This is a genomic window from Secundilactobacillus collinoides DSM 20515 = JCM 1123 (assembly GCF_001435975.1).
Lineage (GTDB): Bacteria > Bacillota > Bacilli > Lactobacillales > Lactobacillaceae > Secundilactobacillus > Secundilactobacillus collinoides.
This window is the reverse complement of sequence record NZ_AYYR01000029.1, coordinates 1-57671: the sequence shown is the minus strand read 5'-3', so window position 1 is coordinate 57671 and position 57671 is coordinate 1. Positions and strand designations below refer to the sequence as shown.

General features: G+C 45.4%; 45 protein-coding genes, 1 pseudogene, 2 CRISPR repeat arrays, 1 riboswitch and 1 other annotated feature (1 of these 50 running past the window's edge). Of the genes and pseudogenes, 16 read left to right on the top strand and 30 right to left on the bottom strand.

The features are described 5' to 3' along the window. The 5 genes from argJ to FC82_RS16465 form a co-directional block, all read right to left on the bottom strand. Positions 1-282, bottom strand: partial view of a bifunctional glutamate N-acetyltransferase/amino-acid acetyltransferase ArgJ gene (gene argJ / locus FC82_RS06155; RefSeq protein WP_056996516.1) — the 5' end (the start) only. The gene continues 933 nt to the left of window position 1, outside the view; 282 of the gene's 1215 nt are visible here — the first part of the coding sequence; the start codon lies at positions 280-282; the stop codon falls past the left edge of the window. 28 nt (positions 283-310) lie between these two features. Continuing rightward, on the bottom strand, positions 311-1345 hold the full coding sequence (gene argC / locus FC82_RS06150; protein ID WP_056996494.1) for an N-acetyl-gamma-glutamyl-phosphate reductase: 1035 nt from the start codon (positions 1343-1345) through the stop codon (positions 311-313). A 501-nt stretch (positions 1346-1846) separates the two neighbouring features. Further along, positions 1847-3265 (bottom strand): arginine-ornithine antiporter, encoded by a 1419-nt coding sequence (gene arcD / locus FC82_RS06145; RefSeq protein ID WP_054759606.1) that lies wholly within the window; start codon positions 3263-3265, stop codon positions 1847-1849. A gap of 281 nt (positions 3266-3546) precedes the next feature. Beyond that, positions 3547-4539 carry an N-acetylmuramoyl-L-alanine amidase gene (locus FC82_RS06140; protein WP_056996493.1) on the bottom strand — a complete coding sequence of 331 codons (993 nt, stop codon included), beginning with the start codon at positions 4537-4539 and terminating at the stop codon, positions 3547-3549. Continuing rightward, the gene (locus FC82_RS16465) at positions 4529-6037 is read right to left on the bottom strand and encodes a C39 family peptidase (RefSeq protein ID WP_065101437.1); all 1509 of its coding nucleotides are present in this window, start codon (positions 6035-6037) and stop codon (positions 4529-4531) included. The genes FC82_RS06140 and FC82_RS16465 overlap by 11 nt, the downstream gene beginning before the upstream one ends. Before the next feature lie 660 nt (positions 6038-6697). Here FC82_RS16465 and FC82_RS16460 point away from each other — a divergent pair. The 4 genes from FC82_RS16460 (at position 6698) to FC82_RS06110 (ending at position 12218) form a co-directional block, all read left to right on the top strand. Continuing rightward, entirely contained in the window at positions 6698-7588 is an 891-nt protein-coding gene (locus FC82_RS16460) for an aldo/keto reductase (RefSeq protein ID WP_082620231.1), read from the top strand. A 307-nt stretch (positions 7589-7895) separates the two neighbouring features. Continuing rightward, positions 7896-8157 (top strand) — a binding site (T-box leader). Between the two features lie 420 nt (positions 8158-8577). Next, a complete protein-coding gene (locus FC82_RS06120; protein WP_054759594.1) occupies positions 8578-9393 on the top strand; it encodes a 2-keto-4-pentenoate hydratase in 816 nt (271 codons plus the stop codon). Positions 9394-10035: 642 nt separating this feature from the next. After that, entirely contained in the window at positions 10036-11481 is a 1446-nt protein-coding gene (locus FC82_RS06115) for an amino acid ABC transporter substrate-binding protein/permease (protein WP_056996491.1), read from the top strand. Continuing rightward, positions 11481-12218: an amino acid ABC transporter ATP-binding protein gene (locus tag FC82_RS06110; RefSeq protein WP_054759593.1), complete on the top strand. Its 738-nt coding sequence runs from the start codon at positions 11481-11483 to the stop codon at positions 12216-12218. Before FC82_RS06115 ends, FC82_RS06110 begins: the two co-directional genes overlap by 1 nt. A 387-nt stretch (positions 12219-12605) precedes the next feature. Here FC82_RS06110 and FC82_RS06105 read toward each other — a convergent pair whose 3' ends face one another. Beyond that, the gene (locus FC82_RS06105; protein ID WP_054759591.1) at positions 12606-13583 is read right to left on the bottom strand and encodes a lipocalin-like domain-containing protein; all 978 of its coding nucleotides are present in this window, start codon (positions 13581-13583) and stop codon (positions 12606-12608) included. A gap of 153 nt (positions 13584-13736) precedes the next feature. On the opposite strand from FC82_RS06105, the gene FC82_RS06100 reads away from it, so the two are divergent. Further along, positions 13737-14291, top strand: coding sequence for a TetR/AcrR family transcriptional regulator (locus FC82_RS06100; RefSeq protein WP_056996490.1), 555 nt, complete (start codon positions 13737-13739; stop codon positions 14289-14291). Between the two features lie 87 nt (positions 14292-14378). On the opposite strand, the gene FC82_RS06095 is transcribed toward FC82_RS06100, so the two are convergent. After that, positions 14379-14747, bottom strand: a complete 369-nt coding sequence (locus FC82_RS06095) for an iron-sulfur cluster biosynthesis family protein (RefSeq protein ID WP_054759585.1) — start codon at positions 14745-14747, stop codon at positions 14379-14381. A 185-nt stretch (positions 14748-14932) separates the two neighbouring features. On the opposite strand from FC82_RS06095, the gene FC82_RS06090 reads away from it, so the two are divergent. Next, positions 14933-15772 (top strand): prephenate dehydratase, encoded by an 840-nt coding sequence (locus FC82_RS06090; protein WP_056996489.1) that lies wholly within the window; start codon positions 14933-14935, stop codon positions 15770-15772. Between the two features lie 323 nt (positions 15773-16095). Here the strand turns inward: FC82_RS06090 and FC82_RS06085 are convergent, their stop codons facing one another. The 3 genes from FC82_RS06085 to FC82_RS06075 all read right to left on the bottom strand — a co-directional run bounded on the left by FC82_RS06085 (position 16096) and on the right by FC82_RS06075 (position 18937). Further along, positions 16096-17088 (bottom strand): ketopantoate reductase family protein, encoded by a 993-nt coding sequence (locus FC82_RS06085; RefSeq protein ID WP_054759583.1) that lies wholly within the window; start codon positions 17086-17088, stop codon positions 16096-16098. A 410-nt stretch (positions 17089-17498) separates the two neighbouring features. After that, entirely contained in the window at positions 17499-17987 is a 489-nt protein-coding gene (locus FC82_RS06080) for a GNAT family N-acetyltransferase (RefSeq protein WP_056996488.1), read from the bottom strand. A 14-nt stretch (positions 17988-18001) separates the two neighbouring features. Next, entirely contained in the window at positions 18002-18937 is a 936-nt protein-coding gene (locus FC82_RS06075) for a magnesium transporter CorA family protein (protein WP_054759579.1), read from the bottom strand. Positions 18938-19132: 195 nt separating this feature from the next. Between FC82_RS06075 and FC82_RS06070 the strand changes: the two genes are divergently transcribed. Then, complete coding sequence (locus tag FC82_RS06070) at positions 19133-20491, top strand: amino acid permease (RefSeq protein ID WP_056996487.1); 1359 nt, start codon at positions 19133-19135, stop codon at positions 20489-20491. Positions 20492-20843: 352 nt separating this feature from the next. Here the strand turns inward: FC82_RS06070 and FC82_RS06065 are convergent, their stop codons facing one another. Continuing rightward, positions 20844-22238 carry an FAD-dependent oxidoreductase gene (locus FC82_RS06065; RefSeq protein ID WP_056996486.1) on the bottom strand — a complete coding sequence of 465 codons (1395 nt, stop codon included), beginning with the start codon at positions 22236-22238 and terminating at the stop codon, positions 20844-20846. Positions 22239-22352: 114 nt separating this feature from the next. On the opposite strand from FC82_RS06065, the gene FC82_RS06060 reads away from it, so the two are divergent. Then, on the top strand, positions 22353-23057 hold the full coding sequence (locus FC82_RS06060) for an EAL domain-containing protein (RefSeq protein WP_235809189.1): 705 nt from the start codon (positions 22353-22355) through the stop codon (positions 23055-23057). Positions 23058-23215: 158 nt separating this feature from the next. On the opposite strand, the gene FC82_RS06055 is transcribed toward FC82_RS06060, so the two are convergent. Together FC82_RS06055 and FC82_RS06050 are read right to left on the bottom strand one after the other, a co-directional pair. After that, complete coding sequence (locus FC82_RS06055) at positions 23216-23932, bottom strand: VIT1/CCC1 transporter family protein (protein ID WP_054759642.1); 717 nt, start codon at positions 23930-23932, stop codon at positions 23216-23218. A gap of 19 nt (positions 23933-23951) precedes the next feature. Then, on the bottom strand, positions 23952-24635 hold the full coding sequence (locus FC82_RS06050; protein WP_235809188.1) for a VIT1/CCC1 transporter family protein: 684 nt from the start codon (positions 24633-24635) through the stop codon (positions 23952-23954). Positions 24636-25030: 395 nt separating this feature from the next. On the opposite strand from FC82_RS06050, the gene FC82_RS06045 reads away from it, so the two are divergent. Both FC82_RS06045 and FC82_RS06040 read left to right on the top strand, forming a co-directional pair. Beyond that, positions 25031-25414, top strand: a complete 384-nt coding sequence (locus tag FC82_RS06045; protein WP_056996485.1) for a hypothetical protein — start codon at positions 25031-25033, stop codon at positions 25412-25414. Between the two features lie 440 nt (positions 25415-25854). Next, positions 25855-26469 (top strand): LysM peptidoglycan-binding domain-containing protein, encoded by a 615-nt coding sequence (locus FC82_RS06040; RefSeq protein ID WP_054759572.1) that lies wholly within the window; start codon positions 25855-25857, stop codon positions 26467-26469. A 193-nt stretch (positions 26470-26662) separates the two neighbouring features. Here FC82_RS06040 and FC82_RS06035 read toward each other — a convergent pair whose 3' ends face one another. Next, positions 26663-27511, bottom strand: coding sequence for an aldo/keto reductase (locus tag FC82_RS06035; protein ID WP_056996484.1), 849 nt, complete (start codon positions 27509-27511; stop codon positions 26663-26665). A 108-nt stretch (positions 27512-27619) separates the two neighbouring features. On the opposite strand from FC82_RS06035, the gene FC82_RS06030 reads away from it, so the two are divergent. Further along, positions 27620-28036, top strand: a complete 417-nt coding sequence (locus FC82_RS06030; protein WP_056996483.1) for an OsmC family protein — start codon at positions 27620-27622, stop codon at positions 28034-28036. Between the two features lie 786 nt (positions 28037-28822). Here FC82_RS06030 and FC82_RS06025 read toward each other — a convergent pair. Beyond that, positions 28823-29704: a LysR family transcriptional regulator gene (locus FC82_RS06025; RefSeq protein ID WP_056996482.1), complete on the bottom strand. Its 882-nt coding sequence runs from the start codon at positions 29702-29704 to the stop codon at positions 28823-28825. A gap of 152 nt (positions 29705-29856) precedes the next feature. Between FC82_RS06025 and FC82_RS06020 the strand changes: the two genes are divergently transcribed. Beyond that, the gene (locus FC82_RS06020; protein ID WP_054759568.1) at positions 29857-31482 is read left to right on the top strand and encodes a malolactic enzyme; all 1626 of its coding nucleotides are present in this window, start codon (positions 29857-29859) and stop codon (positions 31480-31482) included. A gap of 401 nt (positions 31483-31883) precedes the next feature. On the opposite strand, the gene FC82_RS06015 is transcribed toward FC82_RS06020, so the two are convergent. From FC82_RS06015 to FC82_RS05990, 6 genes are all read right to left on the bottom strand, one after another. Further along, complete coding sequence (locus tag FC82_RS06015) at positions 31884-32705, bottom strand: HAD-IIB family hydrolase (protein ID WP_056996481.1); 822 nt, start codon at positions 32703-32705, stop codon at positions 31884-31886. 501 nt (positions 32706-33206) lie between these two features. Further along, positions 33207-34337: a vitamin B12 independent methionine synthase gene (locus tag FC82_RS06010; RefSeq protein ID WP_054759563.1), complete on the bottom strand. Its 1131-nt coding sequence runs from the start codon at positions 34335-34337 to the stop codon at positions 33207-33209. Between the two features lie 376 nt (positions 34338-34713). Then, a complete protein-coding gene (locus FC82_RS06005) occupies positions 34714-35196 on the bottom strand; it encodes a GNAT family N-acetyltransferase (RefSeq protein WP_056996480.1) in 483 nt (160 codons plus the stop codon). Positions 35197-35529: 333 nt separating this feature from the next. Next, positions 35530-36216 carry a thiaminase II gene (tenA, locus tag FC82_RS06000; protein WP_056996479.1) on the bottom strand — a complete coding sequence of 229 codons (687 nt, stop codon included), beginning with the start codon at positions 36214-36216 and terminating at the stop codon, positions 35530-35532. Positions 36217-36296: 80 nt separating this feature from the next. After that, a riboswitch (TPP riboswitch) is annotated at positions 36297-36392 on the bottom strand. Between the two features lie 61 nt (positions 36393-36453). Beyond that, complete coding sequence (locus FC82_RS05995; RefSeq protein WP_056996478.1) at positions 36454-37224, bottom strand: glucose 1-dehydrogenase; 771 nt, start codon at positions 37222-37224, stop codon at positions 36454-36456. Between the two features lie 70 nt (positions 37225-37294). Beyond that, the gene (locus FC82_RS05990; RefSeq protein ID WP_054759559.1) at positions 37295-38002 is read right to left on the bottom strand and encodes an MIP/aquaporin family protein; all 708 of its coding nucleotides are present in this window, start codon (positions 38000-38002) and stop codon (positions 37295-37297) included. An 815-nt stretch (positions 38003-38817) separates the two neighbouring features. Between FC82_RS05990 and tkt the strand changes: the two genes are divergently transcribed. Together tkt and FC82_RS05980 are read left to right on the top strand one after the other, a co-directional pair. Continuing rightward, on the top strand, positions 38818-40839 hold the full coding sequence (gene tkt, locus FC82_RS05985) for a transketolase (protein ID WP_056996477.1): 2022 nt from the start codon (positions 38818-38820) through the stop codon (positions 40837-40839). Next, positions 40839-41564 (top strand): transaldolase family protein, encoded by a 726-nt coding sequence (locus FC82_RS05980; RefSeq protein ID WP_191982795.1) that lies wholly within the window; start codon positions 40839-40841, stop codon positions 41562-41564. Before tkt ends, FC82_RS05980 begins: the two co-directional genes overlap by 1 nt. A 908-nt stretch (positions 41565-42472) precedes the next feature. Here the strand turns inward: FC82_RS05980 and FC82_RS05975 are convergent. The 9 genes and pseudogenes from FC82_RS05975 to FC82_RS05935 form a co-directional block, all read right to left on the bottom strand. Further along, positions 42473-43459, bottom strand: coding sequence for a restriction endonuclease (locus tag FC82_RS05975; protein WP_235809187.1), 987 nt, complete (start codon positions 43457-43459; stop codon positions 42473-42475). 434 nt (positions 43460-43893) lie between these two features. Further along, positions 43894-45202: direct repeats of the CRISPR family, unit length 28 nt; unit sequence GGATCACCCCCGCATGTGCGGGGAATAC. Positions 45203-45231: 29 nt separating this feature from the next. Continuing rightward, on the bottom strand, positions 45232-46134 hold the full coding sequence (gene cas2e, locus FC82_RS05970; protein WP_054759557.1) for a type I-E CRISPR-associated endoribonuclease Cas2e: 903 nt from the start codon (positions 46132-46134) through the stop codon (positions 45232-45234). Next, positions 46131-47084 (bottom strand): type I-E CRISPR-associated endonuclease Cas1e, encoded by a 954-nt coding sequence (gene cas1e, locus FC82_RS05965; RefSeq protein ID WP_056996475.1) that lies wholly within the window; start codon positions 47082-47084, stop codon positions 46131-46133. Before cas1e ends, cas2e begins: the two co-directional genes overlap by 4 nt. A 4-nt stretch (positions 47085-47088) precedes the next feature. Then, positions 47089-47765: pseudogene (gene cas6e / locus FC82_RS17465) on the bottom strand (type I-E CRISPR-associated protein Cas6/Cse3/CasE). Between the two features lie 13 nt (positions 47766-47778). Then, the gene (cas5e, locus tag FC82_RS05955; protein ID WP_056996474.1) at positions 47779-48492 is read right to left on the bottom strand and encodes a type I-E CRISPR-associated protein Cas5/CasD; all 714 of its coding nucleotides are present in this window, start codon (positions 48490-48492) and stop codon (positions 47779-47781) included. Next, positions 48473-49549 (bottom strand): type I-E CRISPR-associated protein Cas7/Cse4/CasC, encoded by a 1077-nt coding sequence (gene cas7e, locus FC82_RS05950; protein ID WP_056996473.1) that lies wholly within the window; start codon positions 49547-49549, stop codon positions 48473-48475. The genes cas5e and cas7e overlap by 20 nt, the downstream gene beginning before the upstream one ends. Beyond that, complete coding sequence (gene casB, locus FC82_RS05945) at positions 49549-50175, bottom strand: type I-E CRISPR-associated protein Cse2/CasB (protein WP_056996472.1); 627 nt, start codon at positions 50173-50175, stop codon at positions 49549-49551. Before casB ends, cas7e begins: the two co-directional genes overlap by 1 nt. An 8-nt stretch (positions 50176-50183) precedes the next feature. After that, a complete protein-coding gene (locus FC82_RS05940) occupies positions 50184-51905 on the bottom strand; it encodes a type I-E CRISPR-associated protein Cse1/CasA (protein WP_056996471.1) in 1722 nt (573 codons plus the stop codon). Beyond that, positions 51898-54675, bottom strand: coding sequence for a CRISPR-associated helicase/endonuclease Cas3 (locus tag FC82_RS05935; protein WP_056996514.1), 2778 nt, complete (start codon positions 54673-54675; stop codon positions 51898-51900). Before FC82_RS05935 ends, FC82_RS05940 begins: the two co-directional genes overlap by 8 nt. A 391-nt stretch (positions 54676-55066) precedes the next feature. After that, positions 55067-55703: a CRISPR direct-repeat array (repeat unit 28 nt; unit sequence GGATCACCCCCGCACATGCGGGGAATAC). 207 nt (positions 55704-55910) lie between these two features. Between FC82_RS05935 and FC82_RS05930 the strand changes: the two genes are divergently transcribed. Together FC82_RS05930 and FC82_RS05925 are read left to right on the top strand one after the other, a co-directional pair. After that, positions 55911-56828 carry a metal ABC transporter solute-binding protein, Zn/Mn family gene (locus FC82_RS05930; protein ID WP_065101435.1) on the top strand — a complete coding sequence of 306 codons (918 nt, stop codon included), beginning with the start codon at positions 55911-55913 and terminating at the stop codon, positions 56826-56828. Between the two features lie 198 nt (positions 56829-57026). After that, positions 57027-57584, top strand: coding sequence for a TIGR01440 family protein (locus FC82_RS05925; RefSeq protein WP_054759553.1), 558 nt, complete (start codon positions 57027-57029; stop codon positions 57582-57584). Positions 57585-57671: the final 87 nt, after the last annotated feature.

Sequence of the window (57671 nt, the reverse complement as noted above, 5' to 3'; positions counted from 1 at the left end):
TGTCCCCTGTGCCCCAGTACATGAGTTGGCAATCGCACTGTTGACGATCACCGCCTGGAGCTTATGGTCGATATTAATGGTATCCTTGGTCAATTTAGTGGGTGCGGCCTGAAACTTGTTGGTCGTGTATGTCCCAGCAGCCGCTGCTGGAACTTGGGAAAAGAGGTACCCGAAATCTTTTTTATCTACGGTGCCTAACCCAATCTTGATACCGTCGTTGTAAAACCCTTTCGGCCACGTAAACGATATCTGATTGATTGAAGGCTCTTCATCTTGTGTCATCATATAACTATCCTCTGCCTTTTTCGTTTTATGAGAATGTGGGGAACTTTGGCAATCCCACAGTCTCTTTGTAGTTGAACATGTGGTTAAAGTTTTGAACCGCTTGGCCGGCGGCACCCTTCATCAGATTGTCGATCACACTGACAATCATGATGGTGTTGGTCTTCGGGTTATACTTCACGCCCAAATCACAATTGTTTGACCCAACCGCATCCTTTAAAGCGGGCACCTTGCCATCCAGCACATTGATGAATGGATGATCAGCATAGGTCGTTTCAAAGGCCTTGACGATTGACGCCTGATTCTGACCCGCTTTCGGTTTGGCGTAAATTGTCGCCATAATGCCCACCGTGACTGGAAGCAGCGTGGTGTTAAACTCAATCGCCTGCACCTTGTCATTCCAAGCTTGCAGCTGCTGAACAATTTCTGGGATATGTTGGTGCTCATCCAGTTTGTAGAGTTGCAGGTTATCGTTGGCTTCGGTAAAGTGGGTAATTTCGGTTAACTTCTTTCCCGCCCCAGAAGTTCCAGACTTGGCATCAACGATGATGCTGTCGGGATCGATCAAATCTTGTTGAACCAGTGGTGCTAATCCGAGAAGCGCGGCCGTAGCGTAACAGCCTGGGTTAGCAATGTATTTAGCATCCGTATCATAGAAATCTGCGAGACTATAAGCCGCCTTTTTCAGAGCCGAAGTCTTCGCTGCTGGTTTGTGATACCACTGTTCATACTGCTTTGCATCGAGTCGGTAATCACCGGAAAGATCAATGACCGGAAAATCAGCTTCAGCAAACGGCACCGCCAATTGGCTGCTGACGCCAGATGAAGTAGCAAAAAACACCGCTTCGTTGTCGGCCATGATTTGGTCTGGGTCAAACGCCTGAATGGCTACGTGCTCGCCGTGGAATTGGGGAAGCAGTTCGTCTAAATAGCGGACCGTTCCGTTTTCTCCTTCATCTGTATGCCCGTACAAGTTAATCTTTTCAATCTCTGGATGATTCGCGAGAAGACTATATAACACCGTCCCGCTATATCCGGTAACACCCACTATCGCAACGTTCATGCACTCACCCCATTCGTTCTTTAAATTAGAATTTAATTACTTTTTTCGTATGTGTCTAACTATAACGCAATGTTACCAAAATGCAATGATTATTTTTGAATTTATCAAATTTAAGCGTTTTTCTGTATAAATTCTGCATTAATAGGGCTAATATACATAAATTAGGGTATATTTTCTGCATATTTCTTTAGCTTTTCTTTGTATTAATTAGAGAATATTAAGTAGTTTATGCAAAATGTATGCACTTTCATTCAGTTTGTAGTCGCTAGTTTTAGGAGGCGTCTCGCGGACGTTCTTTGCCTATCTAGTGGCATGCAAGTCGATGAACCACCATTCAGATGGCGTACAGCAACAACCAAATCAGCTTCATCTCGAGCCGCTTTGATGCCGTGCCGAATTGCGGAATGCAACGGGATCCAACTCCAAACCTAATTTCTAATCGAATGCCAAAAAAGCAGAACCGCAATCTACGCAGTTCTGCTCAAGTAAAATATGATTAATTTATAGATGGATCTGACCCATCAGCAGCATCGTGACCGTAATGACGGCACCGCTGCAAATGAGAATAGTGGCTGACCACTCGTGTTTTGAAAGTAGGCGGTCTTCGTTTTGTTTTTTCGTGTACATATAAAGAATAATACCGGGGATGTAAACGACAAGGCAGACAAACAAATACTGCAGCCCTGCAAGTGTAATCGCGACAACTTCAAAGATCAGAGTGAAGATACCAATCATGAGTTGCAGTTTATTGCCCTTCGCCGTGCGATTTTGCCAGGAATACTTGATCTGGTAAGCCGCGACAATGATGTAACACACCACGATAGCCGCGGTACACAAACTGTAAGCAAACTCATAGGCCTTTTCAGCAAAGATCAGCATGATCATAAACGCCTGTACCATGCAGGCAGTGGTCATCAGTGCGAGTGTTGGCACACCGTGTTTGTTTTCCTTAGCAAACCGTTTCGGTAACAGCCCCTGTTCCGCCATAAGCCGCATCGTTTCAGCAGGCAGCATCGTCCAGGACAGCCAGGCCCCCATGATGGAAACAAAGAGGCCAATACTGATAAACGCACCGCCCCATGGGCCGACCATTTGCTGGAACATGTAGACCATTGCCGGCTGCTTTAATTGAATCAATTCGGCTCGCGTCATATAGCCATATGGCAGAATGGACGCCAGGACATAGATAAAGATCAGGCAGGCAACCCCAATAATTGTCGCACGCCCGGCCGTTTTTCGCGACTTAGCCCGGGACGACAGCACCGTGGCGCCTTCGATTCCGACAAAGACCCACATCATGATCATCATGCACTGTTTAATTTGACCGGCAACGCTGCCGATCGTCACTGGGGCCGTCATGTTACCCCAGAATTGAGCGGTAAAAACGTGCCCCTTGAACAAAATTGCTGCCACTACGATAAACGTAAAGATCGGAATCAACTTACAAATGGTGATCACAGCGTTCATCAACGCGGCGCTTTCAATACCATGATTCACTAATAATGTTAAACTCCACGCCAGAATACTGGCCACGAGGATGGATATCGGACTGTTGTCCTTTGCAAACACCGGGAAAAAGTAGCCCAGAGCACTCATGCAGACCGTTGCGAAAGCCACGTTGCCAAGCCAGGACGACATCCAGTACCCCCAGCCGCTGATGAAGCCGACAAAGGGACCGAAACCTTCCTTCCCGTACGCAAAGATACCTTCCAGGTCGGATCGTTTGGTGAGTAAATTATTAAAACAACTGGCCAACATCATCACCCCAAAGCCGACAATCAGCCATGAGATCAAGGCAGCTCCCGGAGAAGCGGCGGCAGCCAAGTCTGAGCTTAACGCAAAGATTCCCGAACCGATGGCAGTTGTGACCACCAGTGCAGTTAGGGCGGCACCGTTGATTTTTTTCGATTGAGTTGCCATTGTTTTCCCTCATTCCTTTTGCTTGCGCCCTTTCATAAATTAATGAAAGCGGTTTTATCTATACTATAATAGTAGTGTACCGGAAAAACATTAATAAACTGTGGCATTTTTGTGAAAAATTTCCGAAACTTTTTTATGATTGAAAGCTTGTCATGACGCGATGTTTAAAACCTGCATACCGAAAACGTGACACTCCGAGTTTTCGCATAAAACACACAATTTTTGTACTTTTTCAGCTAAAAAAAATAAGTCTCGGCATCTTCAGCCAAGACTTATTTATTCTACACTTTTTTTTCGAAATGCACAGTGTCAATTGGCACAAATGCAATCCGGTGATTATAAAAGAATTGATAGTAAGCTTTTGTGTTTAGAGTTGCCCGCAATTGCCCGTTATCGTCAACACTGACAAGTTGGTGCAACGTGGGACCAGCAACGTACTGTTCCGCCGTGTTTAAGCGTGCAATCGAGTCGGCATCCGGTGCCGTTGTGCCATAAATGGCGGTCGGCGCACCAAGCGTGAACACGTCGCCCTCGCACGCCTGTAAAACATCGTACTCGGGATTGTGACACCAGGCCAGCTTGCCGCTGTACCAGATTGCCACCCAGTCACCTTTTTTGTCAGCGCAAACGAATCGCTGCCCGTAGGAAACCTGATGCGTCCATCCAGGCAGCGTCTCATCTGTGAGCAGCTTTGCGCCCTGTTCTGGGGATTGGTATAGGTCAGCAACCATAACACAAACGACCACTGGTTCGCCAACAACTGGCACCCCGCGGCCCTCGACTGAAGCCCCTAGATCGGTCAATAATTGACGCCAATCAAAGTAGCGGCCCGGGTCTTGGTGCATCGCCAGCTGGCCGGAGGCGGTCATGGCACACAAATTATCGTGGCCTAACAGGTGGTCGCGGTCCAGCGGCACGTTAAATTGCGTGCTGAGTTGCGACACCAGCGTTGTCAGGCTGCGCAACATCGTTTTGGTAAACGATTCTGGCTCACCAACATACGCCTCTTGTTCAATGCCCACCGCACGGCAATTCAACTCCCAGTTACCCGCGTGCCAGGCCACGTTGTGTGGTGCCACCATCTGCGTCACCAAACCGTCTGACTGCCGCAGCACATAGTGAGCGCTCACATCGTGCGCCTCCTGAAACCGTTGGACCGTTTCCGGATATGACAGCTCAGTTGAATGGATCACGATGTGGGTCACCGGCACCTGTTCGGGTCGGTCAGCACGGGTATAATTCGATCGTTTTGCCGGAATTTGGTTAGTCTTCATGAATCTCATCTAGATCAATGGCAGCAGTCAGCGTTGGTGCTGCCAACCGGGCCACGTAAACGGTGAGCACAGTCGCTGCCGGATGCTTGAGCTTCAGTGTTTTGACGTCAAGCACGATTCGACCCTGTTCATCCACATCAGCGTAGTAGAAATGCTGGTTAGCTAGGCTGGCCTTATTGCCGTCATCGTTGAAGCAGTATGCTACAGTCATGGTTTCTTCATCAAAATGACCCGTTTTTTCGTACTCTGTCGGTGTTAATGGCCGTAAATTATCATTTTCGCAAACGGTAAAGTGCTGCTGATCATCATCTGGCAGTAATGTTACCGTAATGCGGGACGGCTGCATCAATCGTTCATATCCCTGATAGTTTTCTTCAATGATATAAGCAACCCGCGAACCCCACGCTTTACTGAATTGGTCTAGGCGATAAAATCGTTTTGCACTAGCGTCATCATCCGCGTATGAATCATTGACCGCCACGTAATCTTCGCCATCAATCTTCGTAAATCCAGTGACCAGCAACAAATGGCCATAGGTGCTGCCTGGCGTCCCCTTGACGTATGGCAGATCCGTTTGGTTCGGATCATTCGTGTACTTCACACTGACCCCGACTGGATAACCATCTGCAATCTGATGCCGCAACCCATTCAAAGTCGTAAAGGCGGTGTACGCGTGGTAGCCGAGACTACCGGCTAAGGCCGTGCTAAATGACCAGTTGCCAAACCCATCGTAAGTCTGATCGTAGTTGCGCATCGCGGCCTCTTCGGGCAAGATATCAGCATTTTGCCGGTTCACGGCCATTGAAACCGTAGTGGGGCTGCAAATACCTGGCGCCAATTTTGGATCGCGAATTTCTTGTGAGTAAGCTGGTGCAGAAATGACCTTATCCAAATCAATTGGATGGTCATCTGCCATTAGATCACGGTCCAGCGGCTTCACACTCGCCGCCAGCAACTTCAGCACAGGGGTCTGAGTAGCATCATCCGAGTGCAGTTTGACCCGTAGGCGAACTTCAGTGGCAACGCCCGATGCCGTCAGCGTATCGGTATCAAGACTGGCTAACCGGTCCGCCGAATCCTCGGTTTCACTGGCGCTTGGCTGACTGGCAGACCAGTGGCCCCAGCTGTGCCACTTGGACCACTCGTCATCCACAAGCACTTGCGCAGCCACTTCAACACTGGTACCGCGGGGGGTCAACGCGTTCCAGGAAATGACCAGTGTCTTAAAACTAGTGAGCTTAAACGCTGGCGTTAATAAAATGCCTTCCGCTACGTAGGCATCATCGTGCTGTTCCAAGACCAGTGCACTGCCATCTGTGGCGGCGTAAGACAGTTGTTTGCCAAAGCGTTGTAAATCAACGCCCGCAAAGTCGTCAAAAATTCGGGTATTACTCAATCGTTCTGGTGCCAGAACGTCGGTATTCTTCTTATAGTAAAAGGCAACAGCACCGGCAGCTAACCCAAGTGCTGTCCCCAAAATAAATCGTGATAGTTTCATCGGGGGATTCCCTCTCTTCCGTTGGTATCGCAGCTTAGACCTGCGACCCTCTCGTTTAGAATTCAATCTGGGATATATGTGGTTAAATTGGCGTGATTTATTGTTAAAAGTATACCATGGAAGTGCGTCGGGCGCACGGCCACTATCAAAATCAAACCGCATAACATCGGTGTTGGAAGCGGATAAATGTCCCGTTTTCCAACAATATTTCTCTAGTAATGTGACCGTTTCATGACAGTTCACTTACTAAGAGTTAACAGAATACTACATAACTGTGACAATGAACAGTAAAAATATCGATTTATAAAAAAATAAACTATATCTGTAATTGACAACTCTTAGCTCAAAGCGTACGCTCGTGGCTGATAACCGCCATGCTGGGAATGAGCCGTGCCATTTTGTCATTACCACAAGAAAATCGTGGCACAAAACACTTTGAGAGGATTTAATGCCGCTTGATGGTCAAAAAGAAAGTTTGACATTCATTTTCTTGCCTTATTTTGGGGAACTTGTCTAACAAATAATCATGAAGGATCCCGCTGCTAGTCAACCACAACACATTCTAAGGCTGTCTCAAATCGTCTCATTACCAATTCACGGTTCACCTTAATCACATCAAAATTGCCTGCTAGCGATCAGAACATATGATTCGAAAGGGGAATAATTAAAATCGAAAACGAACATTATACGTTAAACAACGGCACCAAAATCCCCAAAATTGCGTTTGGTACTTGGCTCGTACCAAATAATGAAGCCGGCGCCCAAACGGTCACCACCGCCTTAACGGTTGGCTATCGTCACATTGATACAGCCGCTGTTTATGGGAATGAAGAAGCTGTCGGTCAGGGTATCCGTAACAGTAAGCTACCCAGAGAAGACCTGTTTATTACGACAAAACTTTGGAATGCTGACCAGGGGTACCAAAAAACTAAAATTGCATTTGAAAAATCACTCGAACGATTACAACTTGACTATGTTGACTTGTATCTGATTCATTCTCCCGCTGACCGTACGCCCTCTGAGCGGGAACAGGATACCGAATCGTGGCAGGCAATGGTCGATGAATATCCAACCCCTGATAATCCTGTTGATAATTGGTTTGAGAATGTGGCCAGCAGCTGGCAAGCCATGACAGAACTGTATCACGAAGGGAAAATCAAGGCACTGGGTGTCTCTAATTTTTATCCTGCCCACTTTGAACGCGTGTTTAAAAATGTCAGTGTTCAACCAATGGTCAATCAAATTAGATTGAATCCGAGTCAAGTATTACCGGAGACCGTTAAGTACGATGACGCTCATCAAATAATTACGGAGGCGTACAGTCCTTTTGGTCAGGGCCGATCCTTCAAAGTACCGCTATATCAAGAATTAGCTGCTAAATATCACAAAACTGTGTCTCAAATTCTATTGCGCTGGTCTCTCGATCATCAGTATTTGCCGCTTCCTAAAGCCGGCCATGAAGCTCATATGCGCGAAAATCTTAATGTGTTTGATTTTGATTTAACCCCCGAGGACATCAGTCGCCTAGATAGTTTGAACACTAAAAAGTAAGGGCCGATTATGACAATCTGAAATGTCTTTATTGTCCTCTGATTGCTAATGCTGGTTGAATGCGCTTTACCGTATTCAGCCAGCACGTGAATAAAATGAATCACCTGCTTGGCGATTGCCAAATTAAAGGTGATTCATTTTTTGTGGGCACACCTGCCAAAAATTAAAAATTTTTTTGTCAGTTCCAATCACCTGCTGTACAGGCATTTGTAATTAAAACGTTCTCACGTTTTCTAATCTTTTTGCCATTTAAGTGTTGACACCTCACCTAGCAGGGTGTAAATTAATGCCAATCATTAAATTTGAATGAAAGGCGTTGACGAGAAACATCAATTCCGTTTCGTAGGTAGAGAGCTGCTGGTTGGTGAAAAGCAGTGTACGAGCGAAGGCGATGATCATCTCTGAGCTACGTGCCGAAACCCTCGGGTGCATCACACTCGGGATGGAAGTAGAACACGTTGGGTGCACCCATTATCGTGCCAAGCGTATCGCAGTAATGCCGTACGTGAGAGGTAATTTCAGAAATGAGATTATAAAATAAGGTGGTACCACGTGAAAGCGTCCTTAATCGCAACTAGTTTGCGATTAAGGACGCTTTTTCGTCATTCAAATTAAAACTTCAGAATTTAAGGTGGTGAGGAAAAATGGAAGATGGCATTATGGCTTCAGACGATAAAAGCGACATTCAGATTATGAGCTTCAAACACATAGCTTCATTGTTAACACATAGTAACCGTTTCAACACATATCGTTTAACAGACACACATATCGTTTCAACACATATTGTTCCAACACTTAGCAACACACACATAGTTAATGAAGTGCCATTTCTCATAGAACCCGCCACAGCAGCATATAATTCCTGACTTACATATTCAGGATCGCGGCGAGCCACACATAGCAACACACATATTGCATCACCACATATTTCACATAGTAAATTTGTTAGCACATAACTTTATTACACATAACATACGGAGGTCTCGCCCATGAGTGAACAAGTATTAAACAAACAACAATTATCAGAAACTGAAGAAACTGTCGCAAACCAATTATTCGATGCCTACACGACCCACAAGCCATTAACGATGTCAGATTTCGATGGCAAATTAACCGATGAAGATTCTGCCTACCGCGTTCAACGCCGGTTAACTGAATTAAAGAACGAAGCAGTCGGCGGCTACAAAGTCTCTTTAACGAGCAAGCAGACGCAGGACATGTTCGATTCCGATAGCCCACTCTATGGTGCGCAGTTAACTAGTCATTTCGAACAATCACCCGTTACAGTCGCAGCTGACCAAGTCATGGATCCATTAGCCGAAGTTGAAATGCTCTTCACCGCTAAGGAAGACCTGTCAGCAAACGATTCACTAGAAGACCTGATGCGTAAAACAAAGGTTGCCCCGGCCGTTGAAGTGCCGGATTCACGCTTTGCTGACTGGTTCCCAAGCCTATCAAAGTACCTTGTCATGGCTGATGCCGCCGTTGGTGGTTACGTTGCATACGGTACAGAAGTTGATACCGACGCGTTATTTGAATCAGTTGATGATTTAGCAAACGTCCATTGCGAACTCTTCCACGATGGCAAGAAGCTGAAGGATGGCGCCTCGTCAGAAGTTCTCGGCAACCCACTGAAGTCATTGAAGTGGCTGGTTGAAAAACTCGAAGCACAAGGCATGCCTCTAAAAGCTGGCCAACGCGTCTCAAGTGGGACCTTCCTCCTGCCTGAATCACTGACCAAGGGTGAATGGAAAGCAACCTTTGATAAGGGTCTCGGCAACGTCTTACTTCACGTGAACCGTTAATTTCCAATCATTGATCTTAGTTCTGTCATTAATGAAAAACCTCCTTTAAAGAAATACGAGTTTCATCACACATACCAAGAACCAGCCCTGAGCGTTTAGTCGCGGGGCTGGTTTTGTTTTTGGCCTGGTGCAGAGCGGTATGGGGTTGTTTTTGTGCCTATTTATTTCAAATTCGGTTGGTTTGAAGGGTTGTTGGGGGATGCGGGCTGGTAGTGTGGTTTGATGCAATTTTTAGTCTTTTTCTTCATATATAGTTGTTTGTAGTTTATTGCCGCTGTGGTGGGTTTTGGGTTTTGGGTTTTGCGTTTTGCGTTTTGCGTTTTGGGTTTTGCGTTTTGCGTTTTGCGTTTTGCGTTTTGCGTTTTGCGTTTTGCGTTTTGCGTTTTGGTTTTTGAGGTGTTAGTTTACTTTGTGATGCTTGTTGTCCCTCATATTGCCTAAACGTGCTCCGAGGGGCAGAGGGCTACTGCATAAGCGACTTTCGGGGTAAAACCCAAGCCCAGGGTTTTACCCCGAAAGTCGCTTATGCTCCGCCCTCTAACCGCCCCTCCTCCGCACTCTATACTTTATTAAGATTTTCTGTTAAACTTTAGAAAGTCACAATGTAACATAACGTTACATAGTTAAGGAGGAACACTAGTTATGAAACGAAAGATGTGGGCGGTGTTGACGACACTTGCCGTTTTCTTTGCGTGCTTAGTCACGTTTAATTTGTCAGCCACCCCGGCCAAGGCCGAAACGACTTACACGATTGGGACTGACGTTACCTTTCCCCCGTTTGAATTTGCCAACAAGCAAAACAAATACGTTGGGATCGACATGGATCTGATTCGGGCCATTGCCAAGAATCAGAGATTCAAAGTCAAAATCAAACCGGTGGGCTTCAACGCTGCCGTTCAGTCTGTGCAGTCCGGCCAATTGGACGGTGTGATCGCCGGCATGAGTATCACTAAGGAACGGGAAGCAACCTTTGACTTCTCGAAACCCTACTTCACGTCTGGGGTTGTTATGGCTGTTGCTAAAAACAGTAAAATCACCAAACTCAGTCAGTTGAAGGGCAAAAAGGTTGCCGTCAAGACTGGGACTTCCGGTGCCGACTATGCGAACAGTATCAAAAACAAATACGGCTTTAAAGTTGTCACGTTTGATGACTCTAATAATATGTACGAAGATGTTATGACTGGTAATTCGGCGGCCTGTTTTGAAGACTCGCCCGTTATGCGTTATGGTATCAAACAGGGTACTAAGTTAAAAATTGTGACCAAGCCTGCCGAAAATGGCTCATACGGGTTTGCGGTCGAAAAAGGCCACAACCAAAAATTGCTTAAATCCTTCAACAAAGGTTTAGCTAATTTGAAAGCTAATGGTCAGTACAAAAAGATCACTGAGAAATACTTAGGCAAGGACGCCTCAAAGGACACTGACAGTACTTCAGACAACAGTTTTTTCGGTCTGATCAAACAAAACAAGTCAGCCCTTTGGAGTGGGTTTAAAGAGACCCTCTGGCTAACCGTTGTTTCTATTATATTTGCAACTATTTTCGGGGTGCTCGTCGGCCTGATGGGTGTCTTCCCGAATAAATTCTTAAACGGCCTCTCAACCACCCTGATTTACATTTTCCGGGGCTTGCCACTACTGGTTCTCGCACTCTTTATCTACACTGGGATTCCAAGTCTCACTGGCCAGAAGATTCCCGCATTTGTTGCCGGGATCATTACGCTGATGTTTAATGAAGGTGCGTACATCGCGGCCTTCGTAAAGGGTGGTATCAATGCTGTGGATACTGGGCAAATGGAAGCGGCCCGCAGTCTGGGCTTACCGTTTGGACGAGCGATGCGCAAGGTCATCTTGCCACAGGGGATCCGCATCATGGTACCTTCCTTCATTAACCAGTTCATCATTACCCTGAAAGATACATCGATTCTCTCGATCATTGGGATTCTTGAGTTGACCCAAACCGGGAAGATTATTATCGCCCGTAACCTGCAAGGGTTTAAAGTTTGGACGATCATCGCAATCATCTACCTTGTTGTTATCACGCTGTTAACGTGGTTATCAAACTGGGTACAAAAAAGGAGTAAGCTATAATGAGCACTAGATTAAAAGTAACGGATCTCGTGAAAACTTATGGTGATAACGAAGTACTGAAGGGCATCAACCTTGAAGTGCAGAACAATGAAGTTGTGGTCATCATCGGCCCCTCTGGTTCTGGAAAGAGTACGCTACTGCGAACCCTCAACAAGCTAGAAGCCCCGACCTCAGGTTCCATTGTGATCGATGGTTACGATATTGCCGATCCGAAAACGGATATTAATAAAGTACGGGAAAACATTGGCATGGTGTTCCAACACTTTAACCTGTTTAACAACATGACGGTTGGCGAAAACATTATGCTGGCGCCTACGGAACTGAAAAAGTCGGATAAGACAGCGGCTGAAAAACAAGCAAAGCAGCTGCTAGCCACTGTTGGCTTGGAAGAAAAATTCGACGCTCGTGTCCAATCCCTGTCCGGTGGCCAGGAACAACGTGTCGCCATCGCCCGTGCGCTTGCAATGAACCCTGATATCATGTTGTTTGATGAACCTACATCTGCCTTGGACCCAGAGATGGTCGGCGATGTGCTGGAAGTTATGAAGACGTTAGCCAAACAAGGCATGACCATGGTCGTAGTGACCCACGAAATGGGTTTTGCTAAGGAAGTGGCTGATCGCGTCATCTTCGTTGATGATGGCAACATTCAGGAACAGGGCACGCCGGAAGAGATCTTCGACCACCCGAAGCATCCGCGTTTGCAGGATTTCTTGAACAAGGTATTGAATGTATAAAAATGTCACAAGTAGTGTTCAATGGGCGTAGCATAGGTTACTCTGACCGAGTGGCTTTGGCTGCGCCCTTTTTTCGGAAACTTTTTTATACGGGGGTCATGCCCAACACTAATCACTGGCACTTTCGACTTACTGTCAGCATGTGCAATAATTGGTCGTGCGAAGGTTTAACCCTTTATTGCCGTACTGAAACTAGCTGATTTGTCGTGTCTTGGTTGCCAGATGTCACTTTCGTGGAGCGTCTTTTCTTTAAATTTACACACGTGATTAACAATTCTATTTCCAATAAACCACCTAATAGAGCAGCTCACTAAATAAGAGGCCTATGGAAAAATACAATCATTTTTCCATAGGTCTCTTTCTCTAAGCATTCATCAAGAAATCGAGTTAATCACCACAAAGATCATTGATCATTTCGACAACGCAGTATTTTGATATTTTATGCTGCCGAAAAGTCCCTGTAACTCCACATAAATTTTGGCATCCGCCCAATTTCGCGTGCTCTTGATAAAATTCAGTATCGACTATTAGCGTTCTTAAAGACAAGTTCAAATCGATCTCATCAATTCGAATATCAATTATTTCCGGATAACTGTTACCCGTTTTCTGGCTTTTCCAAATGTTATTATAGGTCACGGAAATTGGCATTGTTTCTTGCATCCCATTCTCCTCAACAACAGTGGCAAAAGCGTTACGATTTTCTGATGTATAATAGTCCCAAAGTGAAATTGAACAGGTGCCTTTGTTATTTAATGGCAACCCAAGCCACAACCAGGCAGCATTATTCATCTCACCCCGGTTTGGTGCCGTGGTTACCCACTGTTTATCAAACCATGCGGTACCATCACTTAACTCATACGTTTCATTGTTCATTGTAACGGCGCCTGTTACACTCATGTTTGGGTAGGCAAACTCATGTGAGTCTGAACCAACTAGCGGTAACAGCCCGGTTGTACCGTTATACAAAGTCGTGTCGGGTTTCAGATGGACGTGAACACCTCCGTCCTGAATTTGGAGTTGTAAATCAAAACCATCACGATAACTTCCAGAAAAGCTCCCGATTGAGGAAACTACTTCGACCTCATTTTCAGAGATTTTTTTAATGGAAATCGGTTTAGGCTTTGCCAATTCGGAAAGGCTGTAGTTATCGGTTGCGTTCAATAGCAACAGTTCAGCAAAATTAACAGAAATTGGACCCATTTTCATCGTCTGTTGATGCCACATAAATCCAAGCTGCTTGCCATCAGCCTCAAAGGCACAATTAACATACCAAGAATCTGATGGTGCTTTGGATATCGGTCCAACGTCTGTTTTGTGGTCAACAAAAATTGGTAAGCCTTCATTTAATCTAGTGTTTTTAGTCATCGTAATACTTCCTTTCAAGCTTATTAATTATCATGGTTCAAAATATAATCGTTTCAACCACAACCAACAATCATTAAACACACCGTTTTGTCGCTTAATCGACAATTCGAAAATACTGTTGTCTGGGAGGCAATACAGAAATGGAGACAAAGAATGATCGACGGTCTCGCAAAACACAAAAACTCATTTTTGACACGTTTACAGGGTTACTACAAAAAAAAAGATTTCGCAAAGATATCAATAAAAGATATTACGGATCAGGCTGATGTTAATCGATCCACTTTTTATATTCACTTTGAAGACAAGTATGATTTATTAAACAAATATTTAGCGTTTCAAACCTTAGATTTTTCCAGTTACGCTGTGCAAATACACGCCAATATTCCTCAAAAAAGAATCCAAGAATTAATGACACTTATTTTTTCGTATTTTGATTCAAAGCATGAACTATTCGAAATACTATTTAATAATGAAAACGAAAAATATTTTTTACCGCCTTTTCAAGTCAAAATCAAAGAAATTCTAGACGACACCTTGAGTTGGACTAATAAGGACGTTTTATATCAACAAGTAGATTTAATTTTCATTTCTTCCGCGTTAGCATCAGCCATTAAATGGTGGTTGCAAAATCCAAATTCACTGTCTATTCAGCAGATTGCATCGCACGTCACGGAATTATTTGCGCGATTCACAGAAAAACCCCACTAAGACATTTTTAAAAAAATTAGTGCTCCGGACAAAATCCAAAATTGAATTTTGTCCGGAGCACTTTGATGATACTTTAAATCAAACAGTTTATTTTGCCTCAGTCACTACGTCAGGATGATCGATAATCTCAACGTTACTGTCCAACACCCCTACCGCTGAAGAGAGTTGAATTAAGCCAAAGTGACTTAGCGTTAGTTTAGGATTTTCATTCAGGTAATTGTCAGCATAGCTTTTGATCAGTACGTTGCCAGCCGGACTGGTAAGCGTCTCATCGTAAACGGGGTCAACAGCATCATTTGAAACGATCAGGAACCGAAAACTCACATCCAGTGAACAAACGCCCACCTTAGAATAACGGCCCACACCATCGTCAAAATCAAGGATCAGCTGATCACCCGGTGCGAGGTGGTTTGCCAATCGTGTCTGGACATCCTGTGTCATTTCAAGTCTTGTCATACGTGATTCCCCCTTTGATGCAACTATTCTGCCACGATTCATGGCGGGTGTAAATTAAGTTGCTCTGGGTCGCGACCTGTGTTGTAATGAAGGTATTAGAAATTAATTGAAACGACAAGGTTGTTATCGGTTACAGACCAAATGGCCTTATTTCGTGCGTTGCTCATAAGAAAGAAGTGTCCTTCATGAAATTATCCGTACTAGGTCCAGCCGGCACCTTCACGGACGCAGCCGCTCAAGTCTTCATTGCGCGCCATCCTGAATTAAATATCGAACCCGATTATCACCCGACTTTTGATTTGGTTTACAACTCTGTGGTCCCAGACGGCTTGGGCCTGCTCCCCTTAGAAAACCAATTAGACGGCTTCGTTCAAGCTACCCTGCAACGCCTGCAGGTCGCTGACGTCACTGAAATTGGCGAGGTCACCGTCCCCGTTAACTTCGGGTTGGCGGCCAAGGTTGATGACCTGGCCAAAATCAACCGTATCTACGTCCAGTTCAAGACCGAGGGTCAGTGTCAAAACTTACTGGCAAACCTGCCCCAGGCTGAAATCATCACCACCTCAAGCAACATGACATCACTGGAAAAACTCCAGGCCGGACAGAACGGTGACGCAGCCATTATTCCGCAATCACAAATGACAGCTCTGGATTTCCCGCTGATGCAGGATAACGTTGCCGACCAGGATGATAACGCCACACGCTTTATTATCTTTAAGAAGCAGCCCGCATCATTAGTCGCACCAGAAGCCACTGAAGCTCCAGATACGGCCTTTAAGTTCCCAATGTTCATTACACCCCCAACGGAACAACCAGGCGTCCTGCGCGAAATTTTGAACCATTTGGCGGACGCCGGTTTGAACTTGGTCACGATCATGTCCTTGCCAACGCGGCAAAAAATTGGAATCTATTCCTTTTATATCGAAGTATCAGGCACCTTTGACCAAAAGGAGACCTTGTTTGACACCCTCGGTAAAATGGCAAAGGCTTACACGGTGCATCCACTAGGGTTCTACGCCGTATAATCTTGATTTTTCACAAAAAACGCCCACGCAATCAGACGACTGCATGGGCGTTTTATTATTTCTATTTGTTATTTCCAAAGGAGATGTTGCAATTAACGGTATGAAAACTAACTGAACGATGTCTAGGTCACTGAAGATAATGTCTAAACTCACAACTGGTGCAGAAAGCTTCGCTCGCACTGAATGGCAGACAGTCACGAACGGATTCTCTACAAACCAGCGTTTATTATCTTTTGCTTCTTAACCATGGTTCGCGGCTAGTTCACATGGGGCGGCTTACAAGGTACGCATCCACCCGCTCACAGGCTTAAGTGATTAAGCCTTTAAAGCACAGCTTCGGTCTTCTCAGCAGCTTCCTCACGTGCCTTCTTTTCGTTAGCACGGTGGTATTCAGACAAGTGAACCAGGTTGGTCAAGAAGATGTGGGTCTTAGCTTCGTAGTGGTATTTGCGTCCAAGTTCAGCAATGTACCCGTTGATGTAGTCAACTTCGGTTGGCCGGTCGTGGCTCATATCTTGGTACATAGATGGGTAGTGTAATGGCATATCGATCCGGGTGTTGTGGTCCAAAGCGGCCATTTCTTCGTCACGGTCAGAAACCAGTGTGATGCCGGCACGGGCACAGATATCGTAGGCTTCGTCGATCAATTGACGGCCGAGATCGTAGGCCCGGTCAGAGTTCCCGAATTCACCCATGGTGATACCAAACAAGGTACAGATGGTGTTGATAACGGAGTTGAAGATAACTTTAGTCATCAACGTCCCCTTAAAGTTGGTCTTTAGTGATGGGTGCATCTGAGCCTTGTCGAGTTCATCGAAGAGGCGGTGTGTCATTTCATCCGGCTTTTCAGTGTAGTTGGCCATGTTCATCATGCCGGCACCACGTTCGCCAATGAAGTCAACGTCGCCAGGGCCGTTCAAAACAGTAGCAATCAGGGCTGTCCCGGCAATGATCTTGTCGTCGGCAAAGTACTTTTGCAATTTTTCGATATGGCCCATCCCGTTCATGCAGGTAAAGGCGTATTGGTTTGGCTTGAAGAAGTGCGCACAACGCTTCAAGAAGTCTTCGAGCTGCATCTGCTTAACAAAGAATATGTACATGTCAGGATCATCATCATAAGTTTCCGGGGTCTCCAATTTAATTGGGGTCAAATGGCGATCTTTATGGTCGCGAGAAACGTAAACGCCGCCCTGTTCGCGAATTTTATCAATATTTGGTTGCCACGTATCGATAAAGGTGACATCGTTGCCAGCCTCCTGTAACAAAATCCCATAACGTAAACCCATAGCTCCGGCACCAATCATTGCAAATTTCATTAAGATCACACTCCATTTTTTTATTTTTGATGAGAAAAAGCGCCCTTAATCAACATTTCTGTTAACTAAGGGCGCTTCTGCGCTGTACCACCTTTGTTCGCAACGTCTTCGCAGACGTCACCTTTTCGCGTACGGCCCCGGGGCGATACGCTAGTACTGTAAGGGGTACGACCCATGGACACTCAATCTTCGCATCCACTGCTCGGCGGTTACTTTCACCTTAACTTGACGGTCCCTTCTCACTTAACGGGATTCACTGACGTCGCGGTTAAACTTACTCTCCGCTTCATGGCATTTGTTTTTTCTCATCAATTGCTAATGTGGCTTTAATTTAATCCCAAAATGGATATTCGTCAACCCTTTTTTAAAAACTTTTTTCAAACAGGTTTGAAAATTCCGTCTAAAATAGCTTAACGGAGCGGTTTAACGAGGTTATACCAAATTTCACCCGCGTGGTCAGAATCGGCCACCCCATCGTTGTGGAAGCCATTCTGTTCGTAAAACGGCACTAGCCGATCTAGACAAGTGAGGGATATCGTTTCCCGCTGGGCTTTTTTGGCAACGTCTTCCAAAGCGGCCAAAAGCTGGCTGCCTAGATGCTGATGTTGGGCACTTGGGGCCACGGCTAATGACAAGACGAGCTGATTACCACCAGTCGGCTGGTTCGGCTTTGAGGTTGCGTACATGTCGTCGAGGACATAAGGACTTGCATCCACGGGCCCGACAATAAACCCTTGAACAGTTCCCTGGTCATCACGAGCTACCAAGAAACTGTCCGCTAAATTATCGATTCGAACTTTAAACGCTGCCGGCGTCCCAGCCTCTTCAGGCGTGAACCCAGCTTGTTCAATGGCAACGATTTGGTCCAAGTCGCTAGGTGTTACAGATTCAATTTTCATGTGTCAAAAACTCCTTATAAATCGTGATGCTTTCTAAGGTACCACACCAGCGCAAAGATTGGAACCACTGACAGCACGATAGAAAGCACCCACGCCCACGGCAGTTTGGTAAGCGGCAGGTCCATGTTCATTCCCCAAAAGCCGGACACAATGGGTGGAAATGCCAGTGCCAGCGTCCAGACGGTCAGTAACCGCATGGTCGTGTTCAAACTATTGTCCAAGACATTGCTGTAGTTATTGGACAATTTTTCAACGACCTCGGCGGAAATATCAGCCAGCGAGCGACTCTGTTCAACTTCCACCATGAGGTCCTTTAGGTGCTGGGTTTCGCTCTCATCCAGGTGCAGCGGGTCGTCATCCGCATCCGACAAAACCTGAATCTGACCGATTGCCAGCACATTGTTATGGGCAGCCGTTTTTAGATACACAAGTCCCTTGTCCAACTTGGTCAGTTCAGCAATTTGTTTGTTACTTGGCCGGCGATGATAATTTTCCAAGTTTTCTTGAATATCATCCAGTGCATCGATTCGATCTGCGTACCCGTCATTCAAGTTGAATAATAATTCAATAATCAAATTCAGTTCACTAACTGGTCGTTTCTGTTCGCGATGATCCTTGACGATTGACGCCATCAGGTCAACAACGTACTTCGTTTCATTTTGAACGATGGTCATGACCAGATTATCACGCAGCAAAAAGGCCACGGGAAGCGTCTCATCCGTTCCCAGCTCATGGTCGTCTTTATGTTCAGGAATCACACGGAAAATTAACAGCTTGCTGTCATGTGTATTATCGTAATTAAACCGAGCACGTTCCCGGCGGTCCTTAATGTAGGAAATGTACCTAGGTAACACGTGATAGTTTTCTACCAACTGGCTAAAATCTTGTTGATTTGGCTGGCTAACCGCCACCCAGGTAAGGTTATCCCATAACGAATATGTCTTGATCATGGCCTAACATCCTTCTTTACATTTGCCATCGCGGCGTTTTTCGTGTAGCATTATTCTCATACTAAGTTAATAAAATGAGGCTGACTGTGGTTAAGTCTATTATCGTTATCATATCACATCGCGGTGTTGCACTAATATTATTTGTCAGCTTCCCTCATCATTAACTAAGATTTTATGTGAAAGGGATTAGAAATTATGAAACGTAAGTTAAGTGCCCGTCAGATGCAAATGATTGCACTGGGCGGGACCATTGGTGTTGGGCTGTTCATGGGCTCCACCTCAACCATTAAGTGGACGGGGCCTTCAGTTTTGATTGCCTATGCCATTGCCGGTCTCTTCCTGTACATGATCATGCGGGCGTTAGGTGAAATGCTCTATGTGGATCCTGATACGGGATCATTTTCCAAGTTCGCCACTGAGTATATTCACCCATTAGCTGGTTTTTTAACCGCCTGGAGCAACATCTTCCAATTCGTTATTGTTGGGATGAGTGAAATGATTGCCATTGGGGGCTACTTTGATTACTGGTGGCCGCATTTACCCGACTGGATTCCTGGTCTGGTTGCCATCACCTTCCTGTGTTTAGCCAACCTGATCTCTGTAAAAATGTTCGGGGAACTGGAATTCTGGTTCGCGCTGATTAAGGTTGTGACCATTATTCTGATGATCATCGTTGGTCTCGGTTTGATTGTCTTTGGTATCGGGAACCACTTCCACCCAATTGGGATCAGCAACATGTGGACCCACGGGTTCTTCACCGGCGGCTTCAAGGGCTTCATCTTCGCCCTCGCCATCGTGCTGGCTTCTTACCAAGGTATCGAGTTGATTGGGGTCACTGCTGGGGAAGCTGAAAACCCGCGTCAAACGCTGGTTAAAGCTATCCGCTCAACCGTTTTCCGGATCTTGATTTTCTACATCGGCGCCATCTTCGTTATCCTGAGCATCTACCCATGGAACGAACTTGACAACGTTGGCTCACCCTTCGTTGAAACCTTCGCCAAAATTGGGATCACCGCTGCGGCGTCAATTATTAACTTCGTTGTCATCACGGCTGCCTTGTCCGGATCGAACTCCGGGATCTACAGTGCCAGCCGGATGTCCTACACCCTGGCCAACAACGGTCAGCTGCCAAAACGATTCCTGAAATTAAACCGTCACGGCGTCCCATTCTACTCAGTTATTGCAATTTCCTTTGGGATCTTCCTTGGAGTCGTCCTAAACTTTGTCCTGCCGCTCTTCTATAAAGGTGCCAGCAACATCTTCATCATGGTCTATAGTTCAAGTGTCCTGCCAGGGATGATTCCATGGTTCGTTATCTTGATCAGCCAGATCAAGTTCAGAAAAGTACACAAAGACGAGATGAAAGATCATCCGTTTAAGATGCCATTTTCACCATATTCAAACTATATCACCCTGTTCTTCTTGCTGTTAACGTTGATTTTCATGTTCATCAACCCAGAAACCAGAATTTCGATTTGGGTCGGCGTTATCTTCCTGGTCATTATGACTTTAGTTTACTTCCTGAAGTTTCATGGGAAAGTAAAGACGGATTAGCATGCAATATTCAGGCAAGACAGTAAATGGAAAATGCACGCCAGACAGCTTTGCAAAACTTGTCCGATGACGCTTCGTTTCAATAGCTATTCAGACGGGGTTGTCGAGCTGAAGTGACACATTTAACACAAGTGACATCCTTTGTACAAAAAATCACCCACTGCAATTACGCAGCCGGGTGATTTTTTTGTTAAATATTCTGATGATTTTTTCTAATTTCCGGACTCAACACACTGGACCTGCGCTGATTTTGAAATCTGACCAGTGCGAATACTTTAAAGTTGAATCCCATTTTGAAACTTAGGTACTTTGTATCAGCCAGACTGCCACCCTAGGCGTCTTCTTCCACAGGCTACAATCCTTGCTGATTTCCCAAAGCCGTGAACCTTGGGCTATCGTTATTAGCTTGCCGTTCCTGATCCACTGCCAATTGAGCTGCGATGTTAATGTAGTTGAATGGGTTGTCAAAATTTGGTTGGAACAACATATCAACCAACGATAGGTCATCAATCGTATTATTATTTTGAATAGCAATTGAAATGGCATTTGCCGACTGGGCAATTTCGTGCTTACTTATCAATTGTGCACCGAGAACCCGCCGTGTATCCCGGTTGTACACCATCATAATCGTCAAGGCATCCGTTGTCGGCATGTATTCAGGGCGCCAGATACCTTCGTAAACCACCTGTGCCGCATTAATTTTACGTTTTAACGCATGTTCCAGCGTCAAGCCGGTCGTGGCAATTGAATAGCCAAAAAGTTTGATTGCTGACGTTGCCTGCGTCCCCATGTAGGGATAATTTTCGTGGAAAAGGTTATGCGCCACAAGCACAGCCTGACGAACCGCACTGGAGGCCAGTGGTGTGTATGCCGGTCCACCCGTTGGGTTAAACCGCACCATGGAACAGTCTCCAGCCGCAAAAATGTCTGGGTTTGTAGTTTGCATGTGCCCGTTGACCAGAAGCGACCCGTGTTTTTCCACTTCAACTTGGCCATGAAGCAGATCACTATTAGCAACAAATCCAGACGTCACAATCGCCGCGTCCGCGCTGTAGTTACCGTGAGCCGTTTCAAGTTCAAGATTGCCGTCACTATCCCCATTGAACCCGGTGACACGGTGATTTAGAAAGATTTGAACGCCGTGTTGTGCCAACATATCCACGATACCGTCTGACATCTTTTTACCCACATAGTTATCTAGAATCTGATCACCATTTTGAAACATTTGGATTTCATGGCCGGTCTTCGCTAATGCTTCCGCAAATTCCGTGCCTGAATAACCCGCACCAACAATTGCGATACGGTGGTACTTCTCAGATGCCTGATAAATTTCCTGTGCCTGCTGGTAGTTCTTACACAGTAGGACTTTTGCGTTATCAATCCCGAAAATTGGCGGCACAACTGGCGTTGATCCCGTTGCCATCACCAATTTATCGTATGTATCCTTAAAAATTTTGCCAGTAATCATGTTGGCAACCTGAACCTCATGGTTGACCGCATCAATCGACAACACATCATGATTATCTTCCACCTTGGCGCCCATATCTCGGAGTTCCTCCGGTGACGAGTAAAACATGTCTTCAAGCCGATTGACTTGACCATCCAAATACAAAGAAATTCCGCACGACAAGAACGAAAAATTATTGTTCCGTTCGTAAATCGTCACTTCTGTTTCGGGGTGAATCTTTAAGATTTCAGTTGCCGCAATGGTCCCAGCGTGCGTCGCGCCCACGATAATGACCTTCATTAGTTGCCCTCCATTACATTCCATAACTATCCACATTATACTATCGCTTTTGTTGAAAAACATCAGTCTTTGAAAACTTTTATCCTATCAGTATGCTATAATTAGCTTAAAATCATGATTAGTCTGGAGGGACGTCAGGTGTACCGGTACTTTATCCAACCACAATTAAATGCGTTTACAAACTCCCTCATCGGCTACGAAATGCTCATTCGGAAATTCGTGGACGGCCATTGGCAGCTCCCAAAGAACTTTGCGTCAATTCCAATCGATGAACAGGTACCAGTGATGGCGCAGACAGCAAAGCAATTATCGCTTAAAATCAAATCGGTCTCGTTTAATCTCAACCGAACGCAATTCATCAACCCGGAAATGTCGGCGGCATTGATTGCTGCCCAAAAGGCGATTTTTCCGGTCAATTTGATTGTTGAAGTCACCGAAGAAGCCGGCGATAATAACGTGACGATTCCCCAGCTAAAACGGCAGATTCGTCACTTTGACACACATGGCATCCAGTTCAGCCTAGACGATGTCGGCACCGGCATCAATACTTACGACCACATCAGTTCATTATTGTCACTCGCAAGCGAAGTCAAGTTTGCCATGCAGAACTACCGTCGTGATCATATGGATGCCAAGATCCATAAAGATTTGACATTTTGGCAAGACATCGCCAAGAAGGAACAACTCCGGCTCATTGTTGAAGGCATTGAAGACGACGATGATGACAGCATGCTGGATCAAATGGACGTTGCATACCGGCAGGGATACTATTATGGCCAACCGCATTTGTTTGAATTAAAAGATGATAAAAAGGACTGAGCTTGGCTCAGTCCTTTTTTTGATTGACATTCTTATAGCAACCTGGTGTTATCAGTTTTTTGGGTTTGCTTGAAAACAGCTGCACGCTTTGCCAGCCTTTGAGCGCCACTGCACGCGGTCGCAAGTCGTCCAAACTATGAGCCTGTCTCCCTGTTACACTACTTTAGCAAGATCCCAACCGAATAGTGAATGATCATGGTCAGAATCCCAACGATCACATTTCGGATGATTGCGGTCTTCGTAAGCCCATCACCTAGCTTAGCACTCAGAAATCCAGTTAAGGCTACCGAAGCACAAACAGCCAGAATCGTGATCGGCCACTGGTAGGCAACCGGCGACAACGTCATTGCTGCCAGTGGGAAAATGCCACCGGCTGACGCTGAGAACAAGGAGGAAAACGCTGCTGACCATGGACTCATATAGTGATTGAGTTTTAAATCATACTTCACGTTGATCACTGTCTCTAACGGCTTTTTTGCCATCAAGTTGTTTGCAATTTTTTCAGCGGTTTCGCGTGTGACACCCCGGTCGGTATAGTGGTTGATCACTGCTTCAACCTCATCATCGTAATTCGTTTGAAGTAAGCGTTCCTCAGTACGGACGACGGCTTCTTCCGTATCCTTTTGTGTGCTGACGGAGGCGTACTCGCCAGAGGCCATTGAGAAGGCACAGGCGAGCAGATCTGACAGGCCGGCAATGAAGATCGTAAACTGATTGGTTGTGGCAACGGCCACACTAAACAGGACTCCAACAACGGTCAGGATACCATCGTTTGACCCCAGTACCCCGGCCCGTAAAGTATTCGCGCGTTCTTCCATCGTTTGGGAAGACTTTTTAGGTTTTCTGGCTTTAATGCCATTGATTACTTGATTCATCATAAATGTCTCCCCCTAGTTAATGACTGCCGATCAGGGTCCCAATCGCAAACGTCACAAGCATCGTGATCACACCGGAAATAACGTTGCGCATGACACCATGCGACCGACTTGCATTCCCCAGCGTAGCGGCGCTGAACCCGGTGACTGACAGTGCGATAATAACGGCCAGCGCGGTACCCCAGATACGCGCGCTTGCCGGCAATAGTGTAATTGCCAACATCGGTAAAATGGAACCAATTGGAAACGAGATCATGGACGCTAAGGCCGCCGCGTACGGACTCGTAAATTCACCAACATCAAATCCGTAACGTTCACGAACCGTCGTGATCAACGGATCCTGGGTCATCATTTCCTGAGTCGCTTGCTCTGCTAATGCGGGCTCGATACCGTCATCAACATATTTTTGCTTCACAAAGTTAAATTCGTTATTATAGGACTCAGATAGTGCCTCTTTTTGCCGCATAATTGCTCGCCGCTGCGTATCTTTTGTCGTGTTAACGGACACGTATTCGCCCATCGCCATAGATACCGTACCGGCCAACATACCTGAAATACCCGAAATAAAGATGGCAAAGCTGTTGGTGGTTGCGCCGGCAACCCCGATAACGATACCGGCAACTGATAGAATGCCATCATTGGCACCCATCACGGCGGCCCGCATGACGTTGATTCGCTGCGCTAATGTCTGCTTTTTCTTCAAGTTGTTCACCCACCTTTTAGATTAGAATTATTCTTAACTGCAAAACAAATTGTAATCTATTTGAATCCAAAAGTAAAACAAAAACAAAGTTAGGTCAACTTAACATTTTAACAAAAGTCACTAGAACTCTTACGTTCAGTGGCTTTTTTGTTGGTTATTCAATTTTGGAATTTTTTTAAATTAACAATATTAAGTAAACTGATTGCCGGTTGTAAGCGATTTCAACGATTTTTATGTCCTTTTATCCGTCCAACTTTTTGCGTCTTAATTCCTGTTTTGTTCCATTAATTTAGTCTTGGTATCCTCAATTTGGTCGTGGCGTTATCACTGGACAAACGCCGCGGAACTTGTTTTAATCAAACCAGAAATCTAATGTTTAATAAGGAGATAACAATATGTCCAATGACTTAGCAAACTTAAAAACACTTTATACCGCTACTAAAAATACACTGCTTGACCACCCGCTTTCTGCAACAGAGCGCAGTACTTTTCAAACGCAACTGACGGCCCTAACCCCACTTGGACAAACGAAACAGGAAACAGCGCTGATTGATGCCTATAGGGAACTTGTGGCCGCTAACCTCTCTTTTCCAATACATGGACTTTTTTACCTGATGAATATCAACGCGGATCACACAACAATTGTACTCCCGGTAGCCCCGCAGCAGGTGCAAGAGTGGCGGGTCAATGACCGCCATTTGCTGAGTCTCTTTGCCCAAAACGCGTTCTTATTTAAAGGATTGCCCGTAGATGATACCGTCGCCGTTGCACTCTTGTAACAGCTTGTATGAGAAAAAAGCCTTCAGCGACAACCATTCGTTGGCAGGGACCTTTTTTCCTTTAAGGATTATTAAGTCAGATATCGAATGAACCTGACTGTTATTCAGCAATAAGAAGTAATTTGAGGGTTATTTCCGTTAAAGACCCGTATGTACGTTTAATTTTCGCCTGATAATCTTTAATATTCTAATCAATATCTCATTTAACTGTAACATTTCTGCCTTGTTCCGCTTACATATTTCTGAATATGACACTAACGTTACAAAATAACATTTAAAAGACAAACACGAAATTTACTGTAGTCGCGCTGTTAAAAAAACTACCCTTTTGCATGGTATAGTAATTCTTGTAGCCAGGAGAAATAATGTTTTTCTAATGGCTACATAAACGGTTTTCTTAAATTACTAGTATAACAACGAAAGGTTGGCACACTATTTATATGTTAAAACACACTTCTTTTACTCGTAGCTTGCTCGTATTCGGCGCCTTTATCGGTTTAGGTCTTGTATCGACCACCGCTAAAGCAGACACGACGTACACCGTAAAATCCGGCGACAGCCTTTGGGCCATTGCTCAAAAGTATGACACCACTCCAGAGCGTATCGCAAAAGCAAATGATCTTTCATCCATTCACGCGGTGATTCTTCCTAAGCAATCGTTAAAGATCAGCAGCGATACCAAGACAGATGCTGCCTCATCCAAGGTTAAGCCTTTATCAGCTGATAGCAGCAAATCCACTACTGCTAAGTCCACTGACAGTTCATCAAAAAGTGGCTGGATGAGCATGGTTGCTACCGCTTACGACCCACAAGTCGCTGCCGGTGGCCAAGGCACTTCGATTCCAACTGGAACCGGCGTTGCCGCCGCTTTAAGCCGATTCCCTAAGGGCACTGAACTCGAGATCAAGTACCAAGATGGCACCACTGAAAAGCGAGTCGTCAACGATACCGGAACCTTTGCCTACAGCAACCCGAACCAGTTGGATATCTCTATGACGAACGCCGAAGCAATGCAATTCGGCCGTCAAAACATCCAGGTTCGCGTTGTGGATTAATGTCATTGATACAACATAAAAACGACTTCCATTAGGAGGTCGTTTTTTTATTGAGTTGGATTTAGTGCGCCGAGTCCCTTGTATTCGCCCCGACTACGCACTTATACTGTGTCAACGCTCCTTTTACACTGAGTATCGAGGCGGTGAACGGCAACTGTTACCTAACCATAGGCAACCAAATTACCGCCGAGTGTCACCCTTGTGTTTCGTTATGAAAATGGCTCGGTGCTGTATCTTGACATGCGTTAAGTCTCTCCATGTCAATAGTAGAAATCATGAAATCAAGGGCCTTATTCGCTGCTATGTGGGCCTGGCTGGTAGCCTTGGGTAACGGCAGCACGCCGGCTTGCAGGCAGTAACGCAAGGCTAACTGCGGGACAGTAACGTTGTACGTGTCCGCTAGCGCCGTTAATTCAGTACTGTGCAAAACGTCACCGGTGGCCAACGGCGAGTACGCTTCGATGAGAATGTTATGCGCCTTTGCGAACGCTGTGATCTTCGGTTCCGTGAAACCAACATAGTATTGGATCTGGTCAACGGCTGGTGTCACTTTGGTGTTTTTCATGAGATTCTTGAGGTCGTGCACGTTAAAGTTTGATACCCCAATGGCCCGCGCTTTGCCGCTCTTGTAAATTTCCTCCATGGCGCCCCATGCCTCAACATTTTCCGTATCACATTTCTGCCCGATGTTTCGCCAAGGCCATGGTGCGTGAATTAAATAGAGGTCAACATAGCCGATATTTAAATCCGAAAAAGTCTCGTTAAAGGCTTTCAGCACACCATCATGGTCCTTGATGTGCGAGGGTAGTTTCGACGTCACAAAAACATTCTCGCGAGCAATCCCAAAATCGCGAATAGCACGGCCGACACTGACTTCATTGCCGTACGCCTTTGCAGTATCAATGTGGCGATATCCCTCTTTTAAAGCCGTTAAAGTCGATTCATAAGCTACCTTGCCGTCTGGAATCTGCCAGGTCCCAAACCCGATTTTTGGGATATTGACGCCGTTGTTGAGTTCGTATACATCTGTTAATACAGCCATAATTTTCCTCCTTTAATCATGTAAGCGTTTCCCCTTGCGACTATAATTATAGCATTTACCGCCAAAAGACCTTACAATTAGAACATCAGAAAACATGAGGAGGATATCATGGGAAAATATATCGTACATTCAACCCTGCGGCCACTGGGGACCCAGGTCATGAACCGCACTGGCGGACACACTTTTTTGGCGGATGAACCAGCCGCCGCAAAGGGCACAGACGCAGCGCCCAACCCGGTTCAATACCTGCTAAGCGCGGTGGGCAGCTGTATGAGTGTCACCGCCCGCGATTTGGAGAATAAGGAAAAGAACCTGACCATTAAGAAGTTTCAAGTCGATGTTTCAGGTGAAACGACATCTTACCAAGATGGGAGTTCCCGTGTCACCCATATCGACATTAAAATTGCTGCTGAGACGAATCTATCGGAAGCAGACCACGCATTTTTCTTGAAGGAAGTTGTGCGGAAGTGCACCGTGCATGAATCCTTGGTTGGCGCAATTCCGATGGACATCACTTATATTTAAAGCAAGAAAGCGTTGGGCATATTTCGGGACGCTGCCATCTAATCTCGGCGCAACAGTAAAATAGGCGCCAGAAAATTGGACCGCAAATCAGATTCTGTTTAGCTTAACAAGGTTGTCCACAGTATCAAAAAACCGTCTGCAAATTGCAGGCGTTTTTTAATTCGTTAACTAAAACGCGTAAACTGCAAGTATCACTTAATAACGAGGCCAATCATGAATTTTCGAGACCGCATTTACTTTCAGAATCTAACCCAAACCCTCAGCTACACGGAGACAGCGAAGGTTGTCAAATTTCTCGCTACATTTTGGGAAACGTAAATCGAAAAGCCAAAATTCAACCCATACTGACCAGAAAACAGCAAAGGGCTGACCCGCTGGAAGCCCGTAACAACATCGGTTTGTGTCCAATCTGGTCGGACAACTTAACCCAAATCGGTAATGCAATGGTTTTAATTAAAAAGGCGATGCTAAACGCAACCTCACACAATAAATACAACTGACTGGTTCGAAAAGTCCCATTGTTTTAAAAAATAACGGCACGATCGGCACCACCATTGAGATTGCACCCTTGACCATAAAAACTCCGAGCCAGAAGATCCGCAAATTTCGTTTCCAATCGATCGATTGATTCAAATCCTCATCCCTGACTATGTAATAGAATGTTAAAAAGCCTATCACGACTGGTTTTCTATAGTCAAAGTCGGGTCTCTTATAATTTTTAATCAGAATAAAACAACCGTCCCTGCAGTGTCTTAGTTATTAGGTAGGTGCAAGCGCGGTTGTTTTTTAAGTCAGGGCGTGTTGAATTACATCCAGAATTTCCTGTTGCAAGGGGCTAAACACGTGCGAATCGCGGTAACCCAGGCTGGTCACAAACGTGGGCATATCTGCATCCAGTAAGGGAATTTGAACCACGTCATCGCGGGCAGGCGCCACCGCTGTCATCATAAACCCCATGCCGATGCCTGCCGCAATCAGATTCAGTAATCCCTGGATCTCATTTGACCGAAAAACAACCTTTGGCCGCACTCGTGCACGCCGAGCGAGCTGGTTAAACGCCTGGTTATGAATGAAACCGTCTTTGAACATGACAAATTCACGGTCCTTTAGCTGCCTGAAATAGATTCCGCTCGGGTCAGCTAACGGGTCGTCCGCCGCCATATACACCGCGAATGGTGTTTGATTAAACACCTGTGTCACAATATGCGGTTCAGCCAGCGGTTCGATCGACCCCATCAATGTCAGGTCAATGTTGCCCTGCTTGAGTGCCTGCAACGTTGTCGAAGAACCCGCTTCGAAGGTTTGAATCTTATCCAACAACCCCTTCACCTTCAACTGTTTCGCGATTCGCGTAAAATACTGTGTTTCAATGATTGGCGGTAATCCTAGGCGCAGTCGACCCGCTTTTTCTGCTGCGATTTCTTTTTGCAGCAACGCCTCATGGTCAATGATTGCTCGAGCGTGAACCAGGAGTTGGGCACCCGTTGTTGTCACCGTCAGTGTACCACGCGCCCGATGACGGCTGATGAGGGTCGTCGCCAATTCCTTTTCAAGTCTCTGCAACGCAAACGTGATGGTCGGCTGACTGACGTTAAACTGTTGAGCCACCTGCGAAAAATTTTTTATTTCGGTTAATTTAACAAAGTACTTTAGGTCTTGTGTATTCATTAATTCCTATCACCCCTTGTTATAATACGATTTCAAAACCTATTATAATCAATTCTTATTATAGCTGTCCATTATTATAGCTGTCCAGTTTGACTATAAAATTTCACAAGGACTATGCTACGGTCATCAATTAAACGAAGAAGGCAATTCATATGACAGCATCCATCCTTAATGACCCGTTTCAAAATAAAGGTACCGCATTTACCCCTGAAGAACGCCACGACCTCGGACTGGAAGGACTTCTTCCACCCTACGTTGAAACATTGACCCAGCAGACTGCGCAAACATACGCGCAATATCAATCCAAGCCAACAAACCAACTCAAACGCCAATATTTAATGACGGTGTTCAATGAAAACCGCATTCTGTTTTATAACCTCTTCAGTCAACACGTGGCAGAGTTCATGCCCATCGTTTACGACCCAACGATTGCGGACACAATCGAGCGCTACAGTCATTTGTATAATGCACCGCAGGAAGCTGCTTTTCTTTCAATCGACCACCCCGATGACATCCAAGATAGCCTAAAGAACGCTGCTGCTGGCCGGGATATCCGACTTATTGTTGTCACAGATGCGGAAGGCATTCTCGGTATTGGCGACTGGGGCACGAACGGTGTCGCCATTTCAATCGGTAAACTGATGGTCTACACAGCCGCTGCCGGCATCGATCCAAAACAGGTACTACCAGTTCCAGTTATGCTGGACGCTGGTACAAACAACCAGCAGCTGCTTGATGATCCGTTATATCTGGGCAACCACCACGCCCGAATCACCGGCTCTCAGTACGATGACTTCGTGGACCAGTTTGTTACCAGTGCCGAAGCGCTATTTCCAAATATGTACCTGCACTTTGAGGATTTCGGCCGCAGTCACGCAGCAAAAATCCTGAAGAAATATCAAGATAAATACACGATTTTCAATGACGATATCCAAGGTACCGGCATCATCGTTCTCGCAGCCGTTTTGGGTGCGCTTGCCATCTCCAAGCAAAACCTGACCGACCAAACTTACCTGTGCTTTGGTGCCGGTAGTGCTGGTGCGGGCATCGCAAAACGCGTTTACGGTGAATACCTGCAAGCAGGTTTGACACCCGCCGAAGCCAAAGCCCATTTCTACCTTGTAGATAAGCAAGGGTTGTTATTTGACGATGATCCAACACTGACGCCGGAACAAAAACCGTTTGCCCGTAAGCGTAGTGAGTTCGACCACTCAGAAACTTTGACCGACCTCGCCAGTGCGGTTGCTGCCGTTCACCCAACGATTCTTGTCGGAACCTCAACGCAGCCTGGCACCTTTACGGAAGCCATCATCAAGGACATGGCAGCACACACCCCGCGGCCAATCATCATGCCACTGTCGAACCCAACCAAGCTCGCTGAGGCAAAAGCAGAAGATCTGTTGAAATGGACTGATGGCAAAGCACTGGTCGCCACTGGGATTCCAACGCCAGACATCACACTGAACGGCATCACTTACCAAATCGGTCAGGCGAACAATGCGTTAGTTTATCCCGGCTTAGGACTGGGTGTCATTGCCGGCAAGACCACCACGTTAAACGCCGAAATGATATCAGCTGCTGCCCACTCTCTCGGTGGTTTAGTGGATGCTAGCAAACCCGGGGCAGCGGTACTGCCACCCGTTACGAAATTAGCTCAATTTTCGACGACTGTGGCCGAAGCTGTCGTGCAGAGTGCAGTTGATCAACAGTTGACCAAAGAGCCGATTACTGACGTCAAGCAAGCGGTAGCCGATACCCGTTGGACACCGAAATATTAAATAAAAAATTGAGGCAAGAATCCCCTCTCTACCCATGACCGGAATATTTTAAGTATACGGCGTCATGTTTATTCAATCTAAACCTGTGATAAAAACAGTTCTAAAATATATAAGCGACCCCCTCTAGAAATCTTTTCGAGATTTTCAGAGGGGGGTCGCTTATATTCTTGGAGCAAAAACATTCTTGCGCCGATTTTTTCTTACTATTAGTTACTTTCTTGAATTTCTACCGTCTTGCTAGGCGACCGCGTGGAAACGAACTGCGTGAGACAGGAGCCTAGTGCTGAATGAAATTTTCGGCTGCATCTGCCTTAGTGGAGGTTACGGCGGGCACTCAGGTTTCATTTTTGAAACGCGCTTTGCAAGGCAAGGGGCTACCGCAGAACACCTTGCTCCGCTCCCTACAATGCCTTCGCCATGGCCGCCAGCACACCATCGTGATTATTATCAAATTGTGTCACATTTCCGGCAGTCTTTTGAATGTGTGCATCCGCGTTCTTCATCGCAAAACTATTTGGCGTCATTGTCAGCATACTCAAATCGTTTTCATTATCGCCAAACGTCATGACCTCGTCATCTGCAATGTTGTACAGTTTCTGCAACGCACGAATACCGGACCGCTTCGTCGCTTCCTTCAGCCCGATCAGTTCCGTGTTAAAACCTGAGTTTTCACTGCTGAGAAAGTCTGGCAATTGCGCCTTCAAGGTTGTGCGAGCCTGCTGAAAATCAACGGTCTCAGCAAAGTTAATAGCAATTTTAGTGAATTGATCATTCACCGTTTGCCCGACTAACTGTGCTAAACTACTGACGCTGATCACTGGCCGGTAGTAGTATTTAACGATTTTCAACGCTTCCGGGTCCATGTCGGCATTCACGTAGGTGCCGTTTAGCCCGGAAACAACTTCCTGATTAACGTCGTGTTTTGCAAACAAGCGGCTGATGGTCGCGATGATGCCATGCACCTGATTGTCCGATAACGGCATTATCTCCCTCAACTGGTCGCCCTGATGCACGATGGCGCCGTTTTGGGAAATAAAATCCATGTTGTCCGCAACTTCGGTGAATTCGTGCCGTAATCGCTGGTATTGTGATCCGCTAGCGGCCACAAAGTGGATGTGATTTTGCTGCATCCGTTTAAAAAGGTCGAGAAACCGGCCTTTATCGTACGTGCGGTCATCCCGCAAAAAAGTGCCATCCATATCCACTGCTACTAGTTTTATCATCGCTGTACCTCACTTGTTCGTTTCGTTTTTGTATCATTACATGATAGCAGATTCACTTGGAAATTTCACATGCGACTTAAAAAACGAGACTGGCAATCACTGTCGGTCCCGTTTTTTTATTTTCGATTGATGATACTTGTTAGACTATTTAGCTAAAAGAAATAAAGAATGCTAAGCGTCATTACAGTTGCGACACTTGGCAGACAGTCAGGCACGGACCTTTTTTTGCACTTTGTTTAAGTGGTCCTGGCGTCGTTGCCGAAACGAGTTTCACAAGGCAAGGGGCTCCTGCATAACGGGCTATGAGCCAAAATGTCGGAACCGGACTTTTCTGTTCTTTATTTAAGTGGTCTTGGCGTTGTACTCTCTGGCGTCGTTGCCGAAACGAGTTTCACAAGGCTGAGGGCTACTGCAGAAGCGACTCTGGGCAAAAAAGTCAGAACCGGACTTTTCTGCCCAGAGTCGCTTCTGCTCCGCCCTCAAAACGCCTTGTTTCACTCTCTAGGCGTCTTTCCACACCGATTCCGCAATTTCTTTAACCAAGTTCAACTTGGCCCACTGCTGTGTTTCCGTCAGTTCATTGCCTTCTTCAGTAGAGGCGAAGCCACACTGTGTTGACAAGGCCAAGTTTTCCAATGGCACTGTCTTTGCTGCTTCTTGAATACGGGCAACAATGGCATCCTTGTCTTCCAATTCTGGGAATTTAGAAGTAATTAAACCTAGTACCAAACGCTTGTGGCTGTCGTTGTTCCAAATACGGGCAAGTGGGGCAAAACTGCCGGCACGTTCGTTGTCGTATTCAAGGAACAGGCCATCGTAGTTCAATTGACCCAAGTAGTCGGCAACGTCATCGTAACTCCCTGAGAACAGGAAGGTCGATTTGAAGTTACCACGACAAATGTGGGTGGTAACGGTCAGGTCCTCTGGTAGGTCCTTAATGGCACCATTGATCACCTTAACGCCGTCTTCAGCTAACTTCACGTACTTGGCATGTTCTTCTGGCTGGTCTGCTGTTTCGTTTAACTTGCTGATCAAAAAGGCCCAAGTAGTGTCGTCTAATTGGATGTAACGGTCGCCCAAGTCGTAGAAGTGGAGAATCGTATCGCGGTACGCCTTTGACAGGTCGACCAAATATTCATCCCAAGTATCATAGAACTTGTTCCAGTTGTCGCTCCGGTTGTCACGGAATAACATAGTTGGTGAAGGAATCGTTTGCTTGACTAAAACGCCTTCTGGCACGATTGATTGTAAATACTTGAAGCTTTCAAAGAAGGGGTGGTTTGGATTGATGGCAATCTTACCAGTTAATTCAACATTGTCCGTCCGAGTTGTGTCACCCTTGAACTTGTAACTTTGATGATAGTCGTACTTGTCGACACCGGTCAGTCCCCAAAGGAAGTCCAAGTGCCACCATGACCGGTTGAATTCACCGTCAGTAACAGCCTTCAAACCGATGTTAGCTTGTTCTTCAACGATGCGCTTTGTTTCTTCGCGTTGAATCTTTTGCAAATCAGCAGCGGTGATCTTACCAGCAGCTAAGTCTTTGTGTGCCTGCTTCAAATCAGTGGGACGTAATAAACTGCCCACTACGTCAAAACGATATGGAAATTTAGTTAAAGTTGTTTCAGTCATATTTGGTTTCCTCCAGAATTTGTTTTCGATAAATTTGCCAATAAAAAATGCCCCCTGTCATATTGACTATGACAAGGGGCGAGAAGGTCGCGGTACCACCCAAGTTCGTGTTATAAAAACACCTTACCGGTAATTGCTTACCGACAACTTAACGGCTGTCACCGGATCACCAGCTTGAACCGGTGACCAACTGCTCGGAGTTCATCTTCGCAAGCGTTGCAGCTCCTCCCTTTCACCTACCGGAGTTCTCTGTGACTGCGCAACTTGGTCTCTTCTCTTCAAAGTTATTAGCGAATTAAAATTTAATGACAAATATAGTCGTTATTTCTAATCTTGTCAAGCACCGAAGATTATCATTTATTCAAACAAGTTTGGCTCATTCGGCCAAATCGTACAGATACCATGTATCACAGGCGCCATGTTCCGATTGCGGTAACGGCTTGGTTAACTGGTCAAATCCTAATGACCTGTACAGATTATTTGCCGCCGTCATCTGGTGGAATGTTTCAAGATACAGGTACGCGTAGTGCTGTTTCGCAAATTCAAAACATTCAGGAATCAACGCTTTAGCAACGCCCTGTCGTCTGTAATCTGGTGAAACGTATAGTTTTTGCAGCTCAGCGATACCATCTTCAGGCGCAATTGGTCCAACACCGCAACCACCCATGACGCGATGGTCATCGCTGACTGCCACAAAATACTTAGCGTCGGCCGTTTTGTCATACCACTTACTCAAGTGGTCCACGAATGGATCAAAGTAGGCCGTTCCCGGCAGATTGAGGTGCAGATCTTCTAAATCAGTACGGAGAATCTTGGCCATTTCAGCGTCATTGGTCGCAGTTATTTTTTGAACTTTCATCAAATCGTCTCGCTTTACTATGTAGTATAAGTGAGATTATAGATGGGTTAGCGAATCGGTACAAGTCAGAATATGGCTTTTTAATTTTTTAGGGCGTACACATTTAAAAAGTGCCAGCGACGTTGGGGGTCGGGGGCACTTTTTTGGTTTTTGGTTTTTTATCTGAGTTTTGCGATTCTTGGTTTTTGGTTTTTACCTTTTGGTTCTTTACTGCTTGTTCTTGACAGCCGTGACTAAACGCGTTTCGTAAGGCAAGGGGCTCCTTCATAACGAACTCTGGGCCAAAAAGTCAGACCCAAATTTTTCAGCTCAGCATCCGTTATGCGCCGCCCCTTAGGCGTCTTGCTTCACGCTCTGCACTGTCCATTCCTGCTTATCCATTGCCATCTGCCAAAAGGCCAATTCATACGCACTGCTTCGCACAAACGAATCCTGCATCTGTGTGCGTTCTGCTTCATCCGCGTTTTCGGCGGTCTTATTAGTCAATTGAATCATTGTATTGACACTGTCGGTGTAATCATCACTGTCATAAGTCTTGATCCAGCGTTCATATAAGTCCACCGGTGAACCTGCAGCTACCAACCGTTGACCAATTTCGTTATACAGCCAGTAACAAGGCAACAAACCGGCAATGGCTCTTCCTGGTGTCCCACGGTCTAATTCAGAATACATATGGTTCACATAGTTGTACGCGGTCGGTGCCATCGGTGTGTGGGCAATCTCATCTGGCGTAATGCCCAATTGTTCAAAGAAGCCCTCCCGGACAGCAATTTCACCGTCTTTCAAGCCTTGCGCACCGGCCATTAAAAACGCGATGTCTTCCTTGTTGGTCAATTTTTCAGCAATTTTTTCGTGCAGCTTCCCGAACTCGTTTAAATAGTATCGGTCCTGAATCAGATAGTAACGAAACACGTCGTTAGGCAACGATCCGTCACCGATCTCGTGGACGAAAGGATGGTCAAAACTCTTCTGCCAAAAAGGTTCCGCTGCGTTGTGGATTTGCGTTGTAAATGTGGTCATGTAGTTCCTCCTCGTTTTAAAAAAACAGGCAACAAAATACCGACCAGGAGGAAACACTCTGGTCGGTCGTTTAATCGTCATTGATTATACGTTAACTTTCCTTCGCGAGTGTTAGCTCACAGGTTCAAAGGGTTCGGATAAAACCGTCTCAGCAGATTGCGCCCCTAGTTAGTTATTTAATTACAAAATATAGTATAGCACAGTTTCACAAAATGAAAGCGATTCATTCAGTCTCGCCTACCGTAACAAATACCCGCCATCAACGGGAAGCATTACACCGGTCACATAATCGGACGCTTCGCTGGCTAGGAACACCATTGGTCCCATCAGCTGTTCAGGCTGACCCCAGTCACCTGATGGAATGTGCGCAGCAATTTCCGGTCCGCGAACGGGATCTTCTTGAAGCGGCTTGGTCATTTCTGTGCTGATGTAACCCGGTGCCAGCCCGTTAACCTGAATGTGGTACGGCGCTAGCGCATCAGCATATGCTTTTGTTAAGCCCATCACGGCGTGCTTGCTGGCTGTATAAGGAAAAATTCGCTTACCAGCGCGGTACGACTGCATTGAGCCAATGTTGATGATCTTACCGTGTTGCTGTTTGGCCATGACTTTCGCTGCTGCATGGGACAAGTAATACAGGCCGTTCAAATTAACGTCGATAACGCTGCGCCAGTCTTCGTCCTTAAAATCCAAAACATCGTTGCGCAGTTGAACGCCGGCATTGTTGATCAAAATGTCCAGATGGCCAAATTCAGCCACCGCAGCCGCCACAATGTCATCAGCAGCATCCGGGTTCGTGATGTCTTGTTGTAAAAAAGCCACCTTCTGACCGTTTGCTTCAACCTTCTGCGTTGTGTCTTCCCAACCCTTCTGTGAAGCGCTGACCACAAAAATGTCAGCCCCATATTTGGAAAGCGCAATCGAATAAAATTGACCAATGCCGCGGGCGCCGCCGGTGATCAGGGCGACCTTACCTGCTAATGAAAAACTGTTTTTATCAAATGTCATGGTTCCACTTCCTTTTCAAACCGGCAACGCCGGTGAAATTTAGAGTCACTCTCATTATACTGCCGTAAAGTTACTTAAGCAGGGTTTCCAAACCAGTGGCAATAAACCCGCCAATCAGCGGTCCGCACATCGGTACCCAGGCATAACCCCATTCACCACTGCCCTTATGCGGCACTGGTAAAATCGTGTAGGCCAGTCGGGGACCCCAGTCACGAGCAGGGTTCAATGCGAACCCGGTGGTGGTCCCAAGGCCGGTACCAACGACCATAATCAGCAATCCAACAATGAACGGTTTCAGTCCCTGAGTAAAATTCCCTAGATTTAATAGAATAAAGACAAACGCAAAGGTGGCAATAATTTCAGAAATCAGGTTAAACAACGGCGAATTAATGGCTGGCCGTGTGGCAAAAATACCGACTGAATTTCCGGCAGCCTCATCCGGACTCGCCTTAAAATGTGGCCGAAATTGAATGATGACTAACGCTGCGCCGACAAAAGCACCCAAAAATTGGCCTAATAAATACGGTACCACGTCATGCCACGGTAGCAGCCCGAAAATGGCGTAGGGAATTGTAACTGCAGGATTTAAATGACCCTGCGAGCCCAAAACGCCAGCAACATAGACGCCCATCGTCACGGCCATGCCCCAGGAAAGACTGACAAAGAGCCAGCCCGATCCTTTCGCGTACGTCTTATTCAAATTGATCCCCGCTCCAGTTCCGGCACCTAACAGAATCAAAATCATCGTGCCGAAAAATTCACCAATAAACCCGTTCATCACGAACACCCACTTTTCAATTAGTATTGACCCAACATAAGCTGTGACCATTTTAGCATAATAAAAGCGGTTTCAGGGCAACAAAATACTCGTTTACGATATAAAAATGCTATTGTGAGTTTTTTTTTTAAGCTTCATCACTGCCATTTAACCGAATTTAACCGGTTTAAGCAGAAATATTCCGCTCTTTTTTAATAAGTATCGCATGACATTCAATTCATAGTTTAGCTCAAATAATGAGGTAGACCATTTAAAAATATGCGGACCATCTGTTCAAAAATCCGGACTAGTTATACAACTGACCATAAACTTCACAGCGTTTCTAAGCGTATTCGAAACTTCTCTAATTTTTTTGACCCAGTTCCTCGCTTTTTTCAGGCAAATCGCGTATAGTACAATTAAACTTTACAAATAATTTCATTAAATTGTTTTAATATCTTGTAATGCTTATGAAAATTGCTGAAAACAGTCATCAACATTCCCAGAGAAGTATTCCCACTTCCCGTGTGTTATCAGCTTTCATAACAAGTTTGCTTGATAATTACAATGAATTTTCCCATCATTGTTGATTTAAAAATAAATCAGAAATGAAATTTGTTTCAGTCTTTCGACGCATTACCTATGCCTTTCAGAAGAATACCAGACTTGTTTTTGAAGACAGCGCTTCATTCCCTTTTATGCGTTGTTTTCATAACTCGCAATAACCGATTTGGACAACTGAAAACGTCAAAATTTTCAGGTATACCATTTAGAGTTCGAGAGTTGACAGTCTGCTCAAAATACCGTATATTTTCTGGACATAGGAGCGTGATTACATGCAAAACAACAGCCTAGACCAAAGATCAATCAATGCCTTACGTTTTTTGAGCGTTGATATGATTGAAAAGGCCAATTCAGGTCACCCGGGTCTCCCATTAGGAGTTGCCCCGATGGCTTACACATTATGGACAAAACATTTAAACATTAACCCCACTGATCAAAAGTGGGTCAACCGAGACCGGTTTGTACTTTCTGCCGGCCACGGTTCTGCATTGCTGTACAGCCTGCTGCACCTGTCTGGCTTCAATCTTTCTATTGAAGACCTCAAACAGTTCCGGCAGTTCCAATCCAAGACACCAGGTCACCCCGAATACGGGATCGTCGATGGTGTTGAAGCAACCACTGGCCCACTTGGTCAAGGCCTTGGGATGGCGGTTGGGATGGCGATGGCTGAAAACCATCTGGCTGCCCAGTACAACCAACCGGGCTTCAACATTATGGACCACTACACTTACGTCATTTCTGGCGACGGCGACCTGATGGAAGGCGTCTCACACGAATCCGCAAGTTTAGCGGGCCATTTGAAACTCGGCAAACTCATCGTGTTCTATGATGACAACAACATTTCTCTCGATGGCCCAACTAGTATGGCGTTCACCGAAAACGTCGCCGAACGTTTTGAAGCTTACGACTGGCAAGTGCTCCACGTGGCCGATGGCAACAATGTGGCTGAAATCAACGCTGCGATTGAAACGGCCAAGGCTAACCCGAACCAACCGACCCTGATCGATGTTAAAACGATCATCGGCTTCGGCTCCCCGGTCGCAGGTACGAACACCGTGCATGGCAAGCCGCTGGGCGAAGCCAACATGGCGGCTACTCGCGAAGCACTGGGTTGGCATTACGCCCCATTTGAAGTACCCGAAGACGTGACCGACAACTTCAAATCAAACGTCAAGAACCGCGGCATCGATGCCGAAGCCGACTGGACCAATCTGTTTGACGAATACACCCGGCAGTTCCCTGAGCTGGCTGAGCGGTTCTTGAACGGGTTCAAACCAGTTCACTTCGATCTGGATTTGCCTGTGAGTCACGTTGGCGAAAAGGAATCCGGGCGGAACACCAGCCAACGGATCATCGGCGCCATCTCTCAGCAACTGCCAAGCTTCTGGGGTGGTTCCGCTGACTTATTTGCCTCAAATAAAACGAATATTAAAACGGCAACGGCATACGAGGCCAACGCCCCAGCCGGGCAAAACATCTGGTTTGGTGTCCGCGAATTCGGTGAAGCAACCGCTGTTAACGGCATGATTCTGCATGGCGGGATCCACGCTTTTGCCAGCACGTTCTTCGTCTTTTCAGACTACATGAGAGCCGCCATTCGATTAGCTGCCATCCAACAGATTCCAGCCACCTACATCTTCACCCACGACTCCGTTGCTGTTGGCGAAGACGGCCCGACCCACGAACCTATCGAACATCTGATGAGTTTCCGGGCAATGCCGAACGTAAACGTCATCCGGCCAGCCGACACCAACGAAACAACGGCGGCATGGCGGGTTGCCTTAGCTGCCTCGAACACGCCAACTATTCTGGTGCTTTCTCGTCAGGACTTACCGACCCTGCCACTGACAGAAACGTTAGCCGATGAAGGGGTTAAGCACGGCGGTTATGTGCTCTCTCCTGCCAAGGGTGACGTTCCAGAAGGTATCTTGATTGCCACTGGTTCTGAAGTTCACGTGGCGATTGCTGCTCAAACACAGCTGCGCGAACAGGGTCACGATGTCTCGGTGGTTTCGATGCCATCCTTTGAACTCTTCGACGCCCAGTCAGCTGAATACAAGGAATCTGTCCTGCCGTCAGCCGTCACAAAACGGGTCTCCATTGAGTTAGGCACGACCATGGGCTGGGAACACTACGTTGGGTTAAGCGGAATCGCTCTGGGCATCAACAACCGCTTTGGCGAGTCCGGCAATCCGCAAACCATCATCGACAGCTTCGGTATCACACCCGAAAATACTGCTGACGCGTTCCTGAGTCTCGTTTCCGAAAAACAGTCAGTTAGAGAGGGGCAATAATTGTGGCTACACCTACATTCAAAATTAAAATCTATTCCGATGGTGCTGATTTGGGCGACATGCAGGCCATCAACAAAAACGACTTTGTCACCGGCTTCACCACGAACCCTAGCCTGCTTAAAAAGGCTGGTGTCACCAACTACCTGGAATTCGCAAAGAAAACTGTTGCGACGTTCCCAGATGAACCGATTTCCTTCGAAGTCTTCAGTAACGACTTCCCAACCATGGAAAAAGAGGCCCATTTGTTACACGATTTAGGCAAAAACGTCTACGTAAAGGTGCCGATTCGCACCACAGACGGTCAGTCCACTGCTGAACTGATCCACAACCTGACCGCTGCCGGCGTACAGGTCAACGTGACCGCCATCGCCACCACTGACCAAGTAGCAGAAAGTCTGGCAGCCATCGAACCCGGCACCCAAAGCATCGTGTCGATCTTTGTTGGCCGGGTTGCGGACACTGGCGCCGACCCGCGGCCATTTGTAGCCGAGAGTGCTGCCCTGACCGCCAAACGCGATGAAGTTGAACTCTTGTGGGCAAGTACCCGGGAGATCAACAACATCTATCAAGCCCAGGAAGCAGGCGTGGACATCATTACGGTTCCGCCGGCAATCATCGCCAAGCTTGTTTCACATTTTGGCCAGACTGGCGACGAAGTCACAATGAACACGGTGAAGGGCTTCGAGGCCGACATCAAAGCAACCGGGTTACACATTTTAGATTAGATTATTGGGGTTTATAGCTGAGCCCGAGTAATGGATTTGCCTTTGTAAGATAACTACGAAAAACGACAGGCCCCTGTTTGCGGGACCTGCCGTTTTTTGTTTGGCGATTAAAATGGATGCCAAGATGATTTCAGTCAGACATTATGCTTGTCGATAGGTAATGTAATCGCTCATCCGTGCTCGAATCAGTTTTGGAACATTGCTGATTTGCGTGACCGGCTTGGCGTCATTGCCCTTTAGTAGATTGTCTAGTGAGATAGACAGGATGACGCTGATGTCGAACAGCGTATCTAGTCCTATCCTATTACGTTAGCGTGAAACCGTTTCGCGGGTGACGTGGTGCTTTTCCGCTAAATCCCGTTGCGTCATTTGGAGCCTTTCGCGTTGCGTTTTTAGTTGTTCCTCTAATTGCATGATTTCTTCCATTCTGCAGTAACTACGGTACGGGATTTGCGATAGTTGACCAACCAACTAGAGTGATACGGAGAATGTGTTACACGGAAAAACCGGTCGTATTCTTAACAAATACAGCCGGCCTTAATATAATCAATTTAACCTCATCGATACTAACACCCAACTAAAACTTTAGATGAATGCCAGATCATATTTTCATTTTATAACAACCAAATCTCATTTTAAAGTGTTTTGAATATTTTAGGTCTGGACAGGTTGTACCGGTTTTTCATCGTGAGACTGTTTCACGAATAACGAGGTGGCCTACGCTAGAATTCGTTGCGGCATTGATAGCTTTTCACATTCTGCTATTAGTTATCCCCATAATTGCATAATTTTTTCTCCTCTGAAATAGCTAAGATACTGGATGGGAGACTGTTTGCCAAGTACTTGAGATGCGTCATGCATAGGATTATTTGCTAATAGAATTTATCGTCCACTTTAAAGCCAAAATATTATTCAATTTCAAAATAGTCCTCATCAATTGTAAACAAATCGTAGTGTCTTTTAACTTGAACACCGACTTGAAATTGCAACATTAAATCAGTCAATTCCAAACCATCAATTAGCACAATTGAAAAAGATTTCGCAGTGACTTTGGCCTGTTCTGAAAAACTTGAAGTTGTAATAAAAACACCACGATCAGCGTGTTCACGAGATAACGCACCATAAAAAGCATCAATGGCAGGACGTTGAACAATATTGGCAGCCTGATAACGCTTAGCCTGAATGTACACGGTGCTTGTCCCAAGTGCATCTTGATTAATAACACCGTCTATACCCCCATCATGAGTGCTTGGAGTAACGATTGAAGTGCCATTCACACCTTTATAACCCATTTTAACAAGGAGATTAACCACCAAGTGCTCGAAAAACTTGGGATCAGCTTCTCTTATGCGAGTGAGTAATTCATCCGCAATTTTTTGATTATGGTCAAAGATTGTTTTTTCAACTTCATTGATAGCATTTGCGGTTGAGGAAAGAGGTTGTCCCGGCTGCTTCTCATTTGGTGCGACATTATTATTTCCGGTCGATTTACGTTTTTTCATCTCTTTCAAATGAGCTTGATAATTCGGCTGACTATGAATAATTTTTGCGTCCAACTGATATCCGTATTGATTAAATAATTGTTTTCCCAACTCGGTAACCTGGTAGATACCTCGCTTTGGACGAATGAAGAGTCCAGCAATTGCACTGTCTGATAATGCCCAGCTCACTCTACCTTCAATCACTGAATCATCGGGATATTTTTCAGACTTAAGGTTTCGCAGTCTATCTGGCAAGTTCAAATAATCTGAAACAACTACTTGAAGTTCCTTTGATTTCCATTCTTTCTGTGTTAGCGCTAATTCAATCGTTACGCCAATTAAACCATCCCAAGTTGGCATTCCGTATTTTCCTAACTTTAATTTTGTATACTCAAATTCTTTATTTGGTGTCAATGTTTGTCATCTCAATTATTTTTGTGGGTTTTATTTCTTATATATTAGCTTATCATCTATTAGAATTAATTTATATATAAAAGTTAATATTAATCTATGACCAATTGTTATAAGATGCCTCAATCATACTAGTACGTATTGATTCGTCTCTATTTTGATGGTAAAAAATCCGGAAACGATTTAAATATTTCAATATAATGAACTTTTATCTCTTATCGATACTAACAGTTACTTAGAGCATTAAATAAAGGTCAGATTTTTTCACAACCATCTCACTCTTTTAACCACTGTAGGTATTAATGAATACTACATCAGCAACAACACCGAACATAACAGAAAACACTCGGATGACTATCAAGCTTAACCTTGCCACCCATACCCCGCATGTGCGGGAGAATACTATAGGGGTAATGTGAGACGCATTCTGCTGCATGGGATCACCCCCGCATGTGCGGGGAATACCCTGTCACTAAGTCGACCAAGGTCACTCAATCAGGATCACCCCCGCATGTGCGGGGAATACATCGAGGTTGAGCATACCGTCCATGCCGTACTGGGATCACCCCCGCATGTGCGGGGAATACAACGACTGTCACGACCAGTTCTGTTGAACGCGGGGATCACCCCCGCATGTGCGGGGAATACTCGTGAGGCGGTTCATAATCTCGCCGGTCGTAAGGATCACCCCCGCATGTGCGGGGAATACACGAGACGCCACCACGAGCTCGTGATACGTCGGGGATCACCCCCGCATGTGCGGGGAATACAGGCTTATCAGTCAATGGTGGTTCGATTGTTAAGGATCACCCCCGCATGTGCGGGGAATACCTAAAGACAATGACACTACCACTATCGGCGATGGGATCACCCCCGCATGTGCGGGGAATACAAAGTCAGCTTCCACAGCATCAAGATAGGTGTAGGATCACCCCCGCATGTGCGGGGAATACATTTCTCAAACGCGACTTTGTATACGCAAGGCAGGATCACCCCCGCATGTGCGGGGAATACTCGATGGTGACACAGGCAATATCGGTCGAAATGGGATCACCCCCGCATGTGCGGGGAATACCATGTACGTGATTTCAGGCATGCCGTTATTGCAGGATCACCCCCGCATGTGCGGGGAATACCACTGGCATAGTAAAGACATCGTCCTTGATCGAGGATCACCCCCGCATGTGCGGGGAATACGCCCTGTATCGGGACGAAATGAATGTTGCTCAGGGATCACCCCCGCATGTGCGGGGAATACAACGTTGAAATACGTGTGCGTGTGTCGTGCATAGGATCACCCCCGCATGTGCGGGGAATACCAAAATGGGTAGACACAGTTTTAAGCGGTTAGAGGATCACCCCCGCATGTGCGGGAAATACTTTGTTTCCTTGTCCCTTTCGACACTTTATATAGGATCACCCCCGCATGTGCGGGGAATACTCTCTTAGTCACCATCGGCACCGGCTTTCTGATGGATCACCCCCGCATGTGCGGGGAATACGCCCCGCGACAACCACTGCAACGCCAAATGAAAGGATCACCCCCGCATGTGCGGGGAATACACCTCATCACGTTTCTGCAACGGTCGCTGGCAGGGATCACCCCCGCATGTGCGGGGAATACGTCACACGGAAACTCAAATTGACAGCTGGTGAGGGATCACCCCCGCATGTGCGGGGAATACCCGTCATCACATCCCCGTGCTGGCAATCAGCAGGGATCACCCCCGCATGTGCGGGGAATACACTAAACAAATCCCACTATAGCAGCATTCTTAAAATCGCAAAACCCGTTTTTTTATGAGTTGCTCTGCTAACTCATAAGTTGCTTGAGCATCCGCCAATGCATTATGTGGATGTTCATTTTTAATTTTATATGTTTCCAACACTGTTTTTAACCGGTAATTATCTAAAAATTGGTTATTCTTTTTCACAACGGGCATCAAATCATAAAAATGATTGGCCAAAATTGACAACCTAGTTTTTCGAAAGCTTGCCGTTAAGAAACTTTCGTCAAAATGAACGTTGTATCCAATCAGAGGTGAGTCACCAATAAATTTTTGAAGTCCACTTAGGGCATCTTCTAAAGGTATACCCTCAGAAATCAATTGTTCTGACGTTAAAGTCGTTAACTTTGTTATGGCTGCCGGAATTTTTTGATTGATGTTAATCAGTTGATAAAATTTTTCAACAGCAATACCGGACGATTTGACAGCACCAATCGCTATTATGTTATCTGTAGCAACATCTAGGCCTGTTGTTTCAATATCAATTGAAACGAACGGTTTTGACTGGATGCTAATCTCTTGTCCCTCACCACTTTTACTTTCGACCCGTTTCGACATTACCTTTGCTTTATGAAATTTAGCAGCATTGCTGAAACCGTGCTTAATTGGCTTATCTGCAGAAACCAAATGCATCATCAAGGGAATGCCATCATAATCCACCACTTCTCTATCGGGTCGAGTTGTTTTAAAAGTGTACCCCAGTTCGTTGTTGATATTGTAAACCATAGTTGCCTGTCCGTTACCGATATCTCTCATAATGCGGTTCCATAATTCATCCCTGATTTTAGCAGTTACATTGCCAACATAAACACCGGTTTGAATTTCCTGATACCACTTTGTCAGATCGCCTCGAAGTGAATTAGGCACTTTCGTCAAAGTAATTACAATCATATCGGCGCGTCCGCCCTCATTTCTTGATATTGGACACCCATTTTTTGCAGTCCAAGCTTGTCATCCCACAAATTCAGCACATCAACATCTTCTTTAACATCAGTTTCACCTAATAAAGATTTTAAATCCGCTACCATCCTAACCAGCAACTTGCTTTCCTTGAAAGTATCACGCATGGCTAGTCTCGTTTTCGACGCAATATCTTTATCTGCTCCAAATTTTGCGGTGGTTTTAAATGCAATGGGAATAGAGTACTCCGCCTTATAGAGATCAGCAAAATCGTAAACAAATGAAAGGTCATGGCCCGTGTGAACGAATCCCAATCCCGCAGATGCTCCCAAAGCTGATATCACACTATAACTCAACCCATAAAGTGCTTGATGAGCAGCCGTGAGCGCTTTATTAATTGGCGTTCCCGAATCAAAATCATCGGGATTATATTCCCGACGCGACCAAGCAACTTTTGTTTTCTCGGCTTGATCACGATAAACGCGTCGAACTCTGGCACCCTCCTTTCCCCGGAGTTCTTGCATACTCAGTTTTGACACATCAACATCACCAAAACGCATTTGATACATTTTACGTGCAACTTCAATCCGTGTTTTTGAATTAGAAACAAGTCTCGCCTGAGCCACAAGTAACGATGATGAATGATTCAGTGGCCGTCCGTATGCATATTGGCGCACGCCTTGTTCGCCTGTCCAAACACATCCCATACCGGAAGCACCAATCAGCTCCATCGCGCGATGTGTCACATCCACACCTGGTCCAAGCAATAAGACACTGACAACAGCAGCCGGGACAAAAACCATGCCCCGGCTGTCTGAAACTAATATTGCGCTATCCTGGCGATTTAATTTGGCATGCTCAAGGTAGAGAAATGTTACCCGGTCACGTTCGCGGCCTAATTCAGAAAGTTCTGCTTTCTTGGCGCCAAATTTTTTTGACATTTTATCACCTCTCAGGGATAACCGTCATTAATCCCATCCCAAACGCTTTTTCTCGTCCTAACCCATTGATCAGGGTCTGCTTAAACACTGTCAAATCCTGAATTTGTAACAGTCCTTCAAAGGTCACCCGACTTAGCCGGACACCCCGCCCAGATTTACGATGCAACACTGGATGCTCACGGTTTACAATATCAAACGCTAGATCATCCTGATCTGTTGCGTCAGATAATTCTTGACTAACGAGTTTAAACCCAGCCTTGTCAGCTCGTTGTATTAACCATTTCCGCTGTTGTTCTACTGTGACGTGCGGGTAAACGCGCCCTCGCTTTTCCCCCGTATGACTCACTGCATAGCTTGGATTTGCAGTAAGTCTAAATCGCATCAATTCATCTGGTCATCTGGTTGTAACTGATTCAAAAACTGATCATAATTCTTCGTCATTTCGGTACCAGGAACACCATACCGGGACAGTGCCTGCAGATCCGGTTTGTTTTGACTTAATATCAACAAATATTCACGACCAGCGATTTGGTCTAGTCGCCATAAATGTCGTAGTCGCTCTCCCTGTTTCATCTCTTCAGGGAAACTCTGTTCAACCCAGTCATGATAGGCACCTAAGTGAGTTAAGCTCTTAATTTGTTGACGATTATTATTCGCCCTTTCAACTCTCGATAAAAACATAGGGTCCTCCTTTCTAGATAATATTAAAGACGTCATGATCCGTGTCAGCTGTCGTTTTTTCAAAGCTCTGATTCGTCAACTGAATTCTTTGACTGGCAATTGCTCGAAAACTTAATTGTCGGTGACGCTGATCAAAGGAAATCACGTTGTCCTTCGCTAATCCGCTAGTGTGAAGAGACTTCGGTAAAAGATCGGCATCTGCAATCAAATCGACACTAACAACAGATTCTTTTTTTTGACGTTGAAACCATGTTGATGCCTGCCACTCAAGATTACTTAAGGCCTGTACTGGATTTTCATCAGCAACGGTGTGTAATTTCAACGGACCCGCAGGAACATTTGCACGGCGACCCAAAAACAATTGGAATTTTGGGTGTCTTAATGCATCCGCAAGTTCGTCGATCAATTGTGAATCATCACTGCCCACAGCTGCGACAAAGACGGCATCCTGTAAATAGTCTCGATAAGTGATTTTTCGGGTTCCTTTTTTCCATTCAACTGTTTGGTAATCGGTCAATGTTCGTCCTGGCTGGTCAACTCGTACGGCAAATTTAAGATCGTTCAACGCTGTGATCCGGTTGTCATCGCGTCGGTATCCCATGGCAGCAGCGAGCATTCCGATAACCGCACTCTTGGAAGGATAATCACTCGAGGTTCGGCGGGAAAACGAGGCCTCATTTCCGTATGATTGTAACGGTGAGTTGAAATTAATCGTTAGTGTTTTCATCCTGCACCGCCTTTTTTAACCCATCGGTGACGCTTTGCAAAAGCTCAGTGACATTAGCGACTTTGTCACCATCGTTGGTATCAAATTTACTTAAGACCACACTTAATTTTGGTGTATCGACAAAATCCTGGCTGGTTTCAAACTCTTTTTCAAATTTTTGAATTGATTTTTTAACATAACCATCTTTTGACTTAACTGGTTCTTCAAAAGCCGAAACAAGGTTCACTGGTGTATCCGTCCGCAAATTAACCATGACATAGCTTGGAAGCGTTTTGTTAGCAAACGTATTTTGCTTACCAGTCGGCATTGTTAATAAAAATTCTTTCACAAACGACACTGCACCAGTGATTGCACTGTCTTGGTCCAGGTTGTAGGCCAATTCGTTAATATTTATGTTTGCGTAACGATAAAGTGTAGAGGAATTGAATTCCAAGCTTCCGAGCATGGCTGCACCAGCGTTATCCTCTGGTTGAAGATCATCCAAGGCCGTGAAGTAATCATACTCCGGGACGATCTCATGTGTTGAAAGTGCATGCGCAACCTGAGCAGATGCATCTACATTTAGTTCCGGATTATCGGCTACCATCCGCCCAAATAAGGCGAGATCTAAAGATTGATCGCCGTTTAACACATTCTTAAGCGCTTTTTTATCAAAAGTATCGTTATTCAGCGCATACTGTGCTAATTTTTCGATTTGGCCATGACTAACAAGTAAAAGTGCACCTGTTGAGTTCGTTTTTTTATCTAATTTAACGCCAGCCGTCTTGAAAAGGTCAGCGGTTTTTTCAGTGGCATCCTCATCACTTAAACTTGAATCTAGTTTAATCAATTCATCTTTCAATAATTTAGCGGCTTCTTTAGTACGAATTCCGGCAGAAACATTTTCTTCTTTAAAACCTTGTCGAACCGCACGTTTCCAACTTTGTGAGGAAACCCGAGCACGCGTCACGCCACCATAAAGCGCTGTCTTTGGGGCACCTGTATCGTCACGATTAATGTTGGATGATGGGACGGTTTGAATCACATGAACATCAAGATATAAATTTTTGGTTGTCATTAGTTTTTCTCTCCTTTAGTTTGTGAAGACTCTACATTTGAATAATACTGACGACCCCAAGTAAGTCGCACTTGATTAGCCGATTCATAACTAAATTGAAAATGAAAAAGATCGCCTGCTAGGCGCGCGTAGTCAATCTGTTGGTTTCGTTGACTGGCCTTTAGAATGGACACTAGATGGGTCAGTGAGTTGATTACACTGGTGACGTTAGTTGTGGCTAGTAGCGCTTTGACCCGACGATCAAGAGCAACTTGAATATTCTCATTGAGTCGAAGTTGTGCTAGAGCTTTAAAAAACAACGTGCCTTCCGCCTCATCACCATAAGCTCTTCCATAGACGCAAGCTTCTGTCCCTTGCTGATGAATGGCGTAGAGTCGAATTGCTGCAAAAGCGGCAGTTTCAGCGTACGTTGGTTCACCAGTTCTGCTCAACTTAGGGGCAAAAGTCTCTGAAACTATCGCCGGCGTTTCTATTCCCGCCATGATAATTGGCCAGACCGCCTGGGCCTGCGGGCTTTCTAAGGAAACCGCATGGCGCGCACTAGCTAATACTGCTTTATTAGGATTGCCGTGATCATAAAGTTGTTGCAGCATTTGATCAACAGAACCCGTTATTGTTTTTGCCATAAATTAAATCACCCCTCTAAATGTTTTTGAACGTTGTGCCGTAGGTAATTATTTGCCGTAAAAATATTTATTTCTCTACTCTTCTCTTTAGTGGTCACAATAATGCCTGTTATATCTCGAGATGTACTAGTCTGCATAAAAGCTTCGGCCGAATCCAAAACAATCTGTCGCAGGTCATGCTTCCACGCCAATTCTTTAGCGTCTCGATCATCATCGTTTGACAGACTCGCTAGCCAAAGCTTAAACGGTGTGTTCAATTGCTCATAAAAGGTTGCACTTTGTTGACTCGCAAAGGATCGTGCATCAAGATTGCGAATTTGCCCAATAGTGGCCGCGAATTGCCAAAAATCCTTGCCAATTTGTTGCGTCGTGTCAATCATATTTTCAATACGAATTGGCCAACGTTGCGTGCCCTCGGTATCAAACAAGACATCCGCTCTAATCGTTAAATCATCGGTGACCTCAACGACCGGTGCCTGTGACGTTGCATTGCCATCACTAACCAGCACAGCACTTATTAAATTCAAATGCCGATTTTTTTCAATTAACCCTTTGTTTTTAAGTGCGTGTAGCCAAGTGACCAATCCTGGTTCCACTCCGGTCACGTTTCCATCAGTTTTTTCAACGTTAATGTACTGCCCAAAATTACGCCACATGGCAATGCCAAGCGACCGAGTACTTTTCACCGCTGGTTTAAGGTCATCGGCACCTCCCTGCGCATCGTGCTTCCAGGTTGACATTGGTTCAACCTTAAACGCATTTTCGCTACTGTACATCGGCAGACCAGCGCTGAAAATAGTTGGCTGCTCATTTTCGTCCCATTCAATGTGTAACAGCCGTGCCCATGCGGTATAAAGACTTGATACATCATCTGGCAAGATCATTTTTTTACGCTCAGTCACGTAGTCATTGATGTTGTCATATTCCCAGACGGGCTTCTGTTGGATATAGTGGTCTTTGGTGTCCTGATTGAACAAAATAAGATTCAGCATTAATGTTTCAAAAACTGACTGTCCCTTTGCAGCCACCGGGTTTAGCTTGTACAACCAGCCAGCAGGTGTCGAAAATTTTTCATCAGTTTCAATTTTGGTTTTATCCGTTACACCAGTAAAGTTTTGATACGTTATCAACCAGCGAGTGAGTTCATCTAAAGCAATTTTGTTTTTTTCATCCTCGGATTTAGGTGTAAATAACGAGGGCGTGTTGTTACTTTCTGAAATCAGTCGATTCATTTGCTTGATTGATACTGTTCCAGAGCCGCTTGCAACCTTTTTCTTAGTCGGAACCAATAGGTCATATTGGTCCGCAGTTACTTGATAAAAAGGCTGTGAGCCAAATAAATCAAATTGCTTTTGGTGTTGATTCAAATATCGAATAACAATTTCAGAAAAATGACCTGCCTGAAACAATTGATGCCACGTCTCTTGTAAATCACTTTGATCGTATTCATCGTCATCAACAGATTGACTAACTTGCAGTGCTTCCTTATCGACATCAAGCCATTCATACGGTTCATCATTCGCATCGAATCGTGAATAAACGGTCGTTAAAATTGCCAGCAAGAACCGAAGAATGGCCAAATCCTGTGACCGCATTTCCCCAGCGAGCTGGCGATAATTTTGTGCCTCCTGAAAAAATTCGGTCAAGGAGACAAGTTTTTCTTGATTCGTGTCTTTCTCAATCACTTTAATCCATGGATCGATAACCAAGTTGAACGATTGTTTACTCATTTTCATCCTCCTTCTCATAACTCAGACCAAATTTTGACGAATAATGAAGCCGCCAATTATCGAGCTGAGCCGTATTTTCTTCATTCAGTGGGAGCGCAAGAGCGCCTCGCAGCCAACGACTCTCCTGCCAATTAGGATAATAGTTACCGGTTTGTGTTTCCAAATCTGAAATAATTTGATCAATCCTATAGCTTGGTGTCACCGCGAGTGGCAACCTCACAACCTGTTGTGCTATTTTGACCGGTGGCACGTTATTGATGTTTTGACCAGTCAACAAGAAATCGCCATTATTCGTGTGTTTAATCAAAATAACTTCTAACGTTTCTTGAATATCACGCACGGCCGCGTTTGCCTTCTGTTCGTCTACGTCAACGCGCCTTTGACCGCGACTTAACCAACCGTGAATGGTTGCGTCGTCATCAGATGCCGATACCGTCAAATTGGGCGCCTCAATCTGAAAAATTTTGGCCTTCTTTTCTTCTTTTTCCAAGTCGGTTTCAAATTTCTCTTGGGCACTGTCAAGACCGTCTACTAGTTTATCCGTTTCAGAATCATAGACTGCTTGCACTAAGCGGGAAATATCATTCGGTAATTCAATTGTTTTAGCCAAATAATGATCTGTTTTCATTAATAAATATTTTTCGTAAATCGATTCGTTGGCATCGCCATAATCGCCATAACCACTGATGCCCATAACATACAAGTGTGGATTTTTCAGCTTGCTCGGCCGCTCAATATCATGACGATGCAAACGCCCAGCACGCTGTAAAATCAGATCCATCGGCGCTATATCTGTATACATGACGTCAAAATCAATATCTAATGATTGTTCCAGTACCTGTGTCCCGATCACAATCATTTTGTCCGGACGTTTAGCATGCTTACCAATCGCGTCCTCCAGTTCTCGTTCCCTTGCAACTCGGTCCGGTGCTAAAAATGCAGAGTGGAGAACCATCAATGGCACATCCTGTGGAACCAGTTGTGCAAGTGTTTGCGCCCGCTTTACCGTGTTCACAATAATGCCAGCAATCCCGCCACCCTGAAGGTTTTCCAAAACTGAGTGAATGACCTCTTCGTCATCTGCCTGAACTCTTGTGACTTGCAGGGAGAGGGCTTTTTGATCGCTTTGACCAGAAAAATCTGTAATTTGTTTAATTTCTTTACCGTCAAAAATACTTAGAAGCGGATAAGCTTGATTATCTTGCCAGTTATCTGGCGCAACGACGTTTTTTTTGAAATGTTTCCCATATTTACCCTTGTAGTATTTTTCAAGCAAAGCATTACGCTTCTTTTTAGGTAGCGTCGCAGACAAAATGACAATTGGCACATGATAAGCGGCCAACCATTCAACTGCCTTATACAGGTATTGACTCATGTAAATGTCATATGCATGCACTTCATCAAGAATAACGACTTTGTCGCTTAACCCAAGGTGTTTTAAAAACAAGTGTTTTTGTTTCAAGCCTAAGAGCAAAAAATTATCAATGGTTCCGACCGTAAACTTGCTTAGAATCGACTTTTTACCAGCAAACCAGCTATTAACAACCACTGAACCCAGATCATCAACATTCGATGCATTCGGGATTGCCTGATAATCTTCATTAAATGCTGCTTTCCCATGCATTAACTTAATGTCAAAATTATCATTCTGTGTTTTAGCAAGCTTTTTTAACCACTCTTCTACCCGTTCAAACATCGCATTACTAGTGGCTTGTGTGGGTAATCCCATGAAGATACCATCACAACCTGTTTTATAGGCTAGCTGTTCTGCTGCAACTAAGGCGATTTCCGTTTTGCCCAGTCCCATCGGAGCTTCGATAATCACCATTCCGGGGTCAGTTGTTTTCTCAATTGCTTCAGTCATGGTCTTTTGAACCGGACGGGCATTGAAACCCCAGCGTTTTTGATAAGGATCCGCTTCAATACCTACCTGAGCAGGTACCCATTCTCCGCTCTGATACCAAGCCGAAATTGCGTTTCTAAAACGGCTACTCATATCAATGTCAGACCACGTTTGGTTCAAACCAATCAAAGGGAATAACGGTGTGTTTTCCGAATCGTCTAACGACTCACTAGAGGCCAGCCAATCAGCCATAATCAGCAGTCCCTCCAGCAATACTGCCTCAGGCTGATTAATATCAGGAATTTCATCGACACTATCGTAACCTGAACTGCTCAGGCCATATTTAAATAACTGTTCCTGCACACTTTGCCAGTTTTGCTGAATCGTTTTGTCAGCTTCACTTTTGGCCACGTCTACCTGCATATAGTTGGCAGTATAGGTATCTATCTGTTGCGTCTGTGGCGAATCCTCTGGGCGACCGTGGTGCCCGCCAATGATTGCAGTCACTGATTCTGGAACGCCTCGAAAATCTAATAATGCTTCACCAGCGCGCGCATGTTGTGATTTACGAGAATCTGACAAGGTCACATCATCTAAACCCGTAAAACCTTGGCGGATTAGCATTTCTAAAAGTTCCGCGTCAAGGCCAAGATCTCCGTCAAACGACCGCTTCGTTTGAAAGACCGGTGTGGCTTTCCCAATGTCATGCGTAAAGCCAATAAACTTAACAAGTCTTTCCGCGTCCTCTTCGGAAAACCGTTGCGTTAATAATTGTCTTTGCCCAGGACTAAACCAATGATTAAAAAGCCAATTTATCGTACTCTGTGTATCACTGAGATGAGTAATTAGTGGTAACCAGTAATGCTCACCATCCTCAGACCGTTTTTTAGCCCAAAGACTTGTCGCTTGATTCGTTAAAGTAACCAGAACTATCACACTCCTTTATTCCCGATACATGTATCTACGTTATCAATCCTCTCTAGTTTTATATTTTTTATACGTTTTTTCGACAGTGAATCCCCCTACAGAATCAACTGTCTACACATATAAAAAATCACTTATCCTTATATTAATTTAAAAACGTTTTTATGCATAGAATTATTTTTGTTTTTTAATTTTTTTCATGTTCACCGTATGTAAAACAAAAAACGCATGCATTGTCAAGTGTAGACTTTGCATGGTTTCTTATTATTTTGTGATACAAAATAAATTGTCTACAAAAAAATTCAATCGAAACGCATGATATCGTTTCTTTGGTATTCTCCTCCACATGTGCGAGGAATACGGTCTTTATCCCCGATTCATATTCGGACGCTTAGGATCACCCCCGCACATGCGGGGAATACGTGAGCTTGTGACGGGCAAAGCCGGAGAAGATAGGATCACCCCCGCACATGCGGGGAATACTGAAAATCAGAAATTGGGAATTTTCGGCTGGAAGGATCACCCCCGCACATGCGGGGAATACTCTTCCAGCGCTTGTACATGCTTGTTAAACTCAGGATCACCCCCGCACATGCGGGGAATACGAAAACCCAAGGCAACCCGTTGACTGGCTTCCGGGATCACCCCCGCACATGCGGGGAATACCCAGCGTCTTTAGCACTGGCGTACACGTTGTAGGGATCACCCCCGCACATGCGGGGAATACAGCAAGATTGCATTACTCAGGTCTTCCTGACTGGGATCACCCCCGCACATGCGGGGAATACACAATATCCCAGCTATCGAGCATGAATGTGACGGGTCACCCCCGCACATGCGGGGAATACTGCGGTTACAACTCCAGCAAAAATCGTCATATGGGATCACCCCCGCACATGCGGGGAATACTTAAAGAAATTGCTTGGGATAAACACAACAAAGGGATCACCCCCGCACATGCGGGGAATACTGAAAATTTCATAAATGTTACCTCCTTTTTTGAGGATCACCCCCGCACATGCGGGGAATACACTAAACAAATCCCATCAAATCAACATTTCAAAATCAGCAAAACGCGTTTTTTTATGACTTGGTCACCAAATGATCACCCAATTAAGATTCTAATATACTTGTTGCAATTAAACTAGGAAAATAAAAACGCAATTGCAATTCGCGTTAAAATCTGCGAAGATGAAAGTCTAAGCGTAACAATTACTTTTTAACTTGGGGGCTTGATTTTGACTATTCGTCAACATCACATCACTCGTTTTTTATTCGTTTTTGCAAGTCTATTCCTATTAATTGTACTGACAGGTTGCACAAACACCAAATCGACAACTCGTTCTGCAGCAACTCACAAAATCCATGTAGTCACTTCCTTAGACTTCTACGGTGAGACCGCCAAAGCCGTCCTCGGTGACAAGGGTACAGTAAAATCTATCATCAACTCCCCCAGCATGGATCCACACGAATACGAAGCCACAACGAAAACAGCCAAAATCGTCAGCGATGCTGATGTCATTATTTACAACGGTCTGGGCTACGACACATGGATGACGCGCATCGCAACGGACACGACCCACACGACAAAGATCAATGTTGGCCAAACGGTCATGGGCAAACCAGTCGATGCGAACCAGCACATTTGGTACAATCTAAAAACGATGCCGAAGCTGGCAAATTATCTCGTCAAAAAATATGCAAAACTTCAGCCTCAAAATAAGGCTTACTTTAAACGAAATGCGAAGCAGTACATTGCCTCACTAAAACCGCTCAAAGAGAAACTCAATCAGCTCAAGAAAAACGCTACCGGTGAAAAGGTCGACGTCAGCGAGCCAGTTTTCGATTACACCCTGCACGATCTCGGTTACACGATTGCTGATAACGGGTATTCACTAGCGGTCGAAAACGACACGGACCCTTCCCCTTCAGAAATCAAAGCTATGCAGTATGACATCAAAGCGCACAAAATCAAGTTCTTTGTCGTCAACACCCAGGAAATCAACCAAATCACCAAAAACATGATGACCCTTGCTAAAAAGAACAACGTTCCAATCCTAAAAGTCACTGAATCTATGCCAACTGGTAAAACTTACGAAAGTTGGATGATGAGTCAGTTTAATCAACTCGAAAAAATTCAAAACAAGGTTAAATAACATCAACCGGTTCGCTCAGCAATCACTGCCGAATGAATCGGTTTTATTTTGAATCAGTCGAATGGCCGGACTTTGACAACATCCGCCCACTGTATCGTCTTTTAATCTAATTTTCATTTTCCGTGCTGAGTTGATTGTAATTTTCTGCTTCCCAATGTATAGTAGGCATAATGATTACAAGCATAAGGAGAGAGAGACATGGATCTAGATACCATTAAAAACCAATTAACCCAAGCCCTCAGCGACTACTTCGATAAGGTGACCCTCCCGGAAAACGGCCTTTTCGTTCTCGGCTGCAGTACCAGCGAAGTGGCCGGCGCTTGGATGGGGCATGCCTCCAGCCAGGATGTAGGCGACACGATTATTGACACATTACTTCCTATATTAACTGAGCACCACGTTGCGCTCGCCGTCCAAGGCTGCCAGCACATCAACCGTGCCCTCCTCATGGAACGTGAAGTGGCTGACCGGCGCGGATACGAAATCGTGTCCGTTGTCCCTTCCCTGCACGCAGGCGGCGCAGCTCAGATTGCTGCCTACCGGACCTTCAAGGATCCCGTTGAAGTGGAACACATCGTTGCTGACGGCGGCATGGACATTGGCGACACCCAAATCGGCATGCACGTCAAATTTGTTCAAATTCCGATTCAGACCAGCGTGAAAGAAATCGGCGAGGCCCACACGACCTACCTGACTTCCCGTCCTAAACTAATTGGCGGCGCACGGGCAATTTATGAATTTCCGGATGAAATTTAGGTTGGTTTCCCCTGTAAATGGACTTTACGAATTCCCCCGATTTAAAATTGAAGTGCAACACTTGATAACTAGACCAATTAGACTAGC

Coding starts and splice junctions, on each gene's coding strand:
- FC82_RS06030 (WP_056996483.1), top strand. CDS start 27,620: ATGGGAAAATATATCGTACATTCAACCCTGCGGCCACTGGGGACCCAG.
- cas2e (WP_054759557.1), bottom strand. CDS start 46,134: ATGATTGTAATTACTTTGACGAAAGTGCCTAATTCACTTCGAGGCGAT.
- FC82_RS06090 (WP_056996489.1), top strand. CDS start 14,933: ATGAAATTATCCGTACTAGGTCCAGCCGGCACCTTCACGGACGCAGCC.
- FC82_RS06105 (WP_054759591.1), bottom strand. CDS start 13,583: ATGACTAAAAACACTAGATTAAATGAAGGCTTACCAATTTTTGTTGAC.
- FC82_RS06065 (WP_056996486.1), bottom strand. CDS start 22,238: ATGAAGGTCATTATCGTGGGCGCGACGCACGCTGGGACCATTGCGGCA.
- cas1e (WP_056996475.1), bottom strand. CDS start 47,084: ATGTCAAAAAAATTTGGCGCCAAGAAAGCAGAACTTTCTGAATTAGGC.
- FC82_RS06120 (WP_054759594.1), top strand. CDS start 8,578: ATGAGTGAACAAGTATTAAACAAACAACAATTATCAGAAACTGAAGAA.
- FC82_RS06055 (WP_054759642.1), bottom strand. CDS start 23,932: ATGAATCAAGTAATCAATGGCATTAAAGCCAGAAAACCTAAAAAGTCT.
- FC82_RS05990 (WP_054759559.1), bottom strand. CDS start 38,002: ATGAACGGGTTTATTGGTGAATTTTTCGGCACGATGATTTTGATTCTG.
- FC82_RS06110 (WP_054759593.1), top strand. CDS start 11,481: ATGAGCACTAGATTAAAAGTAACGGATCTCGTGAAAACTTATGGTGAT.
- argC (WP_056996494.1), bottom strand. CDS start 1,345: ATGAACGTTGCGATAGTGGGTGTTACCGGATATAGCGGGACGGTGTTA.
- tenA (WP_056996479.1), bottom strand. CDS start 36,216: ATGACCACATTTACAACGCAAATCCACAACGCAGCGGAACCTTTTTGG.
- FC82_RS06005 (WP_056996480.1), bottom strand. CDS start 35,196: ATGAAAGTTCAAAAAATAACTGCGACCAATGACGCTGAAATGGCCAAG.
- FC82_RS06060 (WP_235809189.1), top strand. CDS start 22,353: ATGATTAGTCTGGAGGGACGTCAGGTGTACCGGTACTTTATCCAACCA.
- casB (WP_056996472.1), bottom strand. CDS start 50,175: ATGGCAAAAACAATAACGGGTTCTGTTGATCAAATGCTGCAACAACTT.
- FC82_RS06075 (WP_054759579.1), bottom strand. CDS start 18,937: ATGATCAAGACATATTCGTTATGGGATAACCTTACCTGGGTGGCGGTT.
- FC82_RS06085 (WP_054759583.1), bottom strand. CDS start 17,088: ATGAAATTTGCAATGATTGGTGCCGGAGCTATGGGTTTACGTTATGGG.
- FC82_RS06140 (WP_056996493.1), bottom strand. CDS start 4,539: ATGAAGACTAACCAAATTCCGGCAAAACGATCGAATTATACCCGTGCT.
- FC82_RS05940 (WP_056996471.1), bottom strand. CDS start 51,905: ATGAGTAAACAATCGTTCAACTTGGTTATCGATCCATGGATTAAAGTG.
- cas7e (WP_056996473.1), bottom strand. CDS start 49,549: ATGACAACCAAAAATTTATATCTTGATGTTCATGTGATTCAAACCGTC.
- FC82_RS06070 (WP_056996487.1), top strand. CDS start 19,133: ATGAAACGTAAGTTAAGTGCCCGTCAGATGCAAATGATTGCACTGGGC.
- FC82_RS06115 (WP_056996491.1), top strand. CDS start 10,036: ATGAAACGAAAGATGTGGGCGGTGTTGACGACACTTGCCGTTTTCTTT.
- FC82_RS06010 (WP_054759563.1), bottom strand. CDS start 34,337: ATGACTGAAACAACTTTAACTAAATTTCCATATCGTTTTGACGTAGTG.
- FC82_RS06015 (WP_056996481.1), bottom strand. CDS start 32,705: ATGATAAAACTAGTAGCAGTGGATATGGATGGCACTTTTTTGCGGGAT.
- FC82_RS16465 (WP_065101437.1), bottom strand. CDS start 6,037: ATGAAACTATCACGATTTATTTTGGGGACAGCACTTGGGTTAGCTGCC.
- FC82_RS06020 (WP_054759568.1), top strand. CDS start 29,857: ATGACAGCATCCATCCTTAATGACCCGTTTCAAAATAAAGGTACCGCA.
- FC82_RS06100 (WP_056996490.1), top strand. CDS start 13,737: ATGATCGACGGTCTCGCAAAACACAAAAACTCATTTTTGACACGTTTA.
- FC82_RS06035 (WP_056996484.1), bottom strand. CDS start 27,511: ATGGCTGTATTAACAGATGTATACGAACTCAACAACGGCGTCAATATC.
- FC82_RS06045 (WP_056996485.1), top strand. CDS start 25,031: ATGTCCAATGACTTAGCAAACTTAAAAACACTTTATACCGCTACTAAA.
- FC82_RS06040 (WP_054759572.1), top strand. CDS start 25,855: ATGTTAAAACACACTTCTTTTACTCGTAGCTTGCTCGTATTCGGCGCC.
- FC82_RS06095 (WP_054759585.1), bottom strand. CDS start 14,747: ATGACAAGACTTGAAATGACACAGGATGTCCAGACACGATTGGCAAAC.
- arcD (WP_054759606.1), bottom strand. CDS start 3,265: ATGGCAACTCAATCGAAAAAAATCAACGGTGCCGCCCTAACTGCACTG.
- cas5e (WP_056996474.1), bottom strand. CDS start 48,492: ATGAAAACACTAACGATTAATTTCAACTCACCGTTACAATCATACGGA.
- FC82_RS06080 (WP_056996488.1), bottom strand. CDS start 17,987: ATGAAAATTGAATCTGTAACACCTAGCGACTTGGACCAAATCGTTGCC.
- FC82_RS05995 (WP_056996478.1), bottom strand. CDS start 37,224: ATGACATTTGATAAAAACAGTTTTTCATTAGCAGGTAAGGTCGCCCTG.
- tkt (WP_056996477.1), top strand. CDS start 38,818: ATGCAAAACAACAGCCTAGACCAAAGATCAATCAATGCCTTACGTTTT.
- FC82_RS05925 (WP_054759553.1), top strand. CDS start 57,027: ATGGATCTAGATACCATTAAAAACCAATTAACCCAAGCCCTCAGCGAC.
- FC82_RS06025 (WP_056996482.1), bottom strand. CDS start 29,704: ATGAATACACAAGACCTAAAGTACTTTGTTAAATTAACCGAAATAAAA.